The sequence below is a fragment of the Tritonibacter multivorans genome, assembly GCF_001458415.1.
Classification (GTDB): domain Bacteria; phylum Pseudomonadota; class Alphaproteobacteria; order Rhodobacterales; family Rhodobacteraceae; genus Epibacterium; species Epibacterium multivorans.
Genome location: NZ_CYSD01000021.1, coordinates 57,086 through 113,441, shown reverse-complemented (window position 1 = coordinate 113,441; position 56,356 = coordinate 57,086). Strand labels below are relative to the sequence as shown.

The following is a 56,356-nucleotide window of genomic DNA, read 5'->3' as shown; positions in this document are numbered from 1 at the left end:
GCCACTGGTGCGGCGGTGAGCCATAACAGGGCGAGTAACAACAGGGAGAACGTCAGCCCGCCAATGAACACGGCGGAGGCGGTTTCCTCGATCTTCTCCTGAGCGGAGATGAGCGCCGACCCCATGCCAAACTGCGAGATGATTTCGAGATAACTCATTACCGCAAGGCAAATTGCCATAACGCCGAATTCCGCCGGGTCCAAATACCAAGCGAGAATGACAACAGAGGCCAGATTCAGCCCCTTGGTGCAGAAAAAAGACGCGTAGGCCCATCCGACATTGCGGACGCTGGCGCCGACAGTGCCGGCCCTCACTTTGTTCACCATGAAACCACGTACACCACTTAAACAAACAAACCGGACAATCCGGGAACAAAAATTGGCGAACCATGCCAATATTAATCAATTGAATACCACAGTTTTCGTCGCGCCCCTATAGGGTGGCACAAGAATTCGTTATGGGAATAAAAAAATGTTTTTTTGCATGGCCTTAAGCCCGTGTTAGCGTTCCCGAAACTGGAGTGGCTCCCGTTTGGGTTGTATGTGACCTTGATGTTTTTGTGAAAGTTTCGCAAAGTATTATGGTTAATGATTGGAGGATTTCCCAGTGTCCGAACACGATAAAGACCTCATAGATAAACCAGATTCCCCAGAGCGGCGCGCCCTTTTGGCCAAGGCTGGCAGATTCGCAGCCGCCACGCCGGCCGCGCTTGTTGTGCTGCTGTCGACCACCAAAGATGCCGATGCATCGAACTTCATGCGCTCCGGGGGCGGCCACAGCAAACGCCGCAAGAAGAAGATCAAGAAAATCCGCAGAATCGTGAAGCGCAAGCGTCGGAAGTACAGAGCCTGATTGACGTCACCAATGAACGACGGGATCCGGTGGTGCGAAGCCGGGTCTCGTTGCGCGTTTTGAATTCTGTCTAATCTGGTTTTGGTATTCTTTGATCTTGGTCGAGGCTGTTCATGCAGACCCTTCTTGTTCCTGCGCCGCATGCCGAATTGACGGCAATAAAAGGCGTGTCCTATCTATTTCTTCCCGAGAAACAGTCCCTCTTAGCCCTCAGCGCGGAGGTGGCAGCCGTTTGGCCACGCCTTCAGTGTGGCGTGTATCGGAATGCGGGCTCTGCGGTGTTGCCGGATCCGACCCTTGAAGATCTCACCGTCGCGGGCGCGCTGGAGCCGCTGCAGGTTGGGGGCGAAGACTGTGCCGTTGCGCATGTTCAGATCCTTGACATGGCGGGTTTCAGAATTGGTCTCTGCTATTCGGATGATGAATTTTTCCAAGAACTTGCGCCGATCTACGCGCATGTCACTGTGCCAGAGGCCGCGTGGCTCGAAGGCGCCACACCAACAGAGGCCTGGATCACGGTTTCCCGCCATAAGGACGGCGGCTGTGTGGCTGCGCGCGGGGGCGACCCGCGCCTGGGGCGTGCGGATGCGGTGGCGCCGCTTTTGAAGTTGGCGCTGACCGATGTGCTCCTCGATCTTATCGACCCTCTGTTGCTGCATGCCGCTGTGGTTGCGGTGCGGACCGCAACACAGGCACCCGCTGCCATGTTGATTGTTGGCGACCCCGGAGCGGGGAAAAGCACCTTGGCGATGTCATTGGCCCGTGCGGGCTGCCACCTGTGTGGGGATGACCTTGCGCTGTTGGGGTGGGATGGTGCCGTGCAGGCCGTGCCTTTTCCGGCGACTTTGAAAACCGGTTCCTGGGCCCTGTTTTCGGGGCAGGATACGTCAAATGAGGGGTGGCCACTGGCGGGCCAGATAGAAGCGGCCCGCAGTTACCTGCGCCCGGACGCGCAGCATGTGCGGTATCTGCCGCTCTCTGGTGGGGAGGGGGATATTGCCTCTGCCGCGCTGCCAGTAAGATGGGTGGTTTTTCTGGACCGTGTGCCGGGCCCGGTCGCGCAGCCAGAGGTGACGCCTCTTGACGTGCCGGAGGTGCTGTCGCGCATGATTGCGGCCTCTTGGTCCGGCACGGAAGAGCTCGACCCGGCGGAGTTCCGCGCCCTTGCGGCCTGTCTGGACAAGGCGCATTGCTTTGCGTTTCGCTACAGTGATCTGGACCCAGCCGTGTCGACCCTCATGGCGTTGGCGGACAGGGGAGATCAGGAGCCGATGCCAGATGACCAGTTTCCAGAATGGGCGCAGGGGGCGTAATGGGGCGCTCTGCGACAGAACGGCTGGCGGCCTGCCTCAATGGCGACTTTAGCGGCAATTTGGATTGGTTCGAACTGGTCAACACTGCAAATGAGCATTTCGTGGCGGCCTTTCTCAGTCGCAGCCTTGCCGCAAGCGACGTGCAGGCGGATGCCGATGCCGAGGCCTACCTTGAAACACTCGAAACCGCGACCCGCAGCCGCAACCGGCAAATGTGGACGCTTACCTGCGAGGTGGTCGCAGCCTTGAACGCCGCGGGGATTGTGCCTGCACTGATCAAAGGGGCCTCTGATATGGCTGCCCGGTCGGACCCCGCGGGCTTTCCACGGGTGATGATTGACATTGATATGATCCTTGCCCCGGAGGATCTGGCCAAAGGGCAAGAGGTGCTGGCCGAGATGGGTTTTGCAGCTCTGGAGGACAGCGAAGATGCGCATTCTCCGGGCAGTTTCTGGCGTCAGGGGGCTGTTGCCAGCCTCGATATGCACGCAAGCCTGCCACGTCGAATTTCCGTGCTTCTGGACGAAGAGGACTGGAACTTGCCGCCGAGCGGCGGTCTGGGCGCGCCTTCACGTCTACAGCTGGTTACACGGGATGGCGCGCGCATGTGGGTGCCAGATGCAAGCTTGCGGTTCTTGATCAATATCAGCCACGACATGCTGCACCACACGGCCTTGATCAGCGGGGCCAGCAATCTGCGCTATTTGCTGGTTCTGGCCGCGCAAATGCAGGAGGAAGACGCGCCGCTTGACTGGGCGTGGTTGCGGGCCAAGGCCGCCCATCCACGGTTTGCATTGGCGCTGGATCTGCAATTGTTGATGCTGGCGCATTTGTTTGGGCTGCGGGGGCCATGGCCCCTGCCGCAGGGCCGTCTACAGCAGGCGTTGCACCAACGGCGGCTGTGGAAAATGCGGTTTCCCGGTTTGGGTCGCGCCGAATGGGCTTGTTTGCAGGTGGGGCAGCGGCTGTCGCGCCCTTTGCGTCATATGATTTGGCCGCCGGGCAGAAACCCATCGGTCAGCCGCTGCATTTAGCGCAATTCTCGGGGCGAGCCCCTCAGGATTTGCGCTGATTTTCTGTCATATTGACCCGGAAATATCGCACCAAAGCGAGGAAAGCCCCCAGAACGCGCAGCGTGCAGCGGGTAACCCTTTGGATTGTTAGGGCTTTGTTAACTAATGCTGCGAGCTATGGCAGATATCCTATGGGGAACTTGTTAGAATCCCACAATATGTTGACAGGCATCGGACCGATAGTTAACAAATGGTTACTAAATTCAAAGAGTTTCTATTTGGCGTTTAGAACTGTGACAAGTCACATTCCGGGGGGGCATTGATGCAGCAGAAAAAACCAAAAATCGTGGAAAACGCGATCAACGAAAAACCGCAAAGTAAAACCACCAAAATCGAGGCAATCTCGGCCTCTGGTAATTTGAAAGTGGCGGTCAAAGGCCAGACCTCTGGGGCATCTGCCAATGTCCAGAGCGTCGCGGTGGAGCGCAATAAAGCGCCGCAGGTCAAATCAGCAACACCGCTTGCGGCCGTTCCGGCTCAGGGCGGTCAGGCCTCCAAAGCCGGGGCCAAGCCGGCCTCCGACGGTGCGGCTCTGCCGTTCCCGAAACAGGCAAAGATCCAGCAGTCGCCCAAAGCGGTGCAACACCCTGGGTCACCGGCAAAGACTGCACCGGAACAGAAAAGCAACCGCCCGTTGATGGTGGTGGCCGCGGTTGGCGCATTGGTCGTCGGTCTGGGTGTTGTCGCCCTGCAGATGGGCGGCGGATCAGACACTGAGGCGCAAGCCACAGGCTCAACCACAGCTGCAGACGCGGCTCCGGTGAAACCAGTGACGAGCCCCGTGGACATTACAACCGTCAAACCCAAAGCGGCGGAGCCGGTTGTGGCTGCTGCTGCACCTGTGGCGGCCGAAACGGCGACCCCAGCCGTGGAAGAGATGTCCGACAGCGATAAAATGATCGCCAAAATGACGGCGGGCACGCTTGCCGCTCTGCGCGGACAGGGCACTGCTGATGCCGCAGCCCCCACGGCCGCGCAATCCGCAGCGGATGAGGCCGCGGTGTCCGCACTTTACAGCATGGTGGTGACCGCAGTTTCGCAAGGCCAGTCCGAAGGATACATTGATCAGCTGGTTAACGATGCCTATGCCAAAGGTGAAATCGCCGTGCCTGCGGGCCTGATCGATGGCACTGGCCGCGTGGACACGCAATCCATCCTTAGCCTGTTCATCGCGCAATAAGGCCAGAGCCGCACGCCCACTCACTTCACAAATAGTCTCAGCATCTGGGGCGACGTGTCCTTGTCCTGCCAGACAAGTTCGCGCGCCTCGGGTGGATCATAAATAGCACGACAAAAAGAACCTTCAGGGGGAAGTCATGAAGAACCTCGTTGTAGCCGCTGCCTTTGGGCTGTCGGCTTTCACCGCCACCGGTGCGGCAGCCGACACCTGCGGTGGTATTTACACCGTTCAGCCGGGCGACAGCCTCTCGGTGATTGCGGATGCGCAATACAAAGATGCGGGCATGTGGTCGGTGATCCACAATGGCAACCTTGATCAGATCGGTCCCAAGCCCTCGGCCATCCAGGTCGGCATGAAGCTGAAACTGGCCTGTCTGAACGGCTTGCCGACGGGGCTGCCGGGTGGGCGCGCGATCACTGCCGAACCTGTTGCTGCGCAGCCGGTTCAGATCACTGCAGGCAATGCCTCTGTGCGTCAAAAAGTGAACCTGCTGACCGGTGATGACTTCCAGCCCTTTACCGGCAAAGAGCTGCACAATGGTGGCATGCTGGTTGATGTGATCAACGTCGCCATGGCCGAAGCTAACCCGCAGCAGGGCTATGCAATCCATTGGGTTGACCTCTGGACCGCGCATGACGATCCGCTGCTGGCAAACGCGCTGCTGGACGTCGGGTTCCCCTGGTATCGCCCGAATTGTGAAGCGCTGCCCGACAATGATCGTTGCCAGAACTTCCGTTTTTCCGACCCGATCTTTGAAATCCTTGCTCTGATGTTTGCGGACGCTTCGCGCCCGGTGACCTTTGAAAACGATGAGGACATCTTTGGCCTGAAAATCTGCCGCCCGCAGGGGTATGACACCTCTATCTTCAACGAGAACGGCCGCAACTGGATGACAGACGGCAAGATCGAAGTTCTGGTGCCGTCGACCCCGGCTGATTGCTTCGAGATGGTTCTCGAGGGGGAAGCGGATGCGGTTGTGCTGAACGAATTCACCGGTCGTGACAAAATGAAGGAAATGGGCATTTCTGACCGTATTCAGGTTGTGCCGCAGCCGGTTTCGATCCAGCCGCTGCACGCTGTGGTTCACAAAACCCACCCGCAGGCAGACGCGCTGCTGGCGATGGTCAATGATGGTCTGCGTGGCATCCGTGAGAACGGCAAGTATCAGGCAATCGTCGAAGACCACTTGGCCCGCGTCTGGGCTGGTTTCTAAGGGGGGGAGTATGGCTATTTCGCTCACGTCTCTGCTTCCTGCGGCGCTGCGCCGCCCGGCCTTGGCCGCTGTGATGGGTCTGGGGGCTGCCTTCGGGCTGGCCCCGACCTCTGCCTTTGCGATCTGTAATGTGGACTATGTGGTGCAGCCCGGGGACAATCTGTTCTCTATTGCAGACAAGCATTACGGCGACCGCAACCGTTGGACGCTGATCTACTATCGCAACCAGGACAAACTGGCGGGGCCGTCAGCCGTGCCGGGGCGCAGTCTGCACATTCCTTGCCCGCCGAATGAGGTCGAGGCCGATGCGACGCCTCTGCTGAAAGAGACGGCGGATCTTAAACTGCTGACCGGCGATCACTATGAACCTTTTGTGGGGCGGAACCTGCCCGGGCAGGGCATGGTGACAGAGCTGGTAAACGCCGCACTTGAGCTGGCGCCGTCACCGGTCAGCTATGCCATCACCTGGGAAGATGACTGGGGTAAGCATTACTCGATGATTTCCGGGAAAGAGACCGATATGGGCTTTCCCTGGGCCAAGCCGGACTGCGAGGCAGACCCCACCAATGCCCGCTGTGTGAACTTTCATTTCACGGACCCGATCGTAAGTGTCCCGATGATGTTCTTTTCAAAGGTCAACGGTGGCATGAGCTATCAGACCGATGCGGATGTGCTGGGCAAAACCATCTGCGTCCCGGCCGGTTTTTACAGTGGCGATCTGGACAGCCCCGAACGCCGCTGGGTGCGGGACAGCAAAATCACCCTTGTGCAGCCTGGTGGTGGGGCGGCGTCCTGCCTGCATGCGGTTGCGAGAGGCGAGGCAGATGCCGCCTTGCTCAACCTCTTTGTGGGGGCGGAAACCCTGCTGCTGGAAGACCTGCGCGATCAGGTGCAGCCGTTGGAGAAGCCTTTTTCCGAGATTGGCCTTCACGTGATCATTTCCAAAACCCATTGGCGCGGCACATCACATCTTTACCGTGTGAATGCCGGTCTTAAGAAGCTGCGCGAAAGCGGCCGCTTTGATGAGATCATGGCCCGTCACTTGGAACTGTTCTGGGGCAAGCTTCAGTAAATCCAACATCTGAAATGTTACAATTATCCGGCAGGCTTAGGTCTGCCGGATTTTTTTATGGCCTGTTAGGTGTCCTGCGACGCTAGGGAAGGGGGCAAAGAATCACACGCCCCGTCCCTTGCAGTTTGTGACGACGCTAACAGGGCGGTGTCGCTGGCAAAGCAACTTTCGTCTTTTGAAAAGGACCGGAATCGGCGATTGGGGCCAGAATTCAAGAAATTTTGATGCTTTCACGCCAAGAAAGTGGTGTTTTGCGGCATCAAATGCGGCTTCTCTTCACCCAATGTTAAATGGGCTGAACCCAACTTTATGGAGATTATTAATTCAAGCGCCTTTCTTCTGGCTGTGGCTTGCCAGCTGGAGTGAGAGGTTGTCGCAAACCAGGTGACCTGATGCCCAAATCTCCAAAGACTTCGGTCAAACGCCGTTTCCGCCTTTTTTCCAGTATCCGCACCAAAATCGCGATGATCCTTCTGGCAATGGCTGCGACGTCGGCTGCGGTGGGGTTCATGGTGTTCTTGGTGTTCGAACGGATCTCAACCGATATGACCGGTCTGACGGACGAACAATTGCCGCGTCTTGAGGTCAGCTCTGCCATCACCTCGGCTGCGACCAAAACCAAAAACAATCTGATCTCTTTGATGAAGGTGCAGGACAGTTTTGCGCTGAGCGCCATCCGAGCCGAGGCAGAGGAGACAACAACCGCGCTGCAGGCCCATGTTGCGGAACTGGACGAGTCCAAACGTCCTGAGTTCGAACAGGCGGTTCTGGACGCGCAATCGGCATTGGACAAGCTGGCCTCTGCCCGTGGCACGCTTCTGCGCAGCGAAGAGGCGATCAGCATTCTGATTTCGGACCTGCAGATGACAAGCGAGTACGTGCAGGAGAAAATGCGTCAGATGTCGGAACAGGCCTATGCCAATCTGACCAAAGGCGGTGACGCGGCTGTTGAGACCATTGATCAGAGCATGTCGCGCCTGATCGACGAAGATTTTGAGTTGATGCAGAACCTGCTGGAAGCCCGTGCCGAGGTGAACCTGCTGTCAGGCACCGCGATTGCGCTGGGGCTGACCAAAGACGCAGGCATGTCTGCGACCCTGCAGAAGATCGCGGACAATTCGATCTGGAAATTGGATGCGCTGGTGCGTCGCATGGAAGAAAGCGGCCAGACCATGCTGGACACCACAATCCTGCGCGATGCGGGCGAAGTGCTGTCTTCGGTTGTCAAACAGAGCCTGTTCCCCTCAGAAAGCCTGCGCCGCGCCGCGATCGAGGCCCGCAACAGTGCTGATGGGGCCATTTCGGGCGCCATCGACAATATGGGTCTCGAACTCATGATCGGCGCTCAGATGGTGAACTCTACCAACCGCAAGGAAATCCGCGCGCTGTTGGAAGGCGAAGTCAAATTCCTGACCACGCTTCTGGATGTGAACAGCGCGATCAGCCAGTTTCAGGTCGGCGCCCTGGGGGTTGTCACAGCCACCGATATGGAAGAGGTCAACCTGGCGGCGGAAGGCCTTGTCGCGGCTTCCAATACCCTGTCCAAATATTCGGAATTTGGGGACGGTGCGCTGTTTTCCTCGATCACTCAGATTGCACGTCTGACCGATGAGAACAGCGGGCTGGTCGCCCTGAAGATCGCCACGTTGGACGCGGAAGCGGGGGCGCTGGCTGCCACGGATGCAACCGAAGCGGCGGTTCTGACCATTGCCCTTCTGGCTGCGGATCTGAACACGACTGTACAGGCCGAGATCACCGCTATGGCGCAGAACATCACCGGCGAGATCATCACTGCCGAACTGAATATGCTCGCCATTATGGCTGGTGCGGCCGGGGTGTTTGTTGTAGCAATGATCCTGACCCAGCTGTGGATTGCCCGCCCGCTGCAGAAAATCAGTGCTGCAACCGAACGTCTGGCTGAAGGCGACCGCAGCCCGGTGACCGGGTTCGAACGCGCGAGCCTTGAGATCGCAAGCATTGCACGTTCGCTGTCGATTTTCCGCGATGGTCTGGTCGAGAAAGAAGAAATGACCCGTCTGGCCGAAGAAGAGCGCCGTGCGCGTCAAGAGGCACAGGATGCTGCTGTGGCGGCGCTGGCCTCGGGGCTGTCCAGCCTCAGCCGGGGGGATCTGACGGCGCGGATCGAACAGCCGCTGGCCGAAGGCTACGAGCAGCTGCGCGCGGACTTCAATGTCACCATCGATACGCTGAACCAGACCATGGTGCAGGTGGTCGAAGCGGCGGCCTCCATGCAGGGCGGCGCGTCTGAAATCAGTCAGGCCTCTGATGACCTGTCGCATCGCACCGAAGCGCAGGCTGCGACGCTGGAGCAAACCGCAGCCGCTCTGGACGAGCTGACCGCCAGTGTGAAATCTGCCGCCGAAGGCGCACGGGACGTAGAACGCACCGTGGACACCGCACGCACCGAGGCGGAAGCCAGCGGTCAGGTGGTGCAGAACGCGGTTGCCGCGATGACCGAGATTGAGCAGAGCTCGAACCATATTTCGCAGATCATCTCTGTGATTGACGACATTGCGTTCCAAACCAACCTCTTGGCCCTGAACGCCGGTGTCGAAGCCGCCCGTGCCGGTGAAGCGGGCCGTGGCTTTGCCGTGGTCGCCAGCGAAGTGCGCGCCTTGGCGCAGCGTTCTTCGGATGCGGCGATGGAGATCAAGACCCTGATTTCGTCCAGCTCCAAGCAGGTAGAAAGCGGTGTGGAACTTGTGGGACAGGCGGGCGAAGCGCTGCAGTCGATTATGACCCGCGTGAACCATATTGCTGAACTGGTGTCTGAAATCGCCAATGGCGCCGAAGAACAGTCCACCGGTCTGTACGAGATCAACACCGGGATGACACAGCTGGATCAGGTGACCCAGCAGAATGCAGCTATGGTGGAACAAGCCACCGCAGCGGGGCATTTGCTGAACAGCGACTCTACCAAGCTGGCGCATATGGTGTCGGAATTCCAGACCGACGGGGATCGGGCGCATATTGTGGGCGATGGCGGTGGCGCCGGGCCGTCCACCCAGAGTGACGGACTGGACGCGTTTGAAGCGGGCTTTGACGCGGCGGGTGACGATGACGATTGGCTCCAGGGCACCGGCTGACGAGGCAGGACCAAACGCAGGTTTCGCCACTTTTCGCGCGGTGGAAACCGAAGAACAGACAGACCCCCGGCCGTTGGTTCGGGGGTTTTTCTTTGCGTGGGAGGATTCGGGTCATAATGGAAAAATGATTTAATCCCATCATCACGGCCTCGTTAAATTGATCGGAATACATCAATGGCGTGCAGATAAGTCCTCAATCGGTCATGGTCTTCTGAGCGCCCTCAGCGCCAGAATAAAGACGGGAGGAACCATGGCTAAAGCGACGATGAAAGACGTCGCGACGCTAGCAAATGTAAGCGTCGCGACCGTGGACAGAGTTCTGCATGAACGGGAAGGGGTAAGCTCTCGCGCGCGGCAACGCGTCAAAGAGGCGATCCATGAATTGGGCTTTCGCCAATTGCCAGCCCGCCTGTCACGCAAAGTGCGTGGCCGCATTAAGCTATTGTTCCTGCTGCCGCAGCTGACCACGGGTTTTGTCACGCAGATGATTGAAGACCTCAAACAGGCCCATGACGCGGTGCCGGATGTTGAGGTCATGGTCGAAATCAAACGTATTCCTCTGATCTCGGGAACCGAGATCATTGAAGCCCTGTCAAAGGTCAAAGCCCGTGACTATCAGGGCGTCGGACTTTTTGCGGTGGATGCGCCTGGCGTGCGGTCCGCGATTGATGATTGCATGGCACGCGGCGTGCCTGTGGTGACGTTGGTGTCGGATGTGCCGTCCTCGCGCCGTGTCAGCTTTGTTGGCATCGACAATATGGCCGCAGGTCGCACTGCGGGCCGCCTGATGGGAAAATTCCTGCGCGGTGTTTCGGGCGAGATCGCCATTATAACCGGCAATATGCAGATCCGCGACCACGTGGAACGGCAGATGGGTTTTCGGCAGGTCTTGGGGGCCGAGCACCGCGACCTGCGCATTCTCTCGGCGGTGGAGGGCAACTCTATTGCTGCGAAAAACCACTCCATCACCATCGACCTGCTGCGTGACCAGAAACGCGTTGTCGGGATCTATGCAATTTCAAGCGGCAGTTCGGGCATCTTTGCCGCCCTGCGCGAAATGCGGCCCGTGCCGCGCCCGGTGGTGATTGCGCACGAGCTGTCGCTGGCCACGCGCCATGCGCTGGAAGATGGCTGTCTCGATGCGGTGATCGGTCAGGACGTGGGCCATATCGCCCGCTCTGCCGTACGCAAGCTCACCGCCAGCGCTTTTGGCGACCCCTTTAACGACGCTCAGGAAAACATCGGGATCGATGTGTTTCTGCGCGACAACCTGCCCTGACCGGAGGAGGTCGGGCTCAATCGGAACTTTGGACAAACCATCATTGGGAGGAACATGATGAAAACGCAGATGAAACGGGCCTTAGGGGGCCTTTTGCTGGCAAGCACCGCCACCGCCGCCATGGCGACCGAGGTGAAGATGCTGTCGATCAACACCAACTCCGAAGGGGAAAAGCCCTATTTCGCCGCGATCGAGGCCGCTTATGAGGCTGCCAACCCCGGCGTGGATATTGTGATCGAATATCAGGACGACGAAAGCTTTAAGACGCGTCTGCCGACACTGCTGCAGTCCAATGCGCGGCCTGACATCTTCTTCAGCTGGGGTGGGGGGCTCTTTTATGAACAAGCCAAAGCAGGCGTTCTGGAAGACATTGGCCCGCTGATGAGTCTCGAATGCAAGGCGGCGCATTCCGACGCGTCCCTTGGCGCGTTTGCCTTTGATGGCAGACAGCACGGCATGGCCATGTATGCGGCCGAAGTTGTGGTCTGGTACAACACCGAACTGGCCGCAAAAGCAGGCATTGACCCGACAGCCATCAAAACCTGGGAAGAGTTCCTGGCCGCGCTGGAAACCGCCAAAGGCGCTGGTGTCACCCCGCTGGTTGTCGGCGGCAAGGACAAGTGGCCGCTGCACTTTATCTATTCCATGCTGGCGCTGCGCATTGTTGGCGCGGATGGCATTCAGGCCGCAGCCGCTGGTGAAAATGGCGGTTTTGCAGGCGAAGGCTTTGTTGAAGTGGGCAAACAGCTGGAGCGTCTGGCCGCGATGGAGCCCTTCCAGCCCGGTTATATGGATGCTGGCTATGACAAGGCGACCGGCCTGTTTGGTGACGGCAAGGGCCTGTTCCACATTATGGGCAACTGGGACTATCTGGCCTCCAAGGGCGGCTCTACCTCGGGCAATGGCCTGACCGACGCACAGACCGGGCTGATCTCTTTCCCGATGGTGGAAGGCGGCGCGGGCGATGCCTCGGCGACCTTTGGCGGTGTGAACGGCTGGCTGGTGACCAAAGACGCAGATCCCGCGGCGGTGGATTTCCTTTGCTTTATGCTGAATCAGGAAAATCAGACCCAGGCGGGGGCTGAAGGCTTCTGGATTCCTGTGGCCAAAGGCTCCTCTGGCGAGGTTGCGAACCCCTTCTTCAAGCAGATCTCTGAAAACCTGGCGGGGTCCTCCTATCACCAGCTGTTCCTGGATCAGGCGCTGGGTGCCAGCGTTGGCGGCACTGTGAATGACGTCAGCGCGGATCTGGCCTCGGGGGCGACCACCCCGCAAGAAGCCGCAGAGCGCGTAGAAGAAGCGCGTATGTTCCAATAAGAACTCCTCCCGCTGGGAGCGCCAACCTCCCGGCAAACTGCTCCGGCCTGCACCCAATCCTGTGGGCCGGAGCCCCCCTCTATCCGCCAGACCCAACCGATCCCGGAGGCAATAATGCCCTTTCAAAACCCTGTCCTGCGTGGCTTTAACCCGGACCCGTCGCTGTGCCGTGTCGGCAATGACTACTACATGGCCACCTCGACCTTTGAATGGTATCCGGGCGTGCAAATCCACCACTCGCGTGATCTTGCGAATTGGGAATTGGTCTCGCGGCCACTGACGCGTGCGGCGCAATTGGACATGCGCGGCAACCCCGACAGCTGCGGTGTTTGGGCCCCGGCCTTGTCCTATGCGGATGGGCTGTTCTGGTTGGTCTACACCAATGTCCGCCGCTATGATGGCAACTACAAAGATACCCCGAATTACATGGTGACCGCGCCGACGATCAATGGGCCCTGGTCCGATCCCGTGTATCTGAACGCCTCGGGCTTTGATCCGTCGCTGTTTCACGATGATGACGGCCGCAAATGGCTGGTCAATATGCGCTGGGACCACCGCGCCACGATGGAGCACCGTGATCTGCCGCTTGATTTCTTTGGCGGTGTGGTGCTGCAGGAATATGATGTTGAGGCCCGCAAGCTGGTTGGCCCGGTCAAACAGATCTTCCATCGCTCGCCCTTGGGCTACACCGAGGCACCGCATCTGTTCAAACGCGAGGGGAGGTATTACCTGATCACGGCCGAAGGCGGCACCGGCTACAATCACGCCGTGACCCATGCCCGCGCCGATGCGATTGATGGCCCTTATGAACTGCATCCCAACTGGCACGTGCTGAGCGCCAAGGACGCGCCGGAAAACCCGCTGCAACGCACCGGCCACGGCCAGCCCTGCGAAGGGCCGGAACCCGGAACAATGGTCCATTCTTTCCTGTGTACCCGGCCATTGCCCGATACCGGGGCTGGGCGGCATTCCCCGCTGGGGCGCGAAAGCGGAATTGAACTTTTGGAGTGGGCCGAAGATGGCTGGCTCTACCGCCGGGGCGGCGGCATGGTCCCCGAACAGACCCCCGCCTTTGGCGGCACGGCAAGACCACTGCCCGCCGAAAGTGTCACGCGTTTCGAACCGGGCGATCTGCCGCAGGATTTCCAGTGGCTGCGCACGCCGGAACCCGACCGGATCTTTGATTTGCAGGCGCGTCCCGGCTGGCTGCGTCTGATTGGCCGCGAAAGCATCGGGTCCTGGTTTGAACAGGCGCTGGTCGCCCGCCGCCAGACTGAACACCATGTCGAAGCCGAGGTCTTGGTCGATTTTGAACCGGTTGATTTTCAACATATGGCGGGGCTTGTGGCGTATTATGGTCGCCACCAGTTCTACTATCTCAACATTTCCTGCGATGACGCAGGCGCGCGCCGTCTGGGCATTCAATGCTGTGCTGGCGACTGGCCCGAAGCCAGTCTGACCTATCCCATTGGCGATGGCATTGCGTTGCCAGAGGGGCCAGTTTGGCTGTCCCTGACGATCCGCTACGGCAGCCTGCAGTTTCGTTGCCGTATGGACGGGCAAAACGACTGGCAGGACATTGGCCCTGCGCTGGATGCCGCGATCCTGTCGGACGAAGGCGGGCGCGGGGAGCATGCAAACTTTACCGGCTGTTTCCTGGGAATGGCCGCTCAAGACATCACCGGGCAGGGGGCAACGGCTGACTTCTCCAGCTTCACCTACCGCACGCCTGAAAATACCCAAGGGGGGAACTGAGCCATGGCCGAAGTGCGCCTGAACAATCTGACCAAGAGCTATGGCGGGGTCGAGGTGATCCCGCCGCTCGATTTGACCATCCCAGACAAGAGCTTTTCTGTGCTCGTTGGCCCCTCGGGCTGTGGTAAATCCACGCTGTTGCGGATGGTCGCCGGTCTGGAAGAGGTTACCTCGGGCCAGATCACCATTGGCGGCGAAGATGTCACCGACGCGGACCCTGCAAAACGCGGCATCGCCATGGTGTTCCAGTCCTATGCGCTTTATCCGCATATGTCCGTGGCGGATAACATTGGCTTTGCGCTGAAACTGGCCAAGACGCCGAAGGACGAGATCAGAACGCGCGTCAAAGAGGCCGCCGCGATCCTTCAGCTCGAGGATTATCTGGATCGCAAGCCCAAGGCCCTGTCCGGTGGTCAGCGCCAGCGTGTCGCCATTGGCCGCGCGATTGTGCGTCAGCCCAAAGTGTTCCTGTTTGACGAACCATTGTCCAATCTTGATGCGGCCCTTCGGGCGCAGATGCGGGTCGAACTGGCTGAATTGCATGAAAAGCTCGGCGCGACGATGATCTATGTGACCCACGACCAGGTCGAAGCCATGACCATGGCGGATCAGATCGTGGTGCTGAAAAAGGGCGAGGTGCAGCAGGTCGGTGCGCCGCTTGACCTGTATAACACGCCGGAAAACACCTTCGTGGCCGAGTTTATCGGCATGCCGAAGATGAACCTGCTGAATGGCGCTACTGCGGCCCGTTTCGGCGGTGACAAGGTGGGCGTGCGCCCCGAACATCTGGAAATCAGCAGCGACAACCCGATTGTGTCGGGCGAGGTCGTGCATGCGGAATACCTTGGCGCCGATACCATCGCCCATGTGCAGTCGGCCGAGGCAGGCCGGGTTGTGGTGCGCCTTGATGGGTCGCATCCGCTGCAGCGCGGATCTGAAATCACCCTCAGCCCGCGTCCCGGTTGCCTGCGCATCTTTGATGCAAATGGCCAAAGCTTGGGGGCAGCGTGATGGCTGTGGCTGAGACAAATAACATCATTTCACCTGCGCAGGGGCGCCCCTCGGCGCTCAAACGCGCGCTCTCCGATGGGCGGCTTGTAACCGTTCTGGTGTTCCTGCCGCCTGCGCTGTTGTTGTTCACCCTGTTTGTGACCCTGCCGCTGATCGAAGCGGCTGGCTATGCGGGTTACAAATGGTCCGGCTACGGCGATCCAACTGAATGGGTCGGCATGCGCAACTTTGAGATCCTGCAGAAGCACTCGGCCTTTCATCAGTCGCTGATGAATACGGTCTGGGTGATCGTGGCCTCCTGCCTGCTGCAGATCCCGCTGGCCATGTCGATGGCACTGCTGATCTACCGCAAAACCTGGTCAAACACGGTCTTTCGACTGATCTTCTTTGCGCCCTATATCCTGGCGGAGGTCGCGACCGGTCTGATTTGGTCCTTTATCTTTGATGGCGACTATGGGGTTGCGGCCATGGCCTCGCAGGCCTTGGGGGGGGAGCCGTTCTTCCCGCTGTCGGACCGCACATGGGCCTTCCCTGTGGTTCTGTTTGTAGTGGTCTGGAAATTCTTTGGCTTCCATATGATGATCTTTATCGCCGCCCTTCAGGGCATTCCCGAAGACCTGACCGAGGCCGCGCGCATTGACGGCGCAAAACCGGGGCAAATCACCTGGTTTGTGAAACTGCCGCTGCTGAAACCCGCAATTGCGGTGTCGGTGTTCTTTGCGGTGATCGGTTCCCTACAGCTGTTTGACCTGATCGTGCCGCTGACAAATGGCGGGCCGTCCAATTCGACCCACACAATTGTCAGCTATCTCTACACCTTCGGGCTCACCCGGCTCAAAGTCGGCTTTGGCTCTGCCGTGGGGATTGTCCTGTTCCTGATCACGGTTGCCTTCGCTGTGGTCTATCGCAACACCGCCATGAAGGAGACCTGAGCATGCGGACCTTTGATTGGCGCGACACTGCGCGTATTGCCATCCTTCTGGTGGTCGCGGCCACCATCCTGTTCCCGCTGGCAGCAACCTTCCTAGGCGGGTTCAAAACATCAGGTGAGCTGCGCCTCGCCCCGTTTTCCCTGCCAGAGGTCTGGCGGTTTGAGTTTTACGGCGATGTGCTGGGGAACCCCAACTTCTGGAGCTATATGTGGAATTCGCTGTTCATTGCGCTTTTGACGGTTTTCATCACCCTGATGACCGGTGCCATGGCGGCCTATGTGTTCTCGCATATAAAATTTTTCGGTTCTGACTACATCATGTCCTACCTCCTCCTTGGCATGATGTTCCCGCTGGCGGCAGCGGTTGTGCCCCTGTTCATCAAGATCCGCGATCTGGGTCTGTTGGACACCCCATGGGGCGTAATCCTGCCGCAAGCGGCCTTTGGGCTGGGGTTCTCGGTGCTGCTGTTCAAAACCTTCTTTGACCAGTTGCCGCGTGAACTGTTCGAGGCAGCGCGGATCGATGGGATCTCCTACATCGGGTTTTTCTTCCGCTTTACCCTGCCGCTGTCCACGCCGATCCTTGGCACGGTGGCTGTGTTTGTCTTTGTGACTTCGTGGAACAACTACCTGTTGCCGTTGATCGTTCTGAATGACAGCGCGTCGTTTCCCTGGACCTTGGGCATGATGCAATACCGGGGCGAATTCATCGTGGAATGGAACAAGATCCTGGCCTTTGTGACGCTGACACTGGTGCCGGCGCTGATCTTCTTTCTGGCGGCCCAACGCTACATTGTCGCGGGCCTCACCGGAGGGGCTGTAAAGGGTTGATCCGTCAAGGAACTGTCGCGAAAGATAGCTATGGACAAAGGGCAGACCCCCCCGGAGCACACCATGGCCATCTTTCGCGACGACCCTTTTGAATTTCTGACCGGCCAGCTGTCGGACCACCCTGTGCCGCGCGCGATTTCAGAGCCGGGGCAGGGCGGCAAGTTCACCCATGATGGCGCGGTGCAACATTGGCCGGGCAATACCTTCATTTGCCATATCGCCAAAAACAGCGATCCGCATGCGGCGCTTTGTGCGATGCAGGATGCGATGAGGGCCAGCGATGTCGGCGCATTGTTCAGCTGGCTGCCACCGGCAAGCTTCCACATGACCGTCTTTCAGGGCATTTCTCCTGACGATCCGGTCTGGCCCGTAGGCCTGCCGCGAGACCTCAGCCGGGATGAGGTGACCAAGGAATTCCTGTCCCGCCTGCAGGACGTAAGTGTCCCCCAGCATCTCACGCCCACCGCCCGTGGCCTGCACGCAGGCCATTCGGTGACGCTGGAGGGCAAGGATGCCGCAGCCGAGGCGCGCCTGCGCGGTGCGCGCATGGCCCTGCGGGATGCGACGGGTTTGCACCCGCACGGGTTTGACACTTATACTTTTCACATCACGTTGGGTTATCCGCTGCGCTGGATGACTGCAGCAGAGGCGAAGGCGGTGATCGCAGCCTCTGATGCGGCCTTTGCAGCACATGGGGCAGCGCTGGCTGAGATCCCACTTGGACCGGTGGAATTCTGCACCTTTGAGAACATGCATCACTTCGAACCGGTTTTGCGGCTGAGCTGAGCGGAAATCCTCAAAAACAGTGCGAAAATAGCGCCGATTGCGCTAACATTCGCGCGAAGCCGCTCTTGCACGGTGCTGCGCGCCCATGTCAAAAGCAGGCCAAGATCGCGGGGGCACACCGCGTGCGCAGTTGATGGAGAATGACATGTGGAACCTGATCGCCGATGTAGGCGGCACAAATATGCGTCTGGCCGAGGTCTCCGCCGAGGGGGAGATCCTGACGCAGGAGCGGTTCCAAACCAAGGGCGAGATGACGCTCGAAGCGGCCTGTGTGCAATTCGCAAACAGCCGTGGTTCCATGCCTGCCCGTGCCGTGATTGCTGCTGCGGGCGTGGTCAAAGACGGCGCAGTTCAGCTGACAAATGCCGACAATCAAAGTTTTTCTGAGACCTCTCTGTCGCAGGCTCTGGCCGGCGCATCCGTCAAAGTATTGAATGATTTTGAGGCCGCAGCCTGGTCGTTGGCGACCGTTGGCCCCGAGGATGTGACCACCCTGCAGGGTAAGGCAGAATTTCCGAAAGACCCCTGCCTGATCCTTGGCCCCGGCACCGGCCTTGGCGTTGGCGCGCTGGTCTGGGCAGGCGATGTGCCTTGCGTGGTTCCGGGTGAGGGCGGCCATGTGGCGCTAGGCCCGCGCACGCCCGAAGAGGTGCCGATTTTCAAAGCCATGCGGGACGAATGGCCCGAGGTGGGCATGGGCGAGGGCCTGATTGTGGAAGCCGAGGCGATCCTGTCGGGCACCGGCCTGCCGTTGTTTTACCGTGCGGTTGCAAAATCTATGGATTTGACCGCGCCGCTGGACAATGGGGCAGATATCTTTGAGGCCGCCAAGGCCAAGCTCGACACTGCAGCGATGCGCGCAGTTGAACTCTTCGCGCGGTATTTGGCCGGTGTCGCCGGGGACCTCGGCCTCGTCTTCGCGGCCAAGGGCGGCGTGTTTGTGACCGGCGGCGTGGCAGCGGCGAACCCGTGGATGTTTGATGAGGCCTTTGTTGCGGCCTTCAACGCAGGTGGCCGCCATACCGGCTGGCGTCAGGAACTGCCTTTGCACCTGTACCATCAGCCAAACTTCGGCCTGATCGGCGCAAGGAATTATTTGGTCAACCGTTGATCTGAGGGAGGGGCGCGCCTGAGCCGCAGGCTCGGGCGCGCCCCCGGGCGCTTTGCCAAAGGCAAAGCGCAAAATCTCCAACGGTGCATAAGTTGAAGCCTTGGAGGTCCATCAACAGCGGTTAATATGCCCGCATGGATGCTCTCTACATAGATCCCGCTCTGGTCGCTGTTTATGACGCTCTAAATAGCGGGCGCAGCGATTTTGAGTTCTATCGCAGCCGGTTGCCCAACGCCCCGTCACGTATTCTCGACATTGGATGTGGCACCGGGACCTTTGCTATTGAGCTTGCAGGACTTGGGCATGATGTCACCGCTGTCGACCCAGCACCCGCAATGATTGCCTACGCCATGGCCAAAGACAGGGCCGACGCTGTGCGATGGATCACAGGGCAGGCGACCGATGCCGCGGAACGTGGGTGGTGTGATGCAGCTATTATGACCGGCCACGCCTTCCAATGCCTGCTCTCAGACGAAGAAGTCGATGATCTGTTTATTTCTGTGAAAACCATCCTGAAAGAGAATGGTGTATTCTGGTTCGAGACACGCAATCCCGCCGCAAAGCCGTGGCTGCGATGGACCCCAAAGCAGGCGTCACCTGCTGTTACCTTCGCCGAAGGTCAAACTGTGCAAGTGTTTCACGAGGTCAGCGCGGTGGACGGCGAGTATGTGACCTTTGACGAAAGCTATGTCTTTGGCGACGGCCGTGCTGCGGGTCGTTCACGCTCCACGCTTAAGTTTCCAACCTTCGACGCGGTTCAGGCCGCCGCGCGCCGCAACGGATTTACCGTGTCAGCGGCGTTTGGCGATTGGAATGGCGGAGCCGTCTCATCAAAAAGCCCGGAACTCATTTTTAAAATGGTGCCTGCTGTGGCCTAGAGGGACGCAGGCGCGCACGACGTTCTTGCGATAGGTTGCCGTTCAAACGCCCCTATTGCTCTGCGGCCTCCGCTGCCCGCCGTTTGGCCTCGTCGTGGTGCCATTTGATGGCAAAGAACATGCCGATGCCCAGCACGATGATTTTGAAGGGGAAGAACACCAGAGGAAAGAAATTTGCCCAGCTTATGTCCATTGTCGTCTCCATCGAGTTGTTGACGCGAACTTCTGCGGGCACAGGTATGCATGGGTGTCGTGGGATAACAGACGCCATATTGACGCAGTGCTGAAGTCCGGTTTGGCGGTCTGAAACAAAAAGAGCCGCCCCAAAAGGACGGCTCTCTCGATCTGGCTAGTGTGGCCGCTTACATCAGCTCTTTCAGCTCCACCGCGCGATGTTCTTTCATGGAAATCTGCGCCGCCATGCCCATCAGAACCGCCAGCTGGCCGTCTTTCAGGGACACTTCGGGCACGTCGCGTTCGCCGCGCACCAGCTCAAGGAAGCCTTTGTGCTGGTAGAAGGTCGAGCCATTGTGGTCGCCCGCTTCCAGAATGGTCGGATCGACGGGAATGTCGCGGACCTCGGGACCTTTGGGATCGCGCGGCGAGACGATGACCTGCGGCACGGGTGCTTCGCCCAGATGCTCTGGCCAGAAACGGCCCGGTCCGGGCACCAGCGCTTCGATCTTGCCGTTGGGACCCACAGCGGAAATCTCTTCCTGATACCGCGAGCCTTCTGCGAACATGCACAGCTCCAGCATCGCGCGCGCGCCGCCTTCGAAATCCACGATCACATAACCATTGTCGAGGATATCAGGCGTTTCACCCTCGTAAGCCTCATCGACGTGGTTCACATCCATCGCACCGGATGCGAGAACGCGGATCGGTTCGGCCTTCAGCGTCAGGCGCATCAGGTCGAAGAAGTGGCAGCATTTCTCCACAAAGGTGCCACCGGTGTAGCGGTTGAAGCGGTTCCAGTCGCCAACCTTTTCCAGAAACGGGAAGCGGTGCTCGCGGATGGTCAGCATCTTGATGCCGCCGGTGGCGTCTTCGGCTTCGTTCACCAGGGTCGCAACGGGGGGCATGTAGCGATATTCCATCGCCACCCAGACCGGTGCGGGGTAGTTGGCGCGGAACTCTTCCAGGCGCGCAACATGGGACGGATCGGTGAACAGCGGCTTTTCGACCAGAACGGGCAGGGGGCGTTTGGCGGCCAGCGCCTCTAGCTGCTCCACGTGGCGGAAGTTGGGGCTGGCGATCAGGATACAATCCAGATCCGCAACCTCCAGCAGCGCCTCTACGCTGTCGACATATTCGGCCTCGGGGGCGAATTTTTTGCATTCGGCCACCATGCCCGCATCGGGTTCAAAGATCGCCGACACGCGGGTGCCGTCCAGAAGTGCGATATTGCGCAGGTGTTCCTGGCCCATCATGCCGCAGCCGATGATGCCGTAATTGGTGATTTTGGACACGTCTTTCTCCTAAATCAGTCGTTGCACATAAAGTGCTTTGTCTGTGTCATACCAGGTGCGCGAAAACTCCACCGGCACCGGTCCATCGGCCCAGCTGAAGCGTTCGATATATCCGACAGGCGCGTGGGGCGCCTTGCCAAAGGTGTTCGGGGCCCATTCGGGCACAGAGCCAATGCCAACGCGGTCTTCGGCGCGTAAGATTCGCAGGCCAAGTTGCAGCTGATAGCTCCGGTAAAGCGAATCGGACATGTCGCCGAGGTCCAGTGACCCCGCGTCGCAATCCAGCCAGATTTCCTCGACCGCGATTGGAACGCGGTTCAAATAGCGCAGGCGGCGGAACCGAAAGCCGCGGTCCGAGGTGCCGAAATTGGGCAGGTCGCTGGGTTTTGCGGCCTCTGCTGCTGACAGGATGTCTGCGGTTGGCAGGCCGCCGCCAGTAGTCAGCTCCAGCCGGAACATCGCATAGATGCTTTCGGGGGCGGTGCTGGCGCGCACATAGTTGCCCGATCCCTGAACCCGTTCCAGAAGGCCTTTTTTCTCGAGCTCGGACAGGGCCTTGCGCAGGGTGCGCACGGTGGTTCCGTGGCTCTTTGCGAGCTCCCGTTCGGGCGGCAGGCGTTCGCCGTCGACCAGACGGCCAGCGGCGATTTCCCGGATCAGAAACTCTGAAATCTGCATGTAAATGGGCAGCGCGGTGGGTGCGCCTTGGATGCCGCCCTGAACGCCGCTGTGCAGGCTTTCTTGCTGCCGCGTGTCAAGTCCTGCCTCGACGGCGGCAGGATCAGTATTACTGTCTTTGTCCATAAGCGGTCCGGGGTCGCCCGTTTTTTGTGCGGAAAAAAATTGATGCACCATTGATGTACTTTAATTCTGCTGCTACGCAAGAAGAAATTGCAAGACTCGGCAGGAGAGCAACATTATGACCGTCGTCCCTATTACATCCCCTGATCTTGACGCCGCTGAGGTGTCCTGGTTCGCTGCGCTGTGCTCGGATGACTACCAGTTTCTGGGTGTGCCGGATGGGGATCTGCGGTCTTCCTGGGCGCATTGTTCAAACATCGTGAAAGAGGCCGAAAAGCAAGGCTTCCGCAACATTCTGTGCCCGTCCTCCTATCAGGTGGGTCAGGACACGCTGTCCTTTGTGTCCGGCTGTGCGCCGATCACCGACAAGATCAACCTTCTGGCGGCTGTGCGCTGCGGCGAAATGCAACCGATCATGCTGGCACGCACGCTGGCGACGCTCGACCACATGCTCGAAGGTCGCCTGACCGTCAATATCATCTCCTCTGACTTCCCCGGTCAGAAAGAGCCCAGCCCCTACCGCTACCAGCGCTCCCGCGAAGTGGTGGAGATCCTGAAGCAGGCCTGGACTCAGGACGAGATCAACTACGAAGGCGAAGTTTATAACTTCAAAGGTCTGACAACCGACCCCGTGCGCCCCTATCAGACCGGCGGCCCGCTGCTGTATTTTGGTGGCTACTCCCCCGATGCGCTGGAGCTGTGTGGTCAGCACTGCGACGTCTACCTGATGTGGCCGGAGAAAAAAGAAGAGCTGGCAGGCCGGATGAAAGCCGTCAACGCGGTCGCCGAGAAATACGACCGCACGCTGGACTACGGTCTGCGCGTCCACATGATCGTGCGCGACACCGAGGCCGAGGCGAAAGAATACGCCGAATACATCGTCTCCAAACTGGATGATGAGCAGGGCACCGCGATCCGCGAACGCGCGCTGGATGCAAAATCCCTTGGCGTCAGCCATCAGGCGAAAAACCGCGACAACGCGGATGACTTCGGCTACATCGAGCCGAACCTCTGGACCGGCGTTGGCCGTGCGCGCTCTGGCTGTGGTGCGGCGCTGGTTGGCTCGACTGATCAGGTCATGTCCAAGATCGAAGAATACCAGAAGATGGGCATGCGCGCCTTTATCTTCTCTGGCTATCCCCACCTCGAGGAAGCCAAACATTTCGGCGCCCGCATTCTGCCGAACCTGAAAACATGCTCGCTGCCCGAGGCCTATGGCCGCGTGCCCGCAAGCACCCCGGAAACACCCCTTGGCGTAGGAGTTCGCCGCTAATGGACCGTATTAAACTAAACGACGATCTGGATTTCAGCCGCCTTGTCTATGGCATGTGGCGCATTGGGGACGTGGAAGACACGTCGCCCGCCACCGTTGAAGCCAAGATCAACGCCTGCCTTGAACAAGGCATCACTACCTTTGACCAAGCGGATATCTACGGCGACTACGGTGCCGAAGCGATCCTTGGCGGCGCGCTGAAGGCCAACCCGTCCCTGCGCGAGAAGATGGAAATCGTGACCAAATGCGACATCGTCGCGCCCTGCGGTCGCTATTCTGACGCGAAGGTCAAATACTACGACACTTCTCGGGCCCACATTGAGAAGTCGGTTGAAACCTCGCTGACCGAGATGGGCATCGAGCAGATTGACCTCTTGCTGATCCACCGCCCGGACCCGCTGATGGACCATCATGAGACCGGCGCGACGCTGGATGATCTGGTCAAATCTGGCAAGGTCAAATCCGTCGGCGTGTCGAACTTCCGCCCCTATGACTGGGATCTGCTGCAATCTGCGATGTCGACCAAACTGGCGACCAACCAGATCGAGATTTCGCTGGGCGAGATTTCCCCCTTCACCAATGGCGATCTGGCCTTCCACCAGAAAAATGGCGACGCGCTGATGGCGTGGTCCCCGCTTGGTGGTGGCAGCCTGATGACCGGGGACAGTGAACTTGCAACCCGTCTGGACACCATCGCCGCCGCCCAAGGTGTGGACCGCGCCGCTGTGGCCGTGGCCTTCCTGCTGCGTCACCCGGCGAAAATCCTGCCGGTTCTGGGCACCAACAATATCGACCGCATCAAGAAGATCTCCGATGCGCTGAAAGTCGAGCTGGACCGCGAAACCTGGTACCTCCTCTATGAGGCGGCTCTGGGCACCGAGGTTCCCTAAGGGAGAGCACTGACATGGGACTGGATATGCCAAACAGCAGCACTGCCTTTGTACCGGATGAAAGCAACACCCGCCTGTTGCGCGACGCCTTTGGGCGTTTCGCAACCGGGGTGACCATCGTGACCGCCAACACGCCCGAGGGTGTGGTGGCGATCACCGCCAACAGCTTTTCCTCCGTGTCGCTGACACCGCCGATGGTTCTGTGGTCGCCCGACCGCAATTCGCGCCGTTTCCCCTATTTCGATGCGGCCGAACATTACGCCATCCACGTGCTGGCAACCGAGCAGAGCGATCTGTGCTGGCAGGTGGCCAAAGACGTCTATGGCCTGCGGTCCATGGATCTGGCCAAAAATGCCGAAGGTGTGCCGGTCCTTGAAAACTGCCTGGCGCGTTTCGAATGCACCCGGAAGGCTGTCTATGACGGTGGTGATCACACCATTGTTCTGGGCACCGTAAACCGGGCGGAAATGCGCGAAGAGGGAGACGCGCTGGCCTTTTTCAAAGGTCAGATCGGCCAATTCACCGGCAGCTGATCCCGTTGAGAAGCCCGTGATCCAACCCTTTGGTTCCAGACGCGAACACTGGTGCCAATCGGGGATTGTGATCCGCAAAAGGGCCACCTAAACACGCCGCTCCCGCCAGGTCTTGGCGGGGGTGGCGAAAGAGAAAAATACTGTGCGGAGTGGCCCATGCTGTGATCAGGCAGGGCCGGGGCCGTGGGAGGAAGACAATATGAAGGCACTGATGGCGGTGGTGACACTGCTGTATTGGGTGAATGGCACGCTGCTGCGAATTGGCAGGTGGATCGGAGTCGTGGCCGTGGCCGCGATGGTTGTTGCGATCCTTGTGCAGGTCTTTTTCCGCTATGTTCTGAACAACGCGCTCCCTTGGCCAGACGAGGCGGCGCGTTTCTGCATGCTTTGGATGACCGGTCTGATGGCGCCCACCGCGTTCCGTCAGGGCGGTTTTGCTGCGATTGACACTGTGACAGCGGCGCTCCCGAAACGCGCCTTCAGCGTCCTGATGCTGTTCCTGCTGGCGGTCTCGCTCACGGTTCTGACCGTGGGTGTGCAGATCGGCTATAAGGAAGTCACCGGCATTGGCGGCCGTTTCGCCACCGCATCGCTTTATGTGCCCACATCCTTTGGCTTTGACGACTGGTACCGCGTGCCACGGTCGTGGATGATGTGGTCCCTTCTGGTCGGCATCGCGCTGCTGATCCTTGTGAATATTGAACTGATCCTGCACCGGATCGTCTCGCTTCTGGGTGGGGATGATGCCCTGCCGTCTCTTGATGCAGCCGAAGTCGGAGGTGCTGAATAATGCTGATCTGGTTCCTTCCTGTCTTTCTGGTCCTTCTGATGATCGGCCTGCCGGTGTTCTTTGGCCTGCTGGCCGCGCCCGGCTTCCTGTTGTGGCTGAACGGCCAAGAGCGCGACATCACGCTGCTGTACCGCAACCTTTACAACGGGATGGACAGCTTCCCGCTGATGGCGATCCCGTTCTTTATGCTCGCAGGCGAGCTGATGAACCGCGGTGGCATCACCCTGCGGCTGGTCGAATTTGCCCAAGCCCTGATGGGCCACCTGCGCGGTGGTCTGGCGCATGTGAACGTGCTGTCGTCGATGCTGTTTGCGGGTCTTTCGGGGTCGGCTGTGGCAGACACATCCGCTCTGGGGTCGATGCTGATCCCGGCGATGGAGAAGCAGGGCTATTCCCGTAAATTCGCCGCTGCGATCACCGCGGCCAGCTCCGTGATTGGTCCGATCATTCCGCCCTCGGGCATTATGATCATCTACGCTTACGTCATGGGCGAAAGCGTCGCGGCGCTGTTCCTTGCGGGCATTGTGCCTGGTGTCATGGTTGGCCTTGGCCTGATGTTCATGGTCAAGGTGATGGCAGACCGCTACGACTTCCCGGTCGCTTCGCGCCGCTACACTTGGGGTGAACGCGGTCAGGCGAGCCTCAAGGCGTTCTTCCCGCTGATGACACCCGTCATCATTCTGGGTGGTATCCTTGCGGGCATCTTTACACCAACCGAGGCAGCGGCAATTGCTGTGGCATACGCGCTGGTGATTGGTCTGTTTGTGCTGAAGACCCTGCGGGTGTCCGAACTGCCTGACGTGCTGGCGCGCGCCGGTCTGACCTCGGCCGTGGTGCTGCTGCTGGTTGGCGCGGCGATGTCCTTCAAGACCGTGGTGTCGCTGTCGCACGCGCCCGAGCATCTGGCAGAGTTCATCCTGACCCTGACCGAGAACCCGCTTCTGCTGCTGTTCCTGATCAACCTCTTGTTGTTCGTGGTCGGTATGTTCCTCGATGCGGGCCCGGCCATCATTATTCTGGGGCCGATTTTGGGGCCGGTGTTCACCAGCCTTGGCGTCGACTCTGTGCATTTCGCAATCATCATGTGTGTCAACCTGACCGTTGGTCTGGCCACACCGCCCATGGGACTGGTGCTTTTCGTTGCGTCAGCTGTGTCCGGTGAACGGGTTACGACGATTGCACGTGCAATTTTGCCGTTTTTGGCTGTTGAAATCATTGTGATTTTCCTGATCACTTTCATTCCAGCCATTTCCATGACGATCCCGCGCATCACCGGGTTCGTGAACTAAGAAGAAGAGCTTAAGGGAGGAAAACCATGCTCAAAAAGGCTTTGAAAACCGCCGCACTGGCGGCCATGATGGCAGGCACCGCGCTGACTGCTGCGACGGCTGCGGACTACAAGATCCGTGCCACCGCAAACTCCAACGAAAACGACGAAGACTATGACGGTCTCGTTGTGTTCAAAAACTACGTCGAAGCGGCCTCCAACGGCGCGATCGAGGTTGAGCTGTTCATCGGCACCCAGCTGTGCTCCAACGGCGCAGAGTGTCTGCAAGGCGTGGCGGACGGCTCCATTGACGTCTTTGTGTCCACCTCCTCGGGTGCAGCGGGCCTGTTCCCCTATGTGCAGGTTATGGATCTGCCCTATTTGATGTCTGATGACCGGATCGCAGAATCCGTCCTGTCCGGCGAATTCACCCGCACAATGCGTGACATGGCGTTGGAAGATTCCGGCGACACCATCCGTCTGATGACCATCGGCAACACCGGCGGCTGGCGCAACTTCGCCAACACCAAACGCCGCATCGCAGAGCCTTCGGACATGGAAGGTCTGAAGATTCGCACCGTGGTTGCCGACCTGCCGCAGGAACTCGTCAAAGCGCTAGGGGCATCGCCGACCCCGATCCCGTGGCCGGAACTCTTCACCTCCTTCCAGACTGGCGTTGTTGAAGGCTCCAAGAACGGCATCACCGACATCATGGGCATGAAATTCCCCGATGCCGGCCTGAAGTATGTCACCCTCGACGGCCACGCCTACATGGGCGCAATGTGGTGGATGTCCAACCAGAACTTCATGGCGATGCCCGAAGACATGCGCCGCGTGGTTGTGGACGGCTTCTACGCCCTGCAGCAGGCAACTTTTGCGTCCCCGAAGCGTAAGTCCATTGCAGCTTACGAAGAATTCGTCGCAGGCGGTGGTGATCTTTATGTGCCGACACCGGCGCAAAAAGCAGCCTTCAAAGAGGCCGCAACGCCGGTTTACGACTGGTTCAAGTCCAATGTGTCCCGCGGTGATGAAATCTTCACTGCGCTGACAGAGGCCGTTGCCGAAGCCGAAGCTGAAATTGGTGCCGATCTGGCAAAAGACCTGAACTAAGGTCTCGTAAAAAACGGGGGCCGTCGCATTGCGCGGCGGCCCTTTTCCTATACGTTCGGGGAGGAACGTGAGGGAAGGGGAGGCGCAGGTATGATCCTGCATTGTGTATTCTGCAATTTCTCGGATGCGGCGACAGCCGCCCAGCGGCAGGCCATTTTGTCAGAGCTGCGCGATTTTGCCATGAGCCTGCGGCGCTGTTTGAGTGCCGAATTCGGCCCGAACCGCGATTTTGAACAGAAAACACAAGGCTACAGCCACGGGTTCGTGCTCCGCTTCCGGGATGCGGATGCCTTAGCGGAATACGCCGAACACCCAACCCATCGTGCGCTTGGTGCGCGGCTGTGCGCGCTGTGTACCGGGGGAGCGGACGGCATTCTGGTCTATGACCTCGAGGTGCCGGATCGCCGCTCTCGCTGATCCAACACCCGCCTTTCTCCCTTTTGCCAAATGTTCCGTTCAGTGGAACGGGTACATCCAGCCCTTGTAATCGGAGACAAGGATATGCGCTTTTTCAATCTGCGCCGGGGTCATCTTTTTGACCACCTCTTCCAGGCTGATCGCCGCATCCGGGTCGCCGCCGATCGCGGACAGCGTGTACCACATGTAAGCACGGGTCAGGTCCGGGGCGGGCAGGCCACGTCCAACCTCGTAGTACCAGCCAACGCCAGATTGCGCACCCGGATGCCCCTTCATGGCGCTGCGCAGGTACCACTCAAACGCGCGTTCATCGTCGCGTTCCACACCCAGTCCAAGGGCATAGAGCACGCCGATCAGCTCTTCCGCGTCGGCATTGCCGGATTTGGCGGCGGGCAGAAACGCATCATAAGCCGCCTTGTAGTCTCCGGCCTCCATCAGGTCGCGGGCCACCTCAATCTCGGCGGTCGCAGCAAGCGGCGCAAGGGTCAGAACGGCAGCGGTCAACAGCGTGCGCATTGGGTGGGTCTCCTCCTTGGGGCGTGCATGGCGGCACCTGCGCTGGCGACGGAGTATCCCCCGGCGCTTGGGCCTGCGGATTTCCTCCCCGTCGACGCCAAACAGGCGGCCATTGGTCAGTTGCTGTTTTATGATAAAATCCTGTCCGGGAACAGAAATATCAGCTGCGCAACCTGCCATCACCCCGCCTTTGGCTCGTCCGATGGGACATCGCTTGGCATTGGTGAAGGCGGTGTCGGGCTGGGCCCCACACGCACCGGCGGCACAGGCCACAGCCGCATTGAACGCCGGGTGCCGCGCAATGCGCCGGCGCTGTGGAATTTGGGCGCGTCCGAGGTCCATGTGGTCATGCATGACGGCCGCATCTCCCGCGATCCGATCTATGGCAATGGCTTCAATACGCCCGCCGAGGAATGGCTGCCGCCGGGGCTCAACTCTGTCCTCGCCGCCCAGGCCCTGTTCCCGATGGCGTCCGAGCGCGAAATGGCCGGTGGCACCGAGGAAAACGAGGTCGCGGGCGCGGTGTTTGACCGGATCGACAAGGGCTGGCCGATCATCGCCAAACGGGTGCGCGTCAACGCGGAGTATGGCCCGATGTTTGTCGCGGCCTTTGATCACATCAGCAAACCCGAAGAGGTCACGATTGTTGAAATTGCCAATTCTTTGGCGGCGTTTATGTCTTTGGAATTTCGCAGTTTTGACAGTCCCTTTGATGCTTTCCTTGCAGGTGACACAGACGCGCTGAGCGGGCAGGCGCGGGCGGGTGCAGAGCTGTTCTTTGGAGCGGCAGGCTGTTCGGGATGCCACGCGGGCGCGCGGTTCTCGGACCTGAAATTCCACGCCCTTGGCCTTCCAGCCTTTGGCCCCGGGCGCACGCGTAAATTTGATCTGATTGCCCGCGATGTGGGCCGTATGGGCGAAAGCGATGCGCTGGAGGATGCCTATCGGTTTAAAACACCTGCGCTTAGAAATATCGCGCTGACAGCGCCTTACGGCCACAATGGCGCGTATCGCACGCTCGAGGAGATGATCCGCCATCACCTTGACCCCGACGCCGCGCGGGCGGACTGGACCACCGACATGCCGATCCTGCCAGAGGTGCCGTGGCTGCAACCGGTGGACTTTATGGTGCGCAATGACCGGTTCGAAATGACGCGTCAAGCCGCCAAGCGGGATATCTTTATCCCGGCGCGGACCGATGCGGAGATCGCGTCGCTTGTGGCCTTCCTCCATAGCCTCACCGGTACGGACAGCGTCACCAACCCGCCTTTTGGCGTGCCCGACAGCGTGCCGTCCGGCCTGCCGGTAGACCGCCCTTAAACCACGCCAAAGAGGTCGGCAAACATCCGCAGCGAGGTGATGGCAAGGAACAGGCCAAAGCACAGCTTCAGCGCCCGCGGCGGGATGGCATGTGCGATCTTCACGCCGACGCGGGCAAAGGTGGTCGACAATGGGATGATCACCGCCGCCAAGAGCAGGTTCACATATCCGAACGAAAACGGCGGCAGCCCTTCGGTGCCAAGCCCCGTGGCCATATAGATCAGCGCGCCGGGCAGGCCGATGACAAAACCAATCGCCGCTGAAGTGCCCACGGCCTTGCGGATGTCATACCCAAGGAAGCTGAGCGCTGGCACACAGACCGTGCCGCCGCCAATCCCCATCATGGCGGAGACGCCACCGGCAAAGACACCCAGACCGGCCCAGACCGGGCGCGAAAAGCTGCGCGCTGCGACCTCGGTCTTTGGTTTGCGCAACACCATGTCGATGGCCACTGCCAGCGCCACTGTGGCAAAGACCGCCATCAGCACGTAGCCGGACACGACACCGCCCAGGATCCCGCCGATGCCCACGCCCACAAGGATCGCTGGCGCCCAGAGACGGAGAAGCCCCATGTCAATCGCGCCCTTCTGGTAATGCCCCCAGCTGGACGACAGCGAGGTGAAGACGATTGTCGCCAGTGATGTCCCCACCGCCACCTGCATGGTCAGTGCCGGGTCCATCCCGCTGAGAGACAGGGCAAAGTAAAGCGCAGGAACAATGACAATGCCGCCGCCAACGCCCAACAGCCCAGCCAGCACGCCGCCGACAACACCTGACGCCGCGGCCACCGCCAGAAGCGGCAGCAAAGTTCCAAAATCAAGCATGTCCTGCACCCCTCGTTTGCCCTTTTTACACGGGCTGTCTTCCGTCGCGCGACACTCAGCCACGTGGGACGGCGAAGGTCAAATGCTTCTTGGCGGAAACATCTATGATCAGGCCGCAAGCCCGGCGTGATTGTCGAGGAAATATTGCGCGATGATCGGTTTTGTGGCGGCGCCCAGCACACGGGCATCAGCCCCGATTTGGCCTTCGGCCACTTCGGGTAGGATTAGCCCGCGCGCGTCCAAGGAGGGCAGGATGGACCTTGTGCGTTCGACCACACGGCGGCGCACTGCTTCGGGGAAGGCACCGTCTATCACAACGGCTTCAAAATCAATCACGGCGCATGACGCCAGTGCACCCCGAGCCAAACCTGCGGCGCAGGCCTCGATCCAGGGGGCTAGCTGAGCCTCGAATTCGGACCAGTCGCCGGGTTGATCCCAAAGCGCACGCGGGTCCTGGCCGTTCTGCCCCAGATCCTGTTCCAAAATCGTGAGCGACGCCAAATCCAGCAGCCGCCCTTCCGGTCCATCCGGGCGCGTCACGGGCAGGGGGCCCAAAGCCCCTGCATTGCCGCGCCCGCCTTCATAGACCGAATTGTTCAGGACAATTCCACCGCCAAGAAACGAGCCAATGTAGAAATACACATAGTCCCGCCACGCCTTGCCGCCGCCCAGCATATGTTCGGCCCGGCAGGCGGCGGTGGCATCATTGACACTGAAGACAGGCAAATCGGATATGCGCGCCATTTCCGCGTTCAGGTCCAATTCACGCCAGCTTTCCAGACTTGCGCGTGGCGCACCGATTTGCTGATGCCAGCGCCAGATGTCAAAGGCCATGCCGACCCCAATCCCGGCAATGCGGTCCTGACGGCCGTGGGGAAGGGTATTGGTCAGTTCCTGCAGCCCCTGCGCCAGAAAGCCAAAGACCTCTTCCGGGCGGGGGAAAGGGTAGTGCAGCTGCCTCTGATCCTGAATTTCGCCATTGAAGTTGATCAGGGCCAGTTCACTGCTGCGGCGTCCGATTTTGACGCCAAAGGAAAACAGCCCCTCGGGATTGATGCCCATCGGCACCGAGGGCTTGCCGACGCGCCCTTTCTGCGTCTCGCCGCGGGCCAAAAGCGCGTCATGTTCCAGTTTGCGCAGGATCACCGAAGTGGTCTGTGGCGACAGCCCGGTGAGCCGCGCCAGATCGCTGCCGGCCATGGCGCCTTCGCGTTGCAAAATCGTGAGAATCAACCTTTCGTTGTGGTTGCGCAGTTCGCTTTGACTGGCACCACTGGAATAGGTCCGCGCTTCGGTCATCTCACAGGCTCCGCAAAACAAGGGTAATTCCTGTGAGACTGCCCGCTCAGAGTTAATAAATCAAGTTGAGTTATTTATTGACAGGGAGGCAATTGCAATCCTAGCCTGTGCTTGAGTGCGGGTTGAGAAGACTCGCGCCGCTCTTTGGGAGGAGAACCATGAAGAAATTTCTTTTGACCACGCTTGCAGGCGTGGCGCTGACGGCTGGCATGGCGCAGGCTGACGATAAGGTCACCGCATGCCTGATCACCAAAACCGACACCAACCCTTTCTTTGTGAAAATGAAAGAGGGGGCGACCGCCAAGGCAAATGAGCTGGGTATGACGCTCAAGTCCTTCGCTGGTAAGGTCGATGGCGACCACGAAACCCAAGTTGCCGCGATTGAAACCTGCATTGCCGATGGCGCCAAGGGCATTCTGATTACCGCATCGGACACATCTTCCATTGTGCCCGCCGTTCAGCAGGCGCGGGACGCTGGTCTGGTGGTCATCGCGCTGGATACCCCGCTTGAACCGATCGATGCGGCGGATGCGACTTTTGCAACCGACAACTTTCTGGCGGGCGAGCTGATCGGCAAATGGGCCGCAGCGGCACTTGGCGATGATGCGGCCAATGCGAAAATCGGCATGCTGGATCTGGCCGTGAGCCAACCATCTGTCGGCGTGCTGCGCGATCAGGGCTTTCTGACTGGCTTCGGCATCGACATCAAAGATCCCGGCAAATGGGGTGACGAAGATGATGCCCGCATTGTCGGTCACGACGTGACTGCTGGCAACGAGGAAGGCGGCCGCAAGGCGATGGAGAACCTTCTGGCCAAAGATCCCTTTATCAATGTGGTCTACACCATCAACGAACCCGCTGCCGCAGGCGCTTATGAGGCGCTGAAGGCAATCGGTCGCGAAAATGACGTGCTGATTGTCTCTGTCGATGGCGGCTGCCCCGGCGTGCAGAACGTGAAAGAAGGCGTGATCGGCGCCACCTCGCAGCAGTATCCGCTGCTGATGGCGTCCCTTGGCGTTGAAGCGATCAAGACCTGGGCCGACAGCGGTGTGAAACCGGAACCGACACCGGGCAAAGCGTTCTTTGACACAGGCGTTGCACTGGTCACCGACAAGCCCGCACCGGGCGTTGACAGCATTGACACCGCCGAGGGCACGAACCTCTGCTGGGGTTAATCCTCTTGGGCTATTCGCAGGGGCGGCCCAGCCGTCGCCCCTGTTCCTTTTCGCAAGACTGAGGCATCGGTTGGATCTGTGATCCGCCCCGTTGCCGAACCGGTCGTAGACACTCCGGAGACCCCCCATGTCTACCCCCCCAAGCTCACCTGTGCAGAGCTTCGAGGCTGCCGCCGCAGACAGCCCACAACATGTGGCCGAATTTGATCAGGGCCAATCCAGTTTTATTCAGAAATTCCAGCACGCTTTGCATGTGACACCGTCCTTGGTGCCGTTGATCGTGCTTTTGATGTCCATCGCGATCTTTGGGCTGCTGCTCGGATCCAAGTTCTTTTCGCCCTTTGCGATGACCTTGATCCTGCAACAGGTGGGGATCGTCGGCATTGTGGCCTGCGCCCAGTCTGTGGTGATCCTCACGGCGGGCATTGACCTGTCGGTCGGCGCGATCATGGTGCTGAGTTCGGTGGTGATGGGGCAGTTTACCTTTCGGTACGGTTTGCCGCCTGTGATGGGGGTGGCCTGCGGCCTGATCTGCGGCACCCTATGCGGCTATATCAATGGCTGGCTGATTGCGCGGATGAAGCTGCCGCCCTTCATTGTCACCCTTGGCATGTGGCAGATCGTTCTGGCGTCGAACTTCCTCTATTCCGCGAATGAGACCATCCGCAGTCAGGACATTGCAGCAAACGCGGCCTTCCTGCAGTTCTTTGGCGAAAAGTTCAAAGTGGGCGGTGCGGTCTTTACCTATGGCGTGATCTTTATGGTGCTTCTTGTGCTGGTGCTGGCCTATGTGCTGCGTCACACGGCGTGGGGGCGGCATGTCTATGCGGTGGGGGATGACCCGGAAGCGGCCGAACTGGCCGGTGTCAACGTCAACCGCACGCTGATTTCCGTCTATATGCTGTCGGGGCTGATCTGTGCCTTTGCGGGCTGGGCGCTGATTGGGCGGATCGGCTCGGTCTCGCCGACTTCGGGGCAGCTGGCCAATATTGAAAGCATCACCGCTGTGGTGATTGGTGGCATCTCGTTGTTTGGCGGTCGCGGGTCGATCCTGGGCACGTTTTTTGGGGCGCTGATTGTGGGTGTCTTCACGCTTGGCCTGCGTTTGCTGGGCGCCGATGCGCAATGGACCTATCTGCTGATTGGTGTGCTCATCATTGCCGCCGTCGCTGTGGACCAATGGATCAGAAAGGTGTCTGTCTGATGGAACCGATTTTGAAAGCACGCGGGCTCGTCAAACGCTATGGCAAGGTCACGGCACTGGATCATTGTGATTTTGACCTGATGCCGGGCGAAATCCTTGCTGTGATTGGCGACAATGGCGCGGGTAAATCCACGCTGATCAAGGCCATTTCGGGGGCGGTTACACCGGACGAAGGCACGGTAGAGCTGGAGGGGAAACCGATCCAGTTTGCCTCCCCGATTGAGGCGCGCGAAGCGGGGATCGAGACGGTCTACCAGACCCTTGCCATGTCGCCCGCGCTGTCGATTGCCGACAATATGTTCATGGGCCGCGAATTGCGTCGCCCCGGTTGGCGCGGGAAGTACCTGCGCCAGTTGGACCGCCCAAAGATGGAGAAGATCGCCCGCGACAAGTTGTCGGAACTGGGGTTGATGACGATCCAGAACATCAATCAGGCGGTGGAAACGCTGTCGGGTGGGCAACGTCAGGGCGTCGCGGTGGCGCGGGCTGCGGCCTTTGGCTCCAAGGTGATCATCCTTGATGAACCCACAGCCGCGCTGGGGGTAAAGGAAAGCCGCAAGGTGCTGGAGCTGATCCTGGATGTGAAATCGCGTGGCATTCCAATCATTCTGATCAGTCATAATATGCCCCATGTGTTCGAGGTAGCGGACCGCATCCATGTGCACCGCCTTGGCCGTCGTCTCTGTGTGATTGACCCGAAACAACACGAGATGGCGGACGCCGTGGCCTATATGACCGGCGCGAAAGTTCCAGAGGCAGAGATGGAAGGCGCATGACACGCGCCCTTGCCGAACTGGTCCTGCCGCGCCTTCCCAAAGGGCGGCGGGCGCTGGTCGCTTTGGCGGGGGCGCCGGGCAGTGGCAAGAGCACATTGGCCGACCGTCTGGCCCGCGCGCTGACGGCAGCGGGGCGTCGGGCACAAGTGGTTCCCATGGATGGGTTTCATCTGGACAACCGATTGTTGGACGCCCGCGATCTGCGGGCCCGAAAAGGGGCACCAGACACGTTTGATCTCCAAGGTCTGAGCCATTTGGTCGCGCGGCTTCGGCAGGACCCGCAGGTGATCTACCCGCTGTTTGATCGCGCGCGCGATCTGGCCGTGGCAGGCGCTGGTGAGGTCGCGGCAGAGTGTGACACAGTGGTGCTGGAAGGAAACTATCTGCTGTTTGATCAGCCGGGCTGGCGCGACTTGCGGGCTTTTTGGGATGTTGCGATCCGGCTCAATGTCGCTGACGCCGAACTGCGGCGCAGGTTGGTTCAGCGCTGGCTGGACCATGGGTTGACCAAACAGGATGCCACGGCACGTGCCGATGCAAATGATATGGTCAACGCCCGCCTTTTGGCAGAGCACGCCTTGCCTGCTGATCTGGATTGGCCGCTACAGGGCCGTCAGGCAGGCAAATGAAAAAGGGGCCCTGAAACGGGCCCCTTTCAAATGTGTCTCTGTCAGACCAATCAGGCGAAGTAGACGCCTGCTTCCGCCATTGGCAGCTCTGCCAGCATGTCGCTGCTGTCGAGCAGCGATGCAATGGCGTTCGCCAGTGCCGGTGCGGACGGCGGGGTGCCCGGTTCGCCCATGCCGGTGGGCGCTTCAGCAGAGGCCACGATGTGGGTCTCGATCGCTTTGATGTCAGAGATGCGCAGCGGCTCATAGTCCGGGAAGTTGGACTGTTCCACCGCACCGCCGTCCAGAGTGATCTGATCGCGCATGGCGTGACCGATGCCGTAGCCAACTGCCCCTTCGAGCTGAGCAACCACAGTGTCGGGGTTCACGGCGATGCCGCAATCCACGGCTGCGGTGATCTTCTCAATCACGATGCCGTCATCGTTGTTGCCGGAGATTTCCGCAACGATCGCCACGTAGGAGCCGAACGACTTATGAACCGCGATGCCCTGGGCGCGGCCCGCTGCTGGATTGCCCCAGCCTGCTTTTTCCGCCGCCAGCTTTAGAACGCCCGCTTTGCGCGCTGCGTCGCCTTCGGCTGCGAGATAGTCCAGACGGAAGTCCACGGGATCTTTGCCAGCCGCTTTGGCCGCCAGATCCATCATCACTTCCATGACATAAGCTGTGTGGGTGTGACCCACAGAACGCCACCACAGAACCGAGGTCGCTTTTTCGGTGTCGGTAAGACCCAGCGCCTGACCAGGAATGGTGTAGGGGCTGTCGGCAATGCCTTCAACGGTGGAGTGGTCGATGCCATCATGTACCGCGAAGGATTCAAACGCAGTGCCTTTCATGATGGACTGACCCGCAACCTGGTGATCCCAGCCGACGATTGTGCCGTTTTCGTCCAGACCCACGCGGACCTTGTGGCCTGCGGCGGGGCGGTAGTAGCCACCACGGATGTCATCTTCGCGGTCCCAAACCAGTTTCACCGGGCGGGAACGGTCCGTCATGATGAAGGCCAGACCGGCTTCGACCTGATAGTCCGCATCCGGTGTTGCGCGACGGCCGAAGGAACCACCGGCGAGCATGGATTTGATCTGGATCTTCTCAGCAGGCAGTTCAAAGATCTGCTGATAGGCCATATGCGGGCCGGTTGGCATCTGTGCGCCGTCGTGCAGGACGATGTCGCCGTCGGCGGTCTGCTCGATAGTGCAGTTCAGCGGCTCCATCGGTGCGTGGGCCAGGAGCGGGAAGTAGAAGGTCTTCTCGATCACCTGTGCGGCGCCATCCACGGAGGATTTCACGGCAGCGCGGTCGGCTTTGTTGACGTTATAGGTCGGCTCGGTGTTCAGAGCAGCCATGATTTCGTCTTTGATTTCCGCCGAGGAGCGGGTTTCTGCGGCAGACAGATCCCATTCGACCTCAAGCGCATTGCGCGCCTGCATCGCAGCCCAGGTGTTTTCGGCGTAAACCGCAACACCGTGACCGGTCGGGAGCGCCTGCGCCATGATGAAGCCTTTGACCTCTTTGGAGGCGCTGTCATCAAAGGACACAACGGTGCCACCGCGCTGTGGCGTGCGGCGGACCATGACAACCATCTGGTTGTCCAGCTGAACGTCCATGGCGAACATGGCGGTGCCGTTCACTTTGGCCGGGCTGTCCAGACGGCGGGTCTGGGCGTTGCCGATCAGTTTCCACTCGGACGCGTCACGCAGGCGGGGCTCTGCGGGAACCTCCATTTCAGCGGCTGCCGCAACAAACTCACCCATAGGGGCAGATTTGCCTGCACCAGTGACCATGCCTTCGACGATGTCCAGCGCGGAGGCCTCAACACCCCATTCTTTGGCGGCGGCAGAGATCAGCATCTCGCGCGCGGCGGCACCGGCGTTGCGATACTGCGGGAAGGAGTTCGCAATCGCGGTGGAGCCACCGGTGCCCTGGAAGGGACCGAACAGCAGGTTGTTGTAAATCGCGGGGTTGGAGGGGGCAAATTCGTAGTCGATCTGCTCCATGGTGACGCCCAGCTCTTCGGCGATCAGCGTGGTCAGACCGGTGGCAGAGCCCTGGCCGAATTCCACGTGCTTACAGATCGCGATCGCGCGGCCGTCGGCACCGATTTTGACGAAGTTGTTGAGCATGGCATCGGCAGAGCCAGAGGCTGCCATGGCGCCATTGGCGGTTGCACCGATGTAGAGCGCTGCGCCGGATGCGGCTGCACCCTGCAGAAAGCCGCGGCGGGATGTGTTAATGGTCATCTGCTTCAAGCCTCCAGAATTTCAGCTGCGCGTTGAACACCGGCCCGGATGCGCTGGTAGGTCGCGCAGCGGCAGGCGTTGCCATACATGGCTTCGTCGATTTCCTCGGCGGAGGGCTTTGCGTTCTCTTTCAAGAGGCCGACAGCGTTCATGATCTGGCCGGACTGGCAGTAGCCGCACTGAACAACGTCCAGTTCCATCCAGGCTTGCTGGACAGCCGCGCCGACTTTGTCTTCTTCCATTTTTTCAATGGTGGTGACTTCGGCGTCTTCAACGTCTTCGATGAAGGTCTGGCAGGAGCGGACGGGTTCGCCGTTCAGGTGCACAGTGCAGGCGCCACAAGAGGCAACGCCGCAGCCAAATTTGGTGCCGGTCAGTTTCAGTTCGTCCCGGATCACCCACAGAAGGGGGGTGCCTGGCTCGGCGTCGACCTCGTGGGTCTTGCCGTTCAATTTCAATGTGATGCTCATGATGCAGTCTCCTGTTGGGTAGGACGCCGTCCGCTGGTGCGCGGGCGGCGAAGGGCCGATGCCTGCAGGTCTGAAAAAATTTCGGTCCCCAAGCGAAGAACTCGGGAGCGCCGATTTAAATCAGCGACAATAGGAAAAATAGGTCTTCAGCGGCCGCTTTCAAAAACAATCCGTGCCATTGTTCATGCAGAAGCGGCCAAGGTGGCAGAGGGGCTGAGGGAACACGGCAGAAACCCGCCAATACGGCCCCTTGGGTGTCTGTTGTGCTTAGGTCGGGGTTGCCAATCCGCCCGAATCCAACTGCCCCGTGGCAATACGTTCGCGCGCCTGCATTGGGGTCATGCCGGTCCAGTTGCGGAACGCACGGTAGAAAGAGTTCGGATCCGAGTAGGCGAGGAGATAGGAAATCTCGTCCACTGTGATCTCGTCATTCTTCAGATAGTGCAGCGAAAGCTCGGTCCGGGTTTCATCGAGGATGGCTTGGAAGGTGATGTTTTCACGGGCCAAATGGCGGTAGAGGCTGCGCTTGGACATCAAGAGCTCGCGGCAGACCGCATCCGCGGTTGCATGGCCCGAGGGCAGAAGCTCCAGCAGTGCCGACTTCACCCGCGCACTCGTCGGCTGGCTGCCGCGCCAATCCATCATCTGGCGGCGCAGTTCTTTTTCGAAACCGGGCCAAAGGTCTTCGGCTTCGGACAAAAGACGACGGTCGGCATCTTCGGGGGCGAGCTCAAACGACAGGGTGGCCCCATGGTCGATCGGGCAGCCAACAAAGGCCTCTAGCTTGTCGATATTGGCGTGCGTTCCGGGCAGGGCGACGCGCAGCGGGATCATGTGATGGGCGGTACAGGCGCGGAACAGTTCGAGGAAGAACACCAGTTCAAAAGCGCAGACCGAATGCGGGATCGGGCAATGCGCCATGGTGCTGGTGACATCCACAACCAAACGGTCGGCTTCGCGGGTGGTGCGGATTTGTACGGGGGCCACCAATGGTTTGAATGTGTTCGGACGTTCCAGACCCGTGGACACATTGGGCGAACAGGAAAATGCCAGAAGGGCCGGTTTGAACGGGCTGCGCGCCGCTGCCTTGGCCATTTCCATAACGGCATCCGGGCTGTCGATCTCGGCAAAAGTTGCTTCCCAGCTGTTGAAGAGCTGTTCGCCGGTGATCCCGCGTCTTTCATTTTCCAAAAGGTCGAGCGGTAGGCCTGCGCGGCGCATGACCCGTTCAGGAGAGATCTTCAGCAAGGCACAGCCTGCCTTGAGGCCTTTGACAAAGGGGAACCGCTCTGTTTGTGCCATGGATGCCTCGTTTTCTTGCTGGCCTGGGGTCTCTCTTAGATTGGAAAAAAATACCCCGCCTCAAGGGGGAGGCGGGGCAGAAAGTGCCATCTGGCACAAATTGACAGAAGCTTGGCGCGATTTGCGGGTCCGGTCCCTAGCGCGGCAGCTGGCTGGCGTCGCGGGCCAGGGCCTCAATGCCCGCCCAGTCACCTGCCTTGACCAGATCGCCGGGCGCAACCCAGGACCCGCCGGCGCAGACCACATTGGACAGGCCCAGATAATCGGGCGCGTTCTTGGGGCTGACGCCGCCGGTGGGGCAGAATTTGATCTGCGGCAGGGGCGCGCCAATGGCTTTGAGCGCAGGGGCACCACCCGAGGCTTCGGCCGGGAAGAACTTCAGCATATCGTATCCGCGTTCCAGCAGCGCCATGGCCTCGGAGGCGGTGGCCGCACCCGGCAGCATCGGCAGGCCTGCCTCTTCGGCGGCGTCCAGCAGTTTTGGCGTTGCGCCGGGAGAGACGCCGAATTTCGCGCCAGCCTCAACAGCGGCCTGAACATCGGCGGGGGTGACAAGGGTGCCAGCACCAACAACGCCGCCTTCGACCTGCGCCATCTCGCGGATCACATCGAGGGCTGCGGGGGTGCGCAGGGTCACCTCGAGGGCAGGCAGGCCACCGGCGACCAGTGCTTCGGCCAGCGGGCGGGCATGGGCCACGTCATGAACAACCAGAACCGGCACAATCGGGGCCAGTTCGCAGATTTCGCGGGCCTTGCGGGAAGCTTCCTGAGGGGTAATCGACATGGATCAAACTCCGAATACGGTTGCGCCGGTGTCGGCAGAGGTCACGTTAGCGCGGAACATTGCAAACAGCTCGCGGCCGACGCCATGCTGATAAGAGGACAGGTCGGCGGTCACGGGCGCACGGTCCATCACGCCTTCGGTCAGCACCTCCAGTTGGCCGGTTGTCGCGTCAACACGCACAAGGTCGCCGTCCTGCAGTTTGGCAATCGGGCCACCATCCAGCGCCTCGGGCACCACGTGGATGGCCGAGGGCACCTTGCCGGATGCGCCGGACATGCGCCCGTCGGTGACCAGCGCCACTTTCTGGCCGCGGCCCTGCATGATCGACAGGAAAGGCGTCATGGAGTGCAGCTCTGGCATGCCATTGGCCTTGGGGCCTTGGAAGCGGACCACGATGACCACATCGCCTTCGTTCAGCTCACCGGCTTTGAAGGCGGCTTTGGCCTCGTCCTGATCGTGGAAGACGCGCACAGGGGCTTCAACCGTGCGGTTTTCCTCGGCCACAGCCGAAACCTTCATGACCCCGGTGCCAAGGTTCCCGGTCAGGCGCGCAAGGCCGCCTGTTTCCTGAAACGGTTCGGTGGCGGGGCGCAGGATCGCCTCGTTGAGGGATTTTTCGGTGCCCTCTTTCCACGTCAGGCTGCCACCTTCGTAGAAGGGTTCCATCAGATATTCGCCCAGACCGCCACCGGCGACGGTTTTGGTGTCGGGGTGCAGGTAGCCCGCGCCCAGCAGTTCGCGGATCATGAAGCCCAGACCGCCCGCAGCGTGGAAGTGGTTCACATCCGCCAGACCGTTGGGGTAGACCCGCGCCAAGAGGGGCACCACGTCAGAGAGTTCCGCAAAGTCCTGCCAGTCAAGGATAATCCCGCCCGCGCGTGCCATGGCGATCAGGTGGATCAGCAGGTTGGTGGAGCCGCCGGTGGCCATCAGGCCGACGATGCCATTGACGAAGGCTTTCTCGTCCAGAACGTCGCAGACTGGCGTGTAGTCATTGCCAAGCGCCGACAGCGACAGCGCCCGTTTGGCACCTTCGCGGGTCAGGGCTTCGCGCAGGTCTGTGCCGGGGTTGACGAAGGACGACGAGGGCAGGTGCAGGCCCATGAACTCCATCAGCATCTGGTTGGTGTTTGCGGTGCCATAGAAGGTACAGGTGCCGGGGCCGTGGTAGGCGGCCATCTCTGCCTTCAAAAGCTCATCGCGGCCCACCTCGCCCTTGGCGAATTTCTGGCGGGTCATGGCCTTTTCGTCGTTGGACAGGCCCGAGGTCATCGGGCCAGCTGGGATGAACACCGATGGCAGGTGGCCAAAGGTCTGGGCGGCGATGATCAGGCCGGGGACGATCTTGTCACAGACGCCCAGATAGACGGCGGCGTCAAACACATTGTGCGACAGGGCCACGCCGACGCTCATTGCGATGGCATCGCGGGAAAACAGCGACAGCTCCATGCCGGCTTCGCCCTGGGTGATGCCATCACACATGGCGGGCACGCCACCGGCGACCTGCGCGGTGCCACCGATTTCGCGGACGGCGGCTTTGATTTTCTGCGGGTAGTCCTCGAACGGCTGATGCGCCGAGAGCATGTCGTTATAGGCGGTTACAATGCCAAGGTGGCCGGCATTGCCAGTGGCAAGGGTGACCTGATCTTCGCCTGCGGCGGCATAGGCGTGGGCCTGGCCAGAGCAGCTCAGATGTGCGCGCGCGGGGCCTTTGGAGGCGGCAGACCGCATACGGTCCAGATAGGCGCTGCGCGTGGGCGCAGAGCGGGTGATGATCCGTTCGGTGACGGCGGCGATGGTGGCGTTGAGCGTCATGGCTTGAGCCTCGTCATAGGGGAGAAGGAGGGAAGGGCGATCAGGCTTCGATCGGGCGCCAGCGACGGTCGTCGCGGTGCATCAGAAGAAGCGAGTCATCGGGGCCGGAGCCGCCCTGGTCGTATTGTTGTGGGGCCTGGCCGCTTTCTTCCCAGGCGTGAATGATCGGATCGGCCCAGGCCCAGGCGGCCTCGACCTCATCGCCGCGCATGAACAGGGTTTGGTTGCCGCGGATCACATCCATGATCAGCCGTTCATAGGCGTCCTGGCTGCCGCTGTCGGGCAGGCTGTCGGCGAAAGTCATGTCCAGATTGGCCCCCGTCAGGCGCATGCCGCCCGGACCGGGGTCTTTGATGGTGGTGCGCAGTTCAATGCCTTCATCCGGTTGCAGGCGAATGACCAGCATATTGGCGTCAAGTTCGTTGTCTTCGCCAAAGATATTGTGCGGTGGCTTGCGGAAGAAAACGGCAATTTCGCTTTCTCGGGTGCGCAGGCATTTGCCGGTGCGCAGGTAGAAGGGTGTGCCCGCCCAACGCCAGTTCGATACCTCGACCTTCATCGCAACATAGCTTTCGGTGCGGCTGTCGGGGTTGCCTGCGTGGTCGCGGTAGCTGTCGCCGCCTGCTGCGCTTTCGCGGTACTGGCCACGGACGATGTTTTCCGGCTGCACCGGCTCCAGCGCCTCGATCACTTTCAGTTTCTCGTTGCGTACCGCATTGGGCGAGAATTTCGACGGCGGCTCCATCGCGGTCAGGCACAGAAGCTGCATCAGGTGGTTCTGCACCATATCGCGCATGGCGCCCGACTGGTCGTAGTAGCCACCGCGCCCCTCGGTCGAGACGGTTTCAGCCACGGTGATCTGCACATGGTCGATGTGAGAAGAATTCCACAGGGGTTCAAACAGCGAATTGGCAAAGCGCAGGGCCATCAGGTTCTGCACGGTTTCTTTGCCCAGATAGTGGTCAATGCGGTAGATCTGACCTTCGCGGAAATGCGCGCGCAGGGCGGTGTTCAGCGCCTGTGCCGAGGCAAGGTCGTGACCAAAGGGCTTTTCGACCACAATGCGGCTGTCATCATCCGCGCAGCCGGTGGATTTCAGTCGGCTGGCAATGTCGCCAAACAGGCTGGGCGCAACTGACAAGTAAAAGGCGCGGATTTCGCCCTCGCGCAGCATGGATTTCAGCACGTCCCAGCCGCCGTCGCCTTTGGCGTCTACCGGCGTGTAATCCAGCAGGTCGAGGAACCCTGCGATGGCTTCCTTATCGGTGGCCCCACCATAGGTTTCCAGCGCGTCGCGCACATGGTCCTGAAAGCCCGCGCGGTCCATCTGGCTGCGCGAGGCACCAATGATCCGGCTGTTGTCACCAAACTGGCCGATCTGAAAACGGTGGAACAGGCTGGGCAGGATCTTGCGCTTGGCCAGATCACCGGTCGCCCCGAACAGGACGAAGTCAAAGCTGTCGACGGGAATAACGCGGGAAACCATGTGCGGATTGGTCCTTTTGCGAAAGCCCCGGCAGGTGATCCTGCCGGGGGCGTTAAGGTCAGGTCAGTTTTTTCAGCAGGCCCTGGGTCGAGCCATCTTTGGAAGAGGCATCGCCGCCTTCAAACAGAGGTTGCAGCGACAGGGCCAGTTCTTTGCCAAGCTCCACGCCCCATTGATCAAACGGGTTGATGTCCCAGATCGCGCCTTCGGTGAACACGCGGTGTTCATAGAGCGCAACGATCTGACCCAGAACGAAGGGCGTCAGTTTCGGGTAGGCGATGGTCACAGAGGGGCGGTTGCCGGGGAAGGACAGGTGGCCTGCCATTTCCTCGAGCTTGTCGCCTTCAAAGCCACGCTTTGCTGCGATCTCGCGGGCTTTGTTTTTGGAGCGGCCCAGCATCAGCGCTTCGGACTGGGCAAGGCAGTTGGCTTTCAGCAGGGTATGCTGGTGGGCCAGCTCAGGCTCATGTGCTTCAGCTGCGATCAGGAACTCTGCTGGGGTCACATAGGTGCCCTGATGCAGCAGCTGATAAAACGCGTGCTGGCCATTGGTGCCGGGTTCGCCCCAGACAATCGGTCCGGTTTTGCGCTGTACCCATTCGCCATCCAGCGTCACGGATTTGCCGTTGCTTTCCATATCCAGCTGCTGGAGGTAGGCAGGCAGACGCGCCAGACGTTGGTCATAGGGCAGCACCGCGCGGGAGTTATAGCCGCAGACATTGTTGTGCCAGATGCCGATCATGCCCAGCAACGCAGGCAAGTTGTCATCCAGTTTGGCAGTCCGGAAATGGTCATCCATGGCAGCGGCACCCGCAAGGAACGCACGGAAGTTATCCGGCCCCACAGCGATCATGATCGGCAGGCCAATCGGCCCCCACATGGAATAGCGACCACCAACCCAGTCTTCGAACCCAAAGACACGCGACAGCGGAATGCCCATGGCCTCGGTCTTGTCCTGCGCGGTGGAAACCGCGGCGAGATGTTCCGAGACATCTTCACCCAGAGCCTCTTGCAACCATTTGATCGCCGTTTTGGCGTTGGTCATGGTTTCAATGGTGGTGAAGGTCTTGGAGGCAATGACGATCAGCGTGGTTTTCGGGTCGAGCCCCTTCAGCGTGTCATGGATGTGTGCGCCATCGACGTTCGACACAAAATGGCAGGCTGGGCCATCGTGATAAGGCGCCAGCGCCAGCGTCGCCATAACAGGACCAAGGTCCGAGCCGCCAATGCCAATGTTGACAACATCGGTGAATTTTTTGCCGCCTTTGGTCTGATGTTCACCCGACCGCAACGCAGTGGCAAACCGAGACATCTGGTCCAACACAGCCTGAACGCCGGGCACAACGTTTTGACCATCCACCATGATCTCGGCATCGGCAGGCGCGCGCAGGGCCGTGTGCAGCACGGCGCGGTCTTCGGTGGTGTTGATCTTATCGCCCTCAAACATCGCTTTGATTTTCTCGGGCAGACCGGCTTCGGCCGCGAGGGACTTCAGAAGCCACATGGTTTCTTCGTCCAGATTTGTTTTGGAGAAATCCAGAAGCAGATCCCCACAGGAGCGGGAGAACCGTTCGAACCGCTCGGGGCGTTCAAACAGGGTGGTAATATCCCGTTCGTCGTGGTCCGCGTAATGGTCAGACAGCTTTTGCCAGATGTCAGTCAGGCGTTCGTTCATGGATCTGTTCCTCATCGGTCTCGCACTACCTTTCTGGCCATCCGTCTAGGGTGCGAGTCTCCTCCTCGCCGCCTATATGGCAGGTTAGCGCTAACGGTTCTACACTTATTTGAGAAATATGACGTTTCCTTTGCGCGAAACAAAGCAAGCGCAGCATCAAGAGACATCAAGGTTGGATTTGCGATCATTTTGCACCCGGGGCGGCTCCAACGCAAAGAGGTATCGCACGGGCACGGGCCCGGCACAAACCTTCAACGGCGCAGATGGCAAAAAAAGGGTGTAGAATACGCGTTTTCGCCGCTTCGGCTTGCAGCGGTGGCTGCAATGCGACCCTGCAGATAAGGTGCACAATGTGCTGGCGTGTATCGCTTGGGCGCCTTCCTTGCGGGCCATACCCGCAAGGAAGATCAGATTTCTGTTCAACCAGCCTCTGCCAAAAGGGGCGAGGCAATGCCACCAATGTCGCACAGGTGTCTGATCACGGCGTCGACGCCGGTCCCGTGGCGCAGGGCGGTGAAGACAAAGGGCAGGCCCGCGCGCATGCGGGTGGCGTCGCGGTCCATCACCTCGAGGCTTGCGCCGACATGCGGGGCGAGGTCGGTTTTATTGATGATCAACAGATCAGACCGTGTGATCGCCGGGCCGCCCTTGCGGGGGATTTCCTCGCCTGCGGCCACGTCGATCACATAGAGTGTTACATCCGCCAGTTCCGGCGAGAAGGTGGCCGACAGGTTGTCGCCGCCCGATTCAATCAGGACGATCTCGACCTCTGGATGACGCGTTTGCATTTCGGCGACGGCGGCGAGGTTGATCGAGGCATCCTCGCGAATGGCCGTATGCGGGCAGCCGCCGGTCTCAACCCCGATCACGCGATCCTGCGGCAGGATCTGTTGGCGCATCAGCGCCTCGGCGTCTTCGCGGGTGTAGATGTCATTGGTGATCACACCGATGGAATGATGCGGGGCCAAGGCGCGGGCGAGGTTGGCGGTCAGCGTGGTTTTGCCAGCGCCGACGGGGCCGCCGATGCCCACGCGGAGCGGGCCATTGGGAGAGGGGCTCATGAGCGGAAGATCCTTGAATATTGGGTTTCATGGCGCATGGAGGCAATGTCTGCGGCAAAAGAGGCGCCCGACAGCAGGGCGAGGTCGCCCGCATATGTGGCTGCGGCTGTTTCGCGCATCAGGGGCGACAGGGCAGAAAGGCGCTGTTGCCCTTCCAATTGCCCAAGCGCCAGCAGCCTTTGGCCGGCGGAGATGAGGTTAGACACAAAAGCGTGCAGATACATCTGTTGGGTCAGATCCAGTGGGATACTGTGCTGTTTCGCGGCATATCCCAGCGCCACCGGGTAGGTGAGGGCGGACAGGTCCTCCCCCCAGATCGCCGCAGTGGTCCGGCAAAAGGCCTCGCCCTGAAGGGCTGTTTCACGCAGCCGTTCGGCCGAGGGGCAGAAGGCGCGGGCGGTCGCGTCAATATCCTTGAGGGCGGCTTGGCTGTCGGCATGATACGCCGCTGCCAGCAAAAGCGCATCAGAGCGTGCGCCGCCATGGGTCAGCAGGTCTTCGAGCCAGAGAGACAGGTCTGCACCCGTTTTGACCGTGCCATCAGCCACCGCCGCCTCTAGTCCGTGGGAATAGGCGAAGGCCCCCACCGGGTAGGCGGGGGACAGCCATTGCATCAACAGAACAGCGGGTTCAGTGGTCATGAGAGTGCCCATGATCATGTGAATGCCCGTGATCATGCCCGTGCCCGTGCCCGTGATGATGGGAATGGCCCTCACCGGTGTGGTGCGTGTGGCCGTGGTCATGGGCGTGGGTGCGGCCGTGGCCATATGCGCCGCCTTCGGGGGTGAAAGGTTCCGTGACCTCCACCACATCCGCGCCAAGATGGGCCAGCATCGCCTTGATCACATGATCGCGCTGGATCAGCAGGCGGTCGTCTTCGATCTGACAGGGGGTGTGGCGGTTGCCAATGTGCCAGGCTACGCGGTTGAGCGAGACAGCGCGCACCTCGAGCAGGGGCTCGGGCGCGGCAACCACCAGAACCTCGCCGCCGCCTTCAAGGCAGAGGACGCCGCCATGGTCCAGCGATGTGGTCTGGGGCAGATCGACCAGAAGCCGCGCGCCGCTGTCGCAGGTCAGAACCTTGCGACGCAGGAAGCGGGCGTCATAGTCGAGTGTCACCTGTTCGCGCGGCGTGTCGTCATGGGCGTGGCCATGATAGGCGCGGGCGGTCAGCTGAGGGGCGCTCATGCGCGCCCCCAGTCCGCACGAGGTGCTGAGATCAGATGTACATTTTGTCCGCAAAGACGTGGCGCACGATGTCGTCGCGGCGCAGGCCCTTGGCTGCCAGTTCGGCGTCGGTCAGGTTGTTCAGCTCTTCGATCAGCTGTGCGCGGCTGCTGGACAGCGCGACAGTTTCGATCATGTCCGCCAGTTTCGCGCCCAGACGTGCGAAGAAGCCGGTGGATTTCGGTGCTGCAAAATCGGTTGCGTATGCCATTTGGGATCACTCCTGTATCAGATGTTCTCCCTCCCCTGCAGACAACATAGCCGCAGCGCGGCGTATAGGGTAGTATTGTTGACGCATTCCAGTCATGCATCTGGGGCATTGCTTTTCTGAGGCTGTGCATGGTTTTTATGCAGTTCTTTCGATTTTTCAGTCGCTTTGCAGGCGAAAAGGGCCTTTTTCTGCGGTGAGAGGCGGGAAACCCCGCCCTCGTTGCTGTTCTGGCCCGGATTTTGGTGCGAGCTACGCGCTGAGTGCAACCCTGCTTGCCACTTGGCGGATCGGGGGGCAGGCAGCGCGCGGCCCTGGTCAGTACAGGAAATAGCGCTGCGCCATGGGCAGCTCTGTTGCGGGCTGGCAGGTCAGCAGCTCCCCGTCTGCGCGCACCTCGTAGGTTTCCGGGTGCACTTCGATCTCGGGCGTGGCGGTGTTGAGCTTCAGGTTCGATTTGCCAATGCCGCGGGTGTTCTGCACGGCGACGGTCTGTTTCGCCAGACCCAGCTTGCCGCGCAGACCATCCGCCTGTGCGGCCTTGGAGACAAACGTCACGGCGGTATGTTCAACCGAGCGGCCGTATGCACCCCACATGGGACGCGAGTACACCGGCTGCGGCGTCGGGATCGAGGCGTTCGGGTCCCCCATCTGCGCGCAGACAATGGTGCCGGCCATCAGCACCATCTCGGGCTTCACCCCAAAGAACGCCGGGTTCCACAGCACGAGGTCAGCGCGTTTGCCTTCCTCGATCGAGCCGATCTCGTGGCTGATCCCATGCGCAATTGCCGGGTTAATGGTGTATTTCGCCACATAGCGGCGCACGCGGGCATTGTCGTTTTCGCCGGTTTCTTCGGAAAGGCGACCGCGCTGTTTCTTCATCTTGTCGGCGGTCTGCCAGGTGCGGATGATCACCTCGCCCACGCGGCCCATGGCCTGACTGTCTGATGCGATGATCGAGAACGCGCCCATGTCATGCAGGATGTCCTCGGCGGCGATGGTTTCGCGGCGGATGCGGCTTTCGGCAAAGGCCACGTCTTCGGGGATGGATTTGTCGAGGTGGTGACAAACCATCAGCATGTCGAGGTGTTCTTCAACGGTGTTCACGGTGAAGGGACGGGTCGGGTTGGTCGAGGACGGCAGAACATGTTCTTCGCCGCAGATCTTGATGATGTCCGGCGCGTGGCCGCCACCTGCGCCCTCGGTGTGGAAGGCGTGGATGGTGCGGCCTTTCATGGCAGCAACAGTATGTTCGACAAAGCCCGATTCATTCAGGGTATCGGTGTGGATCATCACCTGCACATCCATTGCATCGGCAACCGACAGACAGCAGTCGATGGCCGCAGGGGTGGTACCCCAATCCTCGTGCAGCTTCAGCGCGCAGGCGCCGCCCTTGACCTGTTCCTCAATCGCTGCGGGCAGGGAGGCATTGCCTTTGCCCGCAAAGGCGAGGTTCATCGGGAAGGCGTCTGCGGCCTGCATCATGCGACCAAGGTGCCAGGCACCGGGGGTGCAGGTGGTGGCCAATGTCCCATGGGCCGGCCCGGTGCCTCCGCCCAGCATGGTGGTGAGGCCCGAATGCAGCGCGTCTTCGATCTGTTGCGGACAGATGTAATGGATGTGGCTGTCAAACCCGCCGGCGGTCAGGATGCGGCCTTCGCCCGCGATCACCTCTGTGCCGGGGCCGACAATAATGTCCACGCCGGGCTGTGTGTCGGGGTTGCCCGCCTTGCCGATTTTATGAATGCGGCCGTCTTTCAGCGCCACATCGGCCTTGTAGATGCCGGTCCAGTCGAGGATCAGCGCATTGGTGATCACCGTGTCCACGGCACCCGCCGCACGGGTGGTCTGGGCCTGACCCATGCCATCGCGGATCACCTTGCCGCCGCCGAATTTGACTTCTTCGCCGTAAGTGGTCAGGTCGCGTTCGACCTCGATCACCAGATCGGTGTCGGCAAGGCGCAGTTTGTCGCCCGTGGTCGGGCCATACATGGCGGCGTAATCACCGCGGGAAATACGTGCAGGCATGGTGTCATCTCCTGAATGTCGGGGGCGAGCGTCAGTTCACTTCGCCAAAAAGTCTGAGGTCTTCGGTCCGGGCGCGGGTCAGCCGTTCAAGGCACATGTAAAACAGCTGGTTCTGAAGCGAGCCGCCGCGCGCCAGCAGGCTTTCCGCCTCGCAGGCCTGATCGCGATAGGGGATCCAGGCCCGCTGGGCGTCACGCAGGATGATCTCGGCCGGGATCTGATCGGCAGGCAGCCCCTGATCGAGACTGCGCGCCATATCCCGTGCCATCCTGTAGGCGAGATTGAGGTCTGCGTCGGCGGCCTCAAAGGCCTGCGCCGCACAGCCGGTCATTTCGACCTGCGTCAGCGGGTTGCTGCAATCGAGGTCCTGCGCCTGAAGGGCGCTTGGGGCAGGGCCTGTAGCAAGCAGGGCAAGGGCGAGCGCGACGAGCCGCATCAGAGGTCCCCCATGACCTTTGCGTTGAACCCATAGACCTTGCGCGCGCCGGAGATTGGGATCAGCTGCACTTCGCGTTTCTGGCCGGGTTCGAACCGCACGGCGGTGCCGGCTGCGATGTCCAGACGCAGGCCATGGGCGGCGGCGCGGTCGAAATCGAGGCCCGGATTGGTCTCGGCAAAGTGGTAGTGGCTGCCCACCTGGATGGGGCGGTCGCCGGTGTTGGCGACCATCAGGGTGATTGCCTCAGCCCCGTCGTTTAGCACAAGCTCCCCTTCGGCGGGGTAGACCTCACCCGGGATCATTTGCGCCCCCACATATAAAGTGCACCACCGGCCAGCGCGGCGGCAAAGGCCAGCGCGATCCACATCTCGGACCCGTGCGGGTGAACATGGGCGCCGCCATGGGCAAAGGCAGGGGAGGCGGCGAGGGTTGCGGTGGCGAGTGCAATTGCGTGTTTCATCGGTTGGGTCCTGTCTTTCTATATGTATCAGCGAATGGGGTTGTGGACGGTCACCAGCTTGGTGCCATCGGGAAAGGTGGCCTCGACCTGAACCTCGTGGATCATCTCGGGCACGCCCTCCATACATTGAGCGCGGGACACGACCTGCGCGCCGGCCTCCATCATATCGGCCACAGACCGGCCATCGCGCGCGCCTTCGACCACCGCATCGGTGATCAGGGCAATGGCTTCGGGGTGGTTCAGCTTCACACCGCGCGCAAGGCGTTTGCGGGCCACTTCGGCGGCCATGGCGACCAGCAGTTTGTCTTTTTCACGAGGGGTCAGGTTCATTTGTCACAGTCTCCAGCAGCGCGGCAGGCCATTGTTGGTCAGCCGGTCAAGAATAGGGAGCAGGGCCTTGCGCAGAGAGAAGCTCTCTTCGGCAAGAACCCGGCAGATAAGCAGGTCAGGCGCCAGAAGCGAGGCACCACCGTACACAAAATCGGTTGCCTCGAACTGGCTGCGGATCCAGTCGAGCGCGCCTTCGGCCTCGGGCGCGGCAAAGATCAGGCTGGCCATGGCACCTGTGGGCGCCGCCAGCGCACCGCCCACAGCGGGGCGGGCCAGTTGCGTGGTCAGGTCGCCGGTGAGGTGGATCGCATCCTTATATATGCGGGTGCCGTCGCGGCGGATTTCCACATGGTCCTGAAAACGCGCCTGCGTCACCTCTTCGCCCATGGCGGCGCGCCCGAATACGAGGGGTTCCACCATCAGGAACCGACCGTGCGGCGCGAGGTCCACGTTCAGATGGCGGCGGAAGGCAGAGTTCTGGAACAGGATGGTTTCCTGAGGCAGCCAATTTAGCCGTGCGTTGTCCGCGACTGTCAGATCGGTCACCACATGACCCGTTTCGCCCGGCTGCGCGCGGTAGGCGCGTTCGGCGGCTTGGGTGGTGATCGTCAGCAGGCTGTCCATGCCAGCGGTTGCGGAAATATCAAAACGGTCGCCGCCGGTGATGCCGCCTGCGGTGTTGACCATCACGGCCTCAACTCCTGCACGGCCGCGCGGGAACAGCAGCTTCATCGCACCGGATTGGTGCAGCTGGTCAATGCCGACGCGCCCGTCGTCGTATTTTGACGACACACGTGCGGTGCCCACGGCGCGGGGCTGTTTGGCTGTTGCCGGGATTATGTCTGCCAGAGTGTTAATTCTGCGCTCCTGCGTCTGTTCAGTCCTGTCGCTCTTGATCGATCTGATCGGGGCGGAAGGCACCCGTTCTAGGCCAAAGTCTGGCATGATCAAAGAGTTAACCCTAGGTCGCTTTTGCGACTCCCTTGTCGCTCACTGTGCCCACGGATGAGGCCAAACTGCCATGAGTGACTGTTATTTAGCCAGCTTGTGAGGAGTGCGGTGCTTTGAAATGCATCAACGAAGGGAATTTTCGCACAATTATTGAGCAACGGCGGTTTTGTGAAATTTTCGAATATGACCAAGTTTGCCTTGAGACGCGCGCTGTCAAAGGCTGTGGCCAGTCGCAGATGACGCAAAGAACGTCGCCTACGATACAAAGTCAAAAAGTGGCGACCCGTCGAATTGCACCTCGGTCAGGCCGCCACAAATGCGCAACAACAGTTGCAGGTCACCCTTATCCCGCCGCTGCCCCTGGGGCAAGCGTCAGGTGTTGTGCGGCCTGCGTGGAGGGATACTATGAACTTTCTGAAAACCACTGCCGTAAGCGCCCTTGCGCTGGGTCTGACCGCTGGCGCGTCGCTTGCTGACGACTGCAAAATCAAAGTCGGCGTTTTGCACTCGCTGTCCGGCACCATGGCGATCTCGGAAACCACCCTGAAAGACACCATGCTGATGCTGGTGGCCGATCAGAACGAAAAAGGCGGCCTTTTGGGCTGTGAACTGGAAGCGGTTGTCGTTGACCCTGCCTCCGACTGGCCGCTGTTTGCGGAAAAAGCGCGCGAGCTGCTGACCGTGCATGACGTGGACGTCATCTTCGGCAACTGGACCTCGGTTTCGCGTAAATCCGTGCTGCCCGTCATCGAGGAACTGAACGGCCTGCTGTTCTATCCGGTTCAGTACGAGGGCGAAGAAAGCTCCAAGAACGTGTTCTACACGGGTGCGGCGCCGAACCAACAGGCGATCCCGGCAACCGACTACTTCCTCGATGAACTGGGTGTTGAGAAATTCGCGCTGCTGGGCACCGACTATGTCTACCCGCGCACAACCAACAACATTCTTGAATCCTATCTCGAAGGCAAAGGTATCGCGGAAGAAGACATCTTCGTGAACTACACGCCGTTTGGGCATTCCGACTGGTCCAAGATCGTCGCGGACGTTGTGGCGCTGGGCGCAGACGGCAAAAAGGTCGGCGTGATCTCCACCATCAACGGGGACGCAAACATCGGCTTCTACAAAGAACTGGCAGCGGCGGGTATCTCTGCGGATGATATCCCGGTTGTGGCCTTCTCTGTGGGTGAAGAAGAGCTGTCCGGTCTGGATACCTCGAACCTCGTGGGTCACCTGGCGGCGTGGAACTACTTCCAGTCGGCCGACACCGAGGCGAACGAAGCGTTCATCGCCAAGTGGAAAGACCTGATGGGCGAAGAGCGCGTCACCAATGACCCGATGGAAGCACATTACATCGGCTTCAACATGTGGGCCAATGCTGTGGCTGAGGCAGGCACCGCTGACGTCGATGCCGTCCGCGAGAAAATGTACGGCCAGAAGTTTGCCAACCTGACCGGCGGCACCGCCGAGATGCTGCCGAACCACCACCTCGCCAAGCCGGTTCTGATCGGTGAGATTCTCGAGGACGGCCAGTTCGACATCATCTCTGCCACCGACCCGGTGCCGGGTGATGCATGGACCGACTTCCTGCCGGAATCTGCGGTTCTGAAGTCTGACTGGAAAGATCTGGGTTGCGGTATGTACAACACCTCGACCTCTACCTGTGTGCAGCTGAAGTCCAACTACTAAGCTGACCCAATAGGATCCGAGGGGCGCGCGGCACCGCGCGCCTCTCTCCCCGAAAGGGCCCGCCCAGAGGCCCGCCGGACATAAACGGACCTCAGGGACGGAACTGACGCTCATGAAACGATTGCTTCTCACCTGTCTCGCGCTGGTTTGCGCGTGCCAGATGATCTTTGCCCAAAGCGCTGCCGCACAAGCGCCGGGCCCGCTGCAGACGGTTCTGCAAGCCCATGCAAAAGATGTGGCGAAACCCTCGCGCAAGACAATCCAGCCGGTGATCGATGCCATTGTGGCTTCAGGTCTTGAGCCGGTGCCGGGCTTCCTCAGCGCCTGGGCCGATAAATCGGTCTGGCAGCGCAAAGAGGATGGTTTGTTTTTCATCGGCGAAGAGGTCGCCAAACGCACCTATGCGCTGACCGATGTGGACAGCGGCGCAGTGGTGGCTGAGGTCGCCAAAAAAGAGCTCAAACAGCTGAAACCCAACAGCGGTGTCCGCGGGCTGATTGCCACGGCGCTGGTGCAGTTCCAGCTCTCTGATCCGAACCCCGAAACCCGCGCGGCAGCTCTGCTGGCAATTGAACGCGCCCCTGGTGCGGCGCTTCTGGCCCCGCTTCGCGCCTCGATCCCCGCTGAGGCCGACCCGGTTCTGCTGGCGCGTAAAACCCGGATCGAACGGCTGTTGACCATTGGGTATGACGAAGACACCGCTGCTCGCGTTGCAGCGATTGAGGAAATGTCCGGCGACCTTGGTGTGGACGTGCGGGCGGCGCTGAACCCCTTGGTTGCACGAAAATTGAATGTCGCGACAGAACTGCCCGAAGGCGAAAACATTGCCGACATCCTCATCCCAGGTGAGGGGGACCTGACGGTTGAGGCCGCCTATGATCTGCTGGTTGCAGCAGAAGGCGTGCCACCGCGCACCACGCCCGAGATGATCAAAGCGGTCTTGGCCGACAATATCAACGGCGGCTTTGTTGCAGGCGTTCCGGTGGCGCAGTTCACCGACCTGCAAACACGCCTCAGCGCCTATGCCAAACTGGCGGCGGCCGGCCAAGCACCCGGTCTAGTGAATGACGCAGAGGTACAGTCTGCACTTGATCTGCATGTGTTCTACGAGACTTACGCCGAGCCCAACGCCGCGGTCACCACCGCCGCCGAAGCCGCCCTGTCGTCGATCTCGACCCGCGTTGGCCTGAACCAGTCGCTGGATCTTGGCTTGGATGCGATTTCGCTCGCCTCCATCTATTTCCTGGCGGCCATTGGTCTGGCGATCACCTTTGGTCTGATGGGCGTGATCAATATGGCGCATGGTGAATTTATCATGATGGGCGCCTATACGGGCTATGTGGTCCAGCAGGTGATCCCCAATCACACCGCATCCATCATTGTGGCGATCCCGCTGGCCTTTGCCGTGACCTTTGCCGCGGGCGTCGCGATGGAACGGCTGGTGATCCGCCACCTTTATAACCGCCCGCTTGAAACGCTGCTTGCCACCTTCGGGATCTCCATCGCATTGCAGCAGCTGGCCAAAAACATCTTTGGCACACAGGCGCGCCCGCTGACGGCTCCGGGCTGGCTGGATGGCGCATGGGCGATCAATGATGTGGTCTCGATCAGCTATATCCGCATCGCGATTTTCGTGTTGGCGCTGATTTTCCTTGCGGTTTTCCTCTTCATCATGAACCGCTCACGACTGGGGCTCGAGACCCGCGCGGTGACCCAGAACCCGCGCATGGCCGCTGCGATGGGCATCAACCCCGAACGTGTGAACATGCTGACCTTCGGGCTTGGCTCCGGCATTGCAGGCATCGCAGGTGTTGCCATCGGCCTTTATGCCAAAGTCACCTCAGAGCTCGGCAGCGATTACATTGTCCAAAGCTTCATGACAGTGGTTGTCGGCGGGGTCGGCAATATCTGGGGCGCCCTGCTGGGTGCTGGCATGATCGGCACGCTGCAAAAGGGCATCGAGTGGTTGAACCCCTCCAATACCCTCGCTGCGCAGACCTATATGATCATCTTCATCATCATTTTCATCCAGTTCCGCCCCCGTGGCATTATCGCCCTCAAGGGCCGCGCGGCAGGAGATTGATCCCATGAGCCATGTTCTGATGCTTCCGTTTCTTCTTTTGGCCGAAAATACTCCGGGGGGACTGGGGGGCTGGCCCCCCAGCGCGCCGTCGCCACAGGCGGGAGGTTCTAAA

General features: G+C 60.2%; 55 protein-coding genes (2 of these 55 cut by a window edge). 31 read left to right on the top strand and 24 right to left on the bottom strand.

Going from position 1 to position 56,356, the window contains the following annotated elements; all coding sequences use genetic code 11:
- Positions 1–326: the start of a lipopolysaccharide biosynthesis protein gene (locus TRM7557_RS07880; protein WP_058289670.1), read on the bottom strand. 1,210 nt of this gene lie to the left of the window's left edge; 326 of the gene's 1,536 nt are visible here — the first part of the coding sequence; it begins with the start codon at positions 324–326; its stop codon lies beyond the left edge, outside the window.
- A 280-nt stretch (positions 327–606) separates the two neighbouring features.
- On the opposite strand from TRM7557_RS07880, the gene TRM7557_RS07875 reads away from it, so the two are divergent.
- The 16 genes from TRM7557_RS07875 (at position 607) to TRM7557_RS07800 (ending at position 19,709) form a co-directional block, all read left to right on the top strand.
- Positions 607–852 (top strand): hypothetical protein, encoded by a 246-nt coding sequence (locus TRM7557_RS07875; protein WP_058289669.1) that lies wholly within the window; start codon positions 607–609, stop codon positions 850–852.
- Positions 853–1,106: 254 nt separating this feature from the next.
- The gene (locus TRM7557_RS07870; protein ID WP_131727528.1) at positions 1,107–2,165 is read left to right on the top strand and encodes a phosphoenolpyruvate carboxykinase (ATP); all 1,059 of its coding nucleotides are present in this window, start codon (positions 1,107–1,109) and stop codon (positions 2,163–2,165) included.
- A complete protein-coding gene (locus TRM7557_RS07865; RefSeq protein ID WP_058289667.1) occupies positions 2,165–3,199 on the top strand; it encodes a nucleotidyltransferase family protein in 1,035 nt (344 codons plus the stop codon). Before TRM7557_RS07870 ends, TRM7557_RS07865 begins: the two co-directional genes overlap by 1 nt.
- Before the next feature lie 301 nt (positions 3,200–3,500).
- Positions 3,501–4,418, top strand: coding sequence for a hypothetical protein (locus TRM7557_RS07860; protein ID WP_058289666.1), 918 nt, complete (start codon positions 3,501–3,503; stop codon positions 4,416–4,418).
- A 136-nt stretch (positions 4,419–4,554) separates the two neighbouring features.
- On the top strand, positions 4,555–5,631 hold the full coding sequence (locus TRM7557_RS07855; RefSeq protein WP_058289665.1) for a LysM peptidoglycan-binding domain-containing protein: 1,077 nt from the start codon (positions 4,555–4,557) through the stop codon (positions 5,629–5,631).
- 10 nt (positions 5,632–5,641) lie between these two features.
- Complete coding sequence (locus tag TRM7557_RS07850) at positions 5,642–6,703, top strand: LysM peptidoglycan-binding domain-containing protein (RefSeq protein ID WP_082626548.1); 1,062 nt, start codon at positions 5,642–5,644, stop codon at positions 6,701–6,703.
- Positions 6,704–7,095: 392 nt separating this feature from the next.
- Positions 7,096–9,810, top strand: coding sequence for a methyl-accepting chemotaxis protein (locus tag TRM7557_RS07845; protein WP_058289664.1), 2,715 nt, complete (start codon positions 7,096–7,098; stop codon positions 9,808–9,810).
- 250 nt (positions 9,811–10,060) lie between these two features.
- Complete coding sequence (locus TRM7557_RS07840; protein ID WP_074941995.1) at positions 10,061–11,089, top strand: LacI family DNA-binding transcriptional regulator; 1,029 nt, start codon at positions 10,061–10,063, stop codon at positions 11,087–11,089.
- 54 nt (positions 11,090–11,143) lie between these two features.
- A complete protein-coding gene (locus tag TRM7557_RS07835; RefSeq protein WP_074941996.1) occupies positions 11,144–12,406 on the top strand; it encodes an extracellular solute-binding protein in 1,263 nt (420 codons plus the stop codon).
- A 114-nt stretch (positions 12,407–12,520) separates the two neighbouring features.
- Positions 12,521–14,161, top strand: a complete 1,641-nt coding sequence (locus TRM7557_RS07830) for a glycoside hydrolase family 43 protein (protein WP_058289661.1) — start codon at positions 12,521–12,523, stop codon at positions 14,159–14,161.
- Positions 14,162–14,164: 3 nt separating this feature from the next.
- Positions 14,165–15,172, top strand: a complete 1,008-nt coding sequence (locus TRM7557_RS07825; protein WP_058289660.1) for an ABC transporter ATP-binding protein — start codon at positions 14,165–14,167, stop codon at positions 15,170–15,172.
- A gap of 5 nt (positions 15,173–15,177) precedes the next feature.
- Positions 15,178–16,104, top strand: a complete 927-nt coding sequence (locus tag TRM7557_RS07820) for a carbohydrate ABC transporter permease (protein ID WP_207382643.1) — start codon at positions 15,178–15,180, stop codon at positions 16,102–16,104.
- Between the two features lie 2 nt (positions 16,105–16,106).
- Complete coding sequence (locus TRM7557_RS07815) at positions 16,107–16,934, top strand: carbohydrate ABC transporter permease (protein ID WP_058289658.1); 828 nt, start codon at positions 16,107–16,109, stop codon at positions 16,932–16,934.
- Between the two features lie 63 nt (positions 16,935–16,997).
- Positions 16,998–17,720 carry a DUF1868 domain-containing protein gene (locus tag TRM7557_RS07810; protein WP_058289733.1) on the top strand — a complete coding sequence of 241 codons (723 nt, stop codon included), beginning with the start codon at positions 16,998–17,000 and terminating at the stop codon, positions 17,718–17,720.
- A gap of 85 nt (positions 17,721–17,805) precedes the next feature.
- Complete coding sequence (locus tag TRM7557_RS07805; protein WP_235811429.1) at positions 17,806–18,831, top strand: glucokinase; 1,026 nt, start codon at positions 17,806–17,808, stop codon at positions 18,829–18,831.
- Positions 18,832–18,965: 134 nt separating this feature from the next.
- A complete protein-coding gene (locus tag TRM7557_RS07800; RefSeq protein WP_058289657.1) occupies positions 18,966–19,709 on the top strand; it encodes a class I SAM-dependent methyltransferase in 744 nt (247 codons plus the stop codon).
- Between the two features lie 52 nt (positions 19,710–19,761).
- On the opposite strand, the gene TRM7557_RS19730 is transcribed toward TRM7557_RS07800, so the two are convergent.
- From TRM7557_RS19730 to TRM7557_RS07790, 3 genes are all read right to left on the bottom strand, one after another.
- Positions 19,762–19,902 carry a hypothetical protein gene (locus tag TRM7557_RS19730; protein ID WP_110590830.1) on the bottom strand — a complete coding sequence of 47 codons (141 nt, stop codon included), beginning with the start codon at positions 19,900–19,902 and terminating at the stop codon, positions 19,762–19,764.
- Positions 19,903–20,071: 169 nt separating this feature from the next.
- Positions 20,072–21,178: a Gfo/Idh/MocA family protein gene (locus tag TRM7557_RS07795; RefSeq protein WP_058289656.1), complete on the bottom strand. Its 1,107-nt coding sequence runs from the start codon at positions 21,176–21,178 to the stop codon at positions 20,072–20,074.
- A gap of 9 nt (positions 21,179–21,187) precedes the next feature.
- Positions 21,188–21,856, bottom strand: a complete 669-nt coding sequence (locus TRM7557_RS07790; RefSeq protein WP_058289731.1) for a GntR family transcriptional regulator — start codon at positions 21,854–21,856, stop codon at positions 21,188–21,190.
- A 241-nt stretch (positions 21,857–22,097) separates the two neighbouring features.
- On the opposite strand from TRM7557_RS07790, the gene TRM7557_RS07785 reads away from it, so the two are divergent.
- The 7 genes from TRM7557_RS07785 (at position 22,098) to TRM7557_RS07755 (ending at position 28,259) form a co-directional block, all read left to right on the top strand.
- Positions 22,098–23,252, top strand: a complete 1,155-nt coding sequence (locus TRM7557_RS07785; protein ID WP_058289655.1) for an LLM class flavin-dependent oxidoreductase — start codon at positions 22,098–22,100, stop codon at positions 23,250–23,252.
- Positions 23,252–24,142 carry an aldo/keto reductase gene (locus TRM7557_RS07780; protein WP_058289654.1) on the top strand — a complete coding sequence of 297 codons (891 nt, stop codon included), beginning with the start codon at positions 23,252–23,254 and terminating at the stop codon, positions 24,140–24,142. Before TRM7557_RS07785 ends, TRM7557_RS07780 begins: the two co-directional genes overlap by 1 nt.
- A gap of 14 nt (positions 24,143–24,156) precedes the next feature.
- Positions 24,157–24,675 (top strand): flavin reductase family protein, encoded by a 519-nt coding sequence (locus tag TRM7557_RS07775; protein WP_058289653.1) that lies wholly within the window; start codon positions 24,157–24,159, stop codon positions 24,673–24,675.
- A gap of 199 nt (positions 24,676–24,874) precedes the next feature.
- Entirely contained in the window at positions 24,875–25,465 is a 591-nt protein-coding gene (locus TRM7557_RS07770; protein WP_058289652.1) for a TRAP transporter small permease, read from the top strand.
- On the top strand, positions 25,465–26,754 hold the full coding sequence (locus TRM7557_RS07765) for a TRAP transporter large permease (protein WP_058289651.1): 1,290 nt from the start codon (positions 25,465–25,467) through the stop codon (positions 26,752–26,754). The genes TRM7557_RS07770 and TRM7557_RS07765 overlap by 1 nt, the downstream gene beginning before the upstream one ends.
- Positions 26,755–26,780: 26 nt before the next feature.
- The gene (locus TRM7557_RS07760; RefSeq protein WP_058289650.1) at positions 26,781–27,842 is read left to right on the top strand and encodes a TRAP transporter substrate-binding protein; all 1,062 of its coding nucleotides are present in this window, start codon (positions 26,781–26,783) and stop codon (positions 27,840–27,842) included.
- A gap of 90 nt (positions 27,843–27,932) precedes the next feature.
- A complete protein-coding gene (locus TRM7557_RS07755; protein ID WP_058289649.1) occupies positions 27,933–28,259 on the top strand; it encodes a Dabb family protein in 327 nt (108 codons plus the stop codon).
- Positions 28,260–28,298: 39 nt separating this feature from the next.
- Here the strand turns inward: TRM7557_RS07755 and TRM7557_RS07750 are convergent, their stop codons facing one another.
- Positions 28,299–28,775: a tetratricopeptide repeat protein gene (locus TRM7557_RS07750; RefSeq protein WP_058289648.1), complete on the bottom strand. Its 477-nt coding sequence runs from the start codon at positions 28,773–28,775 to the stop codon at positions 28,299–28,301.
- Between the two features lie 27 nt (positions 28,776–28,802).
- Here TRM7557_RS07750 and TRM7557_RS07745 point away from each other — a divergent pair, with 27 nt between their 5' ends.
- Positions 28,803–30,095, top strand: a complete 1,293-nt coding sequence (locus TRM7557_RS07745; RefSeq protein ID WP_058289647.1) for a cytochrome-c peroxidase — start codon at positions 28,803–28,805, stop codon at positions 30,093–30,095.
- On the opposite strand, the gene TRM7557_RS07740 is transcribed toward TRM7557_RS07745, so the two are convergent.
- Together TRM7557_RS07740 and TRM7557_RS07735 are read right to left on the bottom strand one after the other, a co-directional pair.
- On the bottom strand, positions 30,092–30,919 hold the full coding sequence (locus tag TRM7557_RS07740) for a sulfite exporter TauE/SafE family protein (RefSeq protein ID WP_058289646.1): 828 nt from the start codon (positions 30,917–30,919) through the stop codon (positions 30,092–30,094). The genes TRM7557_RS07745 and TRM7557_RS07740 overlap by 4 nt on opposite strands.
- Positions 30,920–31,027: 108 nt before the next feature.
- The gene (locus TRM7557_RS07735) at positions 31,028–32,218 is read right to left on the bottom strand and encodes an ROK family transcriptional regulator (protein ID WP_058289645.1); all 1,191 of its coding nucleotides are present in this window, start codon (positions 32,216–32,218) and stop codon (positions 31,028–31,030) included.
- 158 nt (positions 32,219–32,376) lie between these two features.
- Here TRM7557_RS07735 and TRM7557_RS07730 point away from each other — a divergent pair, with 158 nt between their 5' ends.
- The 4 genes from TRM7557_RS07730 (at position 32,377) to TRM7557_RS07715 (ending at position 36,002) form a co-directional block, all read left to right on the top strand.
- Entirely contained in the window at positions 32,377–33,393 is a 1,017-nt protein-coding gene (locus tag TRM7557_RS07730) for a sugar ABC transporter substrate-binding protein (RefSeq protein ID WP_058289644.1), read from the top strand.
- A gap of 127 nt (positions 33,394–33,520) precedes the next feature.
- Entirely contained in the window at positions 33,521–34,597 is a 1,077-nt protein-coding gene (locus TRM7557_RS07725; RefSeq protein WP_058289643.1) for an ABC transporter permease, read from the top strand.
- Positions 34,597–35,373, top strand: coding sequence for an ATP-binding cassette domain-containing protein (locus tag TRM7557_RS07720; RefSeq protein ID WP_058289642.1), 777 nt, complete (start codon positions 34,597–34,599; stop codon positions 35,371–35,373). The genes TRM7557_RS07725 and TRM7557_RS07720 overlap by 1 nt, the downstream gene beginning before the upstream one ends.
- Positions 35,370–36,002 carry a nucleoside/nucleotide kinase family protein gene (locus TRM7557_RS07715; protein ID WP_058289641.1) on the top strand — a complete coding sequence of 211 codons (633 nt, stop codon included), beginning with the start codon at positions 35,370–35,372 and terminating at the stop codon, positions 36,000–36,002. The genes TRM7557_RS07720 and TRM7557_RS07715 overlap by 4 nt, the downstream gene beginning before the upstream one ends.
- Before the next feature lie 50 nt (positions 36,003–36,052).
- Here the strand turns inward: TRM7557_RS07715 and TRM7557_RS07710 are convergent, their stop codons facing one another.
- The 17 genes from TRM7557_RS07710 to TRM7557_RS07635 form a co-directional block, all read right to left on the bottom strand.
- Positions 36,053–38,239, bottom strand: coding sequence for a xanthine dehydrogenase family protein molybdopterin-binding subunit (locus tag TRM7557_RS07710; protein WP_058289640.1), 2,187 nt, complete (start codon positions 38,237–38,239; stop codon positions 36,053–36,055).
- Between the two features lie 5 nt (positions 38,240–38,244).
- Positions 38,245–38,709 carry a (2Fe-2S)-binding protein gene (locus tag TRM7557_RS07705; RefSeq protein WP_058289639.1) on the bottom strand — a complete coding sequence of 155 codons (465 nt, stop codon included), beginning with the start codon at positions 38,707–38,709 and terminating at the stop codon, positions 38,245–38,247.
- A 267-nt stretch (positions 38,710–38,976) separates the two neighbouring features.
- Positions 38,977–40,011, bottom strand: coding sequence for an AraC family transcriptional regulator (locus tag TRM7557_RS07700; RefSeq protein ID WP_058289638.1), 1,035 nt, complete (start codon positions 40,009–40,011; stop codon positions 38,977–38,979).
- 136 nt (positions 40,012–40,147) lie between these two features.
- Positions 40,148–40,795, bottom strand: a complete 648-nt coding sequence (locus tag TRM7557_RS07695) for a bifunctional 4-hydroxy-2-oxoglutarate aldolase/2-dehydro-3-deoxy-phosphogluconate aldolase (protein ID WP_058289637.1) — start codon at positions 40,793–40,795, stop codon at positions 40,148–40,150.
- A 3-nt stretch (positions 40,796–40,798) separates the two neighbouring features.
- A complete protein-coding gene (gene edd, locus TRM7557_RS07690; protein ID WP_058289636.1) occupies positions 40,799–42,610 on the bottom strand; it encodes a phosphogluconate dehydratase in 1,812 nt (603 codons plus the stop codon).
- 40 nt (positions 42,611–42,650) lie between these two features.
- Positions 42,651–44,096 (bottom strand): glucose-6-phosphate dehydrogenase, encoded by a 1,446-nt coding sequence (gene zwf / locus TRM7557_RS07685; RefSeq protein ID WP_058289635.1) that lies wholly within the window; start codon positions 44,094–44,096, stop codon positions 42,651–42,653.
- 58 nt (positions 44,097–44,154) lie between these two features.
- Positions 44,155–45,759 (bottom strand): glucose-6-phosphate isomerase, encoded by a 1,605-nt coding sequence (gene pgi, locus TRM7557_RS07680; RefSeq protein ID WP_082626557.1) that lies wholly within the window; start codon positions 45,757–45,759, stop codon positions 44,155–44,157.
- Between the two features lie 431 nt (positions 45,760–46,190).
- Positions 46,191–46,832 (bottom strand): urease accessory protein UreG, encoded by a 642-nt coding sequence (gene ureG / locus TRM7557_RS07675; protein ID WP_058289633.1) that lies wholly within the window; start codon positions 46,830–46,832, stop codon positions 46,191–46,193.
- On the bottom strand, positions 46,829–47,473 hold the full coding sequence (locus tag TRM7557_RS07670; protein ID WP_058289632.1) for an urease accessory protein UreF: 645 nt from the start codon (positions 47,471–47,473) through the stop codon (positions 46,829–46,831). Before TRM7557_RS07670 ends, ureG begins: the two co-directional genes overlap by 4 nt.
- Entirely contained in the window at positions 47,463–48,020 is a 558-nt protein-coding gene (gene ureE / locus TRM7557_RS07665) for an urease accessory protein UreE (protein WP_058289631.1), read from the bottom strand. The genes TRM7557_RS07670 and ureE overlap by 11 nt, the downstream gene beginning before the upstream one ends.
- Before the next feature lie 31 nt (positions 48,021–48,051).
- Positions 48,052–48,270 carry a hypothetical protein gene (locus TRM7557_RS07660; protein WP_058289630.1) on the bottom strand — a complete coding sequence of 73 codons (219 nt, stop codon included), beginning with the start codon at positions 48,268–48,270 and terminating at the stop codon, positions 48,052–48,054.
- A 315-nt stretch (positions 48,271–48,585) separates the two neighbouring features.
- Positions 48,586–50,295: an urease subunit alpha gene (gene ureC, locus TRM7557_RS07655; protein ID WP_058289629.1), complete on the bottom strand. Its 1,710-nt coding sequence runs from the start codon at positions 50,293–50,295 to the stop codon at positions 48,586–48,588.
- Positions 50,296–50,326: 31 nt separating this feature from the next.
- Complete coding sequence (locus TRM7557_RS07650; protein WP_058289628.1) at positions 50,327–50,731, bottom strand: lysozyme inhibitor LprI family protein; 405 nt, start codon at positions 50,729–50,731, stop codon at positions 50,327–50,329.
- Positions 50,731–51,036 (bottom strand): urease subunit beta, encoded by a 306-nt coding sequence (locus TRM7557_RS07645; RefSeq protein ID WP_058289627.1) that lies wholly within the window; start codon positions 51,034–51,036, stop codon positions 50,731–50,733. The genes TRM7557_RS07650 and TRM7557_RS07645 overlap by 1 nt, the downstream gene beginning before the upstream one ends.
- Positions 51,033–51,194 carry a hypothetical protein gene (locus tag TRM7557_RS20010; RefSeq protein WP_165592428.1) on the bottom strand — a complete coding sequence of 54 codons (162 nt, stop codon included), beginning with the start codon at positions 51,192–51,194 and terminating at the stop codon, positions 51,033–51,035. The genes TRM7557_RS07645 and TRM7557_RS20010 overlap by 4 nt, the downstream gene beginning before the upstream one ends.
- A gap of 27 nt (positions 51,195–51,221) precedes the next feature.
- Positions 51,222–51,524 (bottom strand): urease subunit gamma, encoded by a 303-nt coding sequence (locus tag TRM7557_RS07640; protein ID WP_058289626.1) that lies wholly within the window; start codon positions 51,522–51,524, stop codon positions 51,222–51,224.
- Positions 51,525–51,527: 3 nt separating this feature from the next.
- Positions 51,528–52,331: an urease accessory protein UreD gene (locus TRM7557_RS07635; RefSeq protein WP_235811428.1), complete on the bottom strand. Its 804-nt coding sequence runs from the start codon at positions 52,329–52,331 to the stop codon at positions 51,528–51,530.
- A 549-nt stretch (positions 52,332–52,880) separates the two neighbouring features.
- Between TRM7557_RS07635 and urtA the strand changes: the two genes are divergently transcribed.
- The 3 genes from urtA to urtC form a co-directional block, all read left to right on the top strand.
- Positions 52,881–54,161: an urea ABC transporter substrate-binding protein gene (gene urtA / locus TRM7557_RS07630; RefSeq protein ID WP_058289625.1), complete on the top strand. Its 1,281-nt coding sequence runs from the start codon at positions 52,881–52,883 to the stop codon at positions 54,159–54,161.
- Positions 54,162–54,273: 112 nt separating this feature from the next.
- Positions 54,274–56,244, top strand: coding sequence for an urea ABC transporter permease subunit UrtB (gene urtB / locus TRM7557_RS07625; protein WP_058289624.1), 1,971 nt, complete (start codon positions 54,274–54,276; stop codon positions 56,242–56,244).
- A gap of 111 nt (positions 56,245–56,355) precedes the next feature.
- Position 56,356: a 1-nt sliver of an urea ABC transporter permease subunit UrtC gene (urtC, locus tag TRM7557_RS07620; RefSeq protein ID WP_058289623.1), read on the top strand. 1,166 nt of this gene lie beyond the right edge of the window; only 1 of the gene's 1,167 nt is visible here; its start codon straddles the right edge of the window (only 1 of its three bases is visible, at position 56,356); its stop codon lies beyond the right edge, outside the window.

What these genes read in the sequence shown, in the direction of transcription:
- TRM7557_RS07865 (WP_058289667.1), top strand. Translation starts at nt 2,165, where the DNA reads ATGGGGCGCTCTGCGACAGAACGGCTGGCGGCCTGCCTCAATGGCGAC.
- TRM7557_RS07650 (WP_058289628.1), bottom strand. Translation starts at nt 50,731, where the DNA reads ATGCGGCTCGTCGCGCTCGCCCTTGCCCTGCTTGCTACAGGCCCTGCC.
- TRM7557_RS07815 (WP_058289658.1), top strand. Translation starts at nt 16,107, where the DNA reads ATGCGGACCTTTGATTGGCGCGACACTGCGCGTATTGCCATCCTTCTG.
- TRM7557_RS07860 (WP_058289666.1), top strand. Translation starts at nt 3,501, where the DNA reads ATGCAGCAGAAAAAACCAAAAATCGTGGAAAACGCGATCAACGAAAAA.
- TRM7557_RS07730 (WP_058289644.1), top strand. Translation starts at nt 32,377, where the DNA reads ATGAAGAAATTTCTTTTGACCACGCTTGCAGGCGTGGCGCTGACGGCT.
- TRM7557_RS07745 (WP_058289647.1), top strand. Translation starts at nt 28,803, where the DNA reads ATGGCGGCACCTGCGCTGGCGACGGAGTATCCCCCGGCGCTTGGGCCT.
- urtA (WP_058289625.1), top strand. Translation starts at nt 52,881, where the DNA reads ATGAACTTTCTGAAAACCACTGCCGTAAGCGCCCTTGCGCTGGGTCTG.
- TRM7557_RS20010 (WP_165592428.1), bottom strand. Translation starts at nt 51,194, where the DNA reads ATGAAACACGCAATTGCACTCGCCACCGCAACCCTCGCCGCCTCCCCT.
- TRM7557_RS07780 (WP_058289654.1), top strand. Translation starts at nt 23,252, where the DNA reads ATGGACCGTATTAAACTAAACGACGATCTGGATTTCAGCCGCCTTGTC.
- TRM7557_RS07850 (WP_082626548.1), top strand. Translation starts at nt 5,642, where the DNA reads ATGGCTATTTCGCTCACGTCTCTGCTTCCTGCGGCGCTGCGCCGCCCG.
- TRM7557_RS07855 (WP_058289665.1), top strand. Translation starts at nt 4,555, where the DNA reads ATGAAGAACCTCGTTGTAGCCGCTGCCTTTGGGCTGTCGGCTTTCACC.
- TRM7557_RS07760 (WP_058289650.1), top strand. Translation starts at nt 26,781, where the DNA reads ATGCTCAAAAAGGCTTTGAAAACCGCCGCACTGGCGGCCATGATGGCA.
- ureC (WP_058289629.1), bottom strand. Translation starts at nt 50,295, where the DNA reads ATGCCTGCACGTATTTCCCGCGGTGATTACGCCGCCATGTATGGCCCG.
- TRM7557_RS07695 (WP_058289637.1), bottom strand. Translation starts at nt 40,795, where the DNA reads ATGTCGATTACCCCTCAGGAAGCTTCCCGCAAGGCCCGCGAAATCTGC.
- edd (WP_058289636.1), bottom strand. Translation starts at nt 42,610, where the DNA reads ATGACGCTCAACGCCACCATCGCCGCCGTCACCGAACGGATCATCACC.
- TRM7557_RS07840 (WP_074941995.1), top strand. Translation starts at nt 10,061, where the DNA reads ATGGCTAAAGCGACGATGAAAGACGTCGCGACGCTAGCAAATGTAAGC.
- TRM7557_RS07825 (WP_058289660.1), top strand. Translation starts at nt 14,165, where the DNA reads ATGGCCGAAGTGCGCCTGAACAATCTGACCAAGAGCTATGGCGGGGTC.
- TRM7557_RS07790 (WP_058289731.1), bottom strand. Translation starts at nt 21,856, where the DNA reads ATGCAGATTTCAGAGTTTCTGATCCGGGAAATCGCCGCTGGCCGTCTG.
- TRM7557_RS07750 (WP_058289648.1), bottom strand. Translation starts at nt 28,775, where the DNA reads ATGCGCACGCTGTTGACCGCTGCCGTTCTGACCCTTGCGCCGCTTGCT.
- TRM7557_RS07705 (WP_058289639.1), bottom strand. Translation starts at nt 38,709, where the DNA reads ATGAGCATCACATTGAAATTGAACGGCAAGACCCACGAGGTCGACGCC.
- TRM7557_RS07835 (WP_074941996.1), top strand. Translation starts at nt 11,144, where the DNA reads ATGATGAAAACGCAGATGAAACGGGCCTTAGGGGGCCTTTTGCTGGCA.
- TRM7557_RS07670 (WP_058289632.1), bottom strand. Translation starts at nt 47,473, where the DNA reads ATGACCACTGAACCCGCTGTTCTGTTGATGCAATGGCTGTCCCCCGCC.
- TRM7557_RS19730 (WP_110590830.1), bottom strand. Translation starts at nt 19,902, where the DNA reads ATGGACATAAGCTGGGCAAATTTCTTTCCTCTGGTGTTCTTCCCCTTC.
- TRM7557_RS07725 (WP_058289643.1), top strand. Translation starts at nt 33,521, where the DNA reads ATGTCTACCCCCCCAAGCTCACCTGTGCAGAGCTTCGAGGCTGCCGCC.
- ureG (WP_058289633.1), bottom strand. Translation starts at nt 46,832, where the DNA reads ATGAGCCCCTCTCCCAATGGCCCGCTCCGCGTGGGCATCGGCGGCCCC.
- ureE (WP_058289631.1), bottom strand. Translation starts at nt 48,020, where the DNA reads ATGAGCGCCCCTCAGCTGACCGCCCGCGCCTATCATGGCCACGCCCAT.
- TRM7557_RS07845 (WP_058289664.1), top strand. Translation starts at nt 7,096, where the DNA reads ATGCCCAAATCTCCAAAGACTTCGGTCAAACGCCGTTTCCGCCTTTTT.
- TRM7557_RS07640 (WP_058289626.1), bottom strand. Translation starts at nt 51,524, where the DNA reads ATGAACCTGACCCCTCGTGAAAAAGACAAACTGCTGGTCGCCATGGCC.
- zwf (WP_058289635.1), bottom strand. Translation starts at nt 44,096, where the DNA reads ATGGTTTCCCGCGTTATTCCCGTCGACAGCTTTGACTTCGTCCTGTTC.
- TRM7557_RS07830 (WP_058289661.1), top strand. Translation starts at nt 12,521, where the DNA reads ATGCCCTTTCAAAACCCTGTCCTGCGTGGCTTTAACCCGGACCCGTCG.
- TRM7557_RS07740 (WP_058289646.1), bottom strand. Translation starts at nt 30,919, where the DNA reads ATGCTTGATTTTGGAACTTTGCTGCCGCTTCTGGCGGTGGCCGCGGCG.
- TRM7557_RS07735 (WP_058289645.1), bottom strand. Translation starts at nt 32,218, where the DNA reads ATGACCGAAGCGCGGACCTATTCCAGTGGTGCCAGTCAAAGCGAACTG.
- TRM7557_RS07770 (WP_058289652.1), top strand. Translation starts at nt 24,875, where the DNA reads ATGAAGGCACTGATGGCGGTGGTGACACTGCTGTATTGGGTGAATGGC.
- TRM7557_RS07700 (WP_058289638.1), bottom strand. Translation starts at nt 40,011, where the DNA reads ATGGCACAAACAGAGCGGTTCCCCTTTGTCAAAGGCCTCAAGGCAGGC.
- TRM7557_RS07645 (WP_058289627.1), bottom strand. Translation starts at nt 51,036, where the DNA reads ATGATCCCGGGTGAGGTCTACCCCGCCGAAGGGGAGCTTGTGCTAAAC.
- TRM7557_RS07810 (WP_058289733.1), top strand. Translation starts at nt 16,998, where the DNA reads ATGGCCATCTTTCGCGACGACCCTTTTGAATTTCTGACCGGCCAGCTG.
- TRM7557_RS07710 (WP_058289640.1), bottom strand. Translation starts at nt 38,239, where the DNA reads ATGACCATTAACACATCCCGCCGCGGCTTTCTGCAGGGTGCAGCCGCA.
- TRM7557_RS07800 (WP_058289657.1), top strand. Translation starts at nt 18,966, where the DNA reads ATGGATGCTCTCTACATAGATCCCGCTCTGGTCGCTGTTTATGACGCT.
- TRM7557_RS07785 (WP_058289655.1), top strand. Translation starts at nt 22,098, where the DNA reads ATGACCGTCGTCCCTATTACATCCCCTGATCTTGACGCCGCTGAGGTG.
- TRM7557_RS07755 (WP_058289649.1), top strand. Translation starts at nt 27,933, where the DNA reads ATGATCCTGCATTGTGTATTCTGCAATTTCTCGGATGCGGCGACAGCC.
- TRM7557_RS07660 (WP_058289630.1), bottom strand. Translation starts at nt 48,270, where the DNA reads ATGGCATACGCAACCGATTTTGCAGCACCGAAATCCACCGGCTTCTTC.
- urtB (WP_058289624.1), top strand. Translation starts at nt 54,274, where the DNA reads ATGAAACGATTGCTTCTCACCTGTCTCGCGCTGGTTTGCGCGTGCCAG.
- TRM7557_RS07805 (WP_235811429.1), top strand. Translation starts at nt 17,806, where the DNA reads ATGTCAAAAGCAGGCCAAGATCGCGGGGGCACACCGCGTGCGCAGTTG.
- TRM7557_RS07715 (WP_058289641.1), top strand. Translation starts at nt 35,370, where the DNA reads ATGACACGCGCCCTTGCCGAACTGGTCCTGCCGCGCCTTCCCAAAGGG.
- TRM7557_RS07775 (WP_058289653.1), top strand. Translation starts at nt 24,157, where the DNA reads ATGGGACTGGATATGCCAAACAGCAGCACTGCCTTTGTACCGGATGAA.
- TRM7557_RS07765 (WP_058289651.1), top strand. Translation starts at nt 25,465, where the DNA reads ATGCTGATCTGGTTCCTTCCTGTCTTTCTGGTCCTTCTGATGATCGGC.
- TRM7557_RS07720 (WP_058289642.1), top strand. Translation starts at nt 34,597, where the DNA reads ATGGAACCGATTTTGAAAGCACGCGGGCTCGTCAAACGCTATGGCAAG.